Source organism: Janthinobacterium sp. GW821-FHT03A03 (assembly GCF_059421435.1).
This window is the reverse complement of the sequence record NZ_JBWKUZ010000007.1, coordinates 1-56,086: the sequence shown is the minus strand read 5'-3', so window position 1 is coordinate 56,086 and position 56,086 is coordinate 1. Positions and strand designations below refer to the sequence as shown.

The window sequence follows — 56,086 nt, the reverse complement described above, 5'->3', positions numbered from 1 at the left end:
GCTACCGCGTGCTGACGGCCGACGGCGGCGCGGCCGGCCTGGCCTTGCTCGAGGCCGAGACGGTGGACATGGTCATCTCCGACATGCGCATGCCGCAGATGGACGGCGCGCAGTTCCTGGCCCAGGTGCGCCAGCGCTGGCCCGGCACCATACGCCTGCTGCTGACCGGCTATGCCGACATCCAGTCCATCCTCGACGCCATCAACCAGGGCGAGATCTACCGCTACGTGACCAAGCCGTGGGACGAGAACGATATCGTGCTGGTGGTGCGCCATGCGCTGGAGCGGCGCGCGCTGGAGCAGGAAAAACGGCGCCTGGAAGCGCTGACGGCCAGCCAGAACGTGGAGCTGCAGGCGCTCAATGCCAGCCTGGAGGCGAAGGTGGCCACGCGCACGCAGCAGCTGAAACAGTCGCACGACGAGGTGCAGGCGGCCAACGAGCGCCTGAAGACCACGTTCGTGACGACGATCAAGGTGTTTTCCAACCTGATCGAGATGCGCGGCGGCAAGCTGGCCGGCCATGCGCGCAGGGTGGCCGAGCTGTCGCGCAAGCTGGCGCAGGCGCTGGGCCTGGAAGGGCAGGAAGCGCGCGACGTGTTCATCGCGGCCCTGCTCAAGGATATCGGCAAGCTCAGCCTGAGTGACGACGTGCTGGAACTGCCGGCCAGCGCCTGGACGGGCGAGCAGCTGGCCGCCTTCCGCAAGCATCCGCTGCGCGCCGAGCAGCTGCTGATGGCGCTCGACGAGCTGCGCGCCGTTTCCGTGATCCTGCGTTCGCAGCTGGAACGCTTCGACGGCGGCGGCTTTCCCGATGGCCTGGTGGGCCTGGCCATTCCGCTGGGCGCGCGCATCCTGGCGCTGGCGTCCGATTACGACGGCTTGCAGATCGGCGCCATGGTGCAGCGCAGCCTGCGCGCCGACGAGGCCCGCACCCTGATCTACGACAGCGTCGGCAAGCGCTACGACCCGGCCGTGGTGGCCGCTTTCCGCGGCATCATGGAAGAAACGGAGCCGCCGGCGCGCGACCTGACCGTGCTGTCGGGCCAGCTGGAACCGGGCATGGTGCTGTCGCGCGACCTGATCAGCAGGGACGGCCTGATGCTGCTGGCGGCCGAACACGTGCTGACGGCCCGCGTGATCGCCCAGCTGCTCGATTTCGAAGGCAAGAATGGCGGGCGCCTGAGCATCCGCGTGTATGCGCCCGTGAAGGACGTCTAGGCGTTCGCGGCGGCGGTGGGCGGCTGCAGCGGCAGGTGCACGGTAAAGCGCGTGCCCTGGCCCACTTCCGAGGCCACCTCGATGCGCCCGCCGTGCTTGTTGACGATGCCGTAGGAGAGCGACAGGCCCAGGCCCGTGCCGCTGCCGACGGCCTTGGTGGTGAAGAACGGTTCGAAGATGCGGTTCAGGTGTTCGGGGGCGATGCCGGCGCCCGTGTCGCCGATTTCCACCCACACCCAGTCGCCCGCATGGCCGGTGCGGATGCTGATTACGCCTTCGCCGCTGATGGCCTGCCCCGCATTGACGAGCAGGTTCATGAAGACCTGGTTCAGCTGCGAGGCCAGGCACAGGATCGGCGGCAGCTCGCCGTACTGCTTCTCGATGCGCGCCTTGTATTTCAATTCGTTGGCGACGATGTTCAGCGTGCTGTCGAGGCCCGCGTGCAGGCTGGCCACCTGCCAGTCCGTCTCGCCCACGTGGGAAAAATCCTTCAGCGCCTGCACGATGTCGCGCACGCGCTTCAAGCCATCCATCGATTCGCCGACCAGGTCGCCGATATCGTCCTGCAGGAAGCCCAGGTCGGCCTGCGCGCGCACCTGCTCCACGCGCGCTGCCAGGCCGGGCGCTTCGCGCAGCGCCGTTTCATACTGGGCGATGACGTCGAACAGGGTGGCGACATAGCCTTGCAGGGAACTCATGTTCGAATTGACGAAGCCGATCGGATTATTGATTTCGTGCGCGATGCCCGCCGCCAGCTGGCCGATGGAGGCCATTTTTTCCGATTGCAGCAGCTGGTCATGCGCTTCCTGCAACTTGCTGATCAGTAGTTGCTGCTCCTCGCCGCGCGCCTGCAGCATCGCTTCCATGCCCTTGCGTTCGGTGATATCCGTCAGCGAACCGATCACCTCGAAGGGCACGCCGTGCTCATCGCGCACCAGGCGCAGGCTGTCGTGCATCCACAGGTAGCTGCCGTCGCGCACGCGGAAACGGTATTCATAGGCGCGCGCGCCTTCGACGAAGATCTGCGCCAGGCTGGAAAAGATGCCGGGGGCATCGTCGGGGTGGATGTGGTCGAACCAGAAATTGGGGTCGGCCACCATGTCCTCGGGCTGGTAGCCCAGCACGTTCAGGGCGTTGTTGCTGACAAAGGTCATCTTGAAGTCGCCGCTGGGCACGGTGCAATAGATGATGGAGGGCGTATTGTCGAGCAGGTATTGCAGGCGCACGGCCGTGGCGGCCGGGGCGCCGTCGCCAGGCCTGTCCCCGCCGTGTTTGCCGGGCTCGGGGGTGGAAAAGTCGAAATCCTCGAACTGCATCGTCATACCTCGCTGGCTGCACGGCACTGATGTCATCCTGGCTCGATTATGCCCGATTCTGCCTGCCTTGGGCTTGCCGGTGCCCTCTTCAGGGCGCCGGCGGCTGCTCCACGATGGCCATGCGCCGCGCGATGCGCTGTGCCGCCTGCGCGTCGCCCGCCTGTTCGGCGCGCAGGCGCTGCACGCCCAGCCAGGCCAGCAGCGGGCGGCGCCAGCCCTGGTCCGAGGCCGTGGCGACGGCCGTGTCGAGCAGCGCCGGAGTGGCGCGGCCCGCGCGCAGCAGCACGCCGGCCGCCACCAGCCGCGACAGCGGGTCATCGATGGCCGCCACGGCGCCGGCGGCGGCCGTGTCGGATGCGGCGCCGGCGGCCGCCCGCTGCGCTTCCGGCAGCAGGGCGACCTCGGCCGCTTGCGCCTTGCCGGCCAGGTAAGCCGCATACGCGCGGTCGGCGTCGTTCGCGTCGGCCTGCAGGGCGTCGAAGCCCGCGCAGTCCTCGAAGGCCAGGCTGGCCACGCGCGCGGCGCAGCGCAGCAGTTCGATGCGCGCCACCAGTTCGAGCTTGCCCGTGCCCGCCACCTGGCTGCGGGCGCGCCGGAATTCCGTCTGTTCGACCAGGGCGTTGCCGCCCAGGTAGGCGGCCTGGAAGCGCTCGACCGAGCTTTGCGCATTCATCTTCCAGTCGGGCACGGGCGGGCCGCCGGAGCAGGCGGCGAGCGCGGTGCACAACAGCGGGGCCAGGGCGGACAGGACGATATTGATATTTCTCATGGCAGTTTGATCTCCGGATTGCGCTTGAACGGCCATTTGCGGTTGATTTCATTGACCAGCTGCTCGACCTTGCGCAGATTGCTTTCCACGTCGGCGCGCAGCGGGCCCAGGTCGGCGGTCGCCGCGCGGGCGTTGGCGCCCACGGCCTGCGCCTCGACCAGCACGGCGTCGACCTTTTTCAGGCTGGCGCGCGTATCGGCCAGCAGCGCGTTCAATTGCACGATGGTGGCCTGCGCATCCGTCATCACGCCCTTGTCGCCGAACACGCGCGTATCGGCGTTGGCCACCAGGCCATCCGTGCGGCGCGCCAGCTGGTCGGCCGTGACCAGCAGGGCGTTGGCCCGCTCGACGAGCAGGCGCGACTGCTTGTCGTCGCCCGTCAGCAAGCCCATGGCGCCGCCCGGGCCGCTCAGCTTGCCCGTCACGGCCTGCACATTGCGCAGGGTGCCGTCGAGGGCGGAATCGGCGCTCGTCAGGCTGGCCACATTGTTGAGCAGGTCTTTCGCGGCGGCCAGCAGGCGCGGGATTTCCGCCGCCATGTCGCCGACCAGCAGGTCGCGCGTGGCGTCGTCGGGCAGCGGCGGGTCCGTCAGGATGCCGCTGTAGGCGCGCAGCTTGGCGCCGCCCACGATGCCGCGCTCCAGCGTGAACATGGAGCTGCTGCGCAGCCAGTGCGCATCCTTGCGCGGCACGTCGATGATGACGCGCGCGCGGCCGTCCGGCGCCAGTTCGATACGCCGCACGCGGCCGATGGGAAAGCCGGAGAAGGTCAGGTCGGCGCCCACGCCCACGCCGTCGGAATCGTCGGCCGTCAGCACCAGGGTTTGCGTGGCCTCGAAGGCGCCGCGCGCATACATCAGGTAGACGACCGAGCCGACCACCAGCGCGAACATGAAGACGAGCAGGATGGCCGCCTTCAGTTCGGCGTGGCGCACGGGCGGCGGCGCGGGCAGGACGGGATCTTGCGTGAGACCGGCGGGCGCCGTGACGTCGACCTGGTCGGGATTTTGGGGTTGGCTCATGGCGTCGGGCTCTGGTATGGGGGAAATCGGGATCGCTGGCAACGGGCGGGCATCAGTAGTAATTGCCCATCAGCGAGGCCACTTCGATCAGCAGGATGACGGAAAACAGGCGCAGCATTTCGGACAGGCCGTGCGCCGCCCACAGGCGGTTGCGCCGGCCGCGCGGGTCTTCCGGGTAGTACGAGGAGGCCAGCGGGATCAGGGCCACGGCAAAGCTGAAGAACACCACCTTGAGCATCAGGATCAGGGCCACGGCCGGATTGAATATCTGCCCCACGACGCGCGTGTAGCCTTGCAGCGCCCATGGCGTAAAACCGTAGATCGTCAGGTAGGCGAGGACCAGCGAGGTGACGCAGCTGACGATGGCCAGCATCCACACGGCGAAGATGCCGGACATGACGCGCGGAAAGTATTCGCGGCGCAGCAGGTCGGTGCCCTGGCGCTGCATGGTGTCGAGCATGCCGGAAGAGCGCATTTGCGCAAACGCAATGCCGTCAGGCAGGGTCAGGCGCAGGGCGACGAACAGGGCGGCCGTCAGCGGTATCAGTTCCAGCACCAGCACGCGCACCACCATTTCCAGCGCATAACGCGACAGGCCGTAGCTTTGCGCGCTGACGACGACGATGCGGATCAGCACCAGGCTGACGAGCGCGCAGGCGACGCTGAACCACACGAGATTGGGCGCCGTGTTCGTCACCAGGCGGTGCGCGAGGATGGGACGGTGGTCGCGGTTATAGCTCGATGGCGACAGGGCCAGCGAAAACACGAGGATGGCGAAATGCAGCAGGCGCCACCAGCTGCCCAGCCAGGCGATGGTGGCCCGGTGCAGGCGGCGCAGGCTGATGATGAGGGAGACGGATGCGGTCATCATGGCATCTTAACATCAGCCCGGCCTTGCGGCCACGGCTGGCGTGCGCGCCTATTTGAACAGGGCGAAGCCGGCCATGACGACCATCAGCACGGCGATGTATTGCATCGGGATCCAGAACAGGGTGTGGCGCTGGCGCAGGATCACGCGCTCCTGCGTGGCCGGGTCGATCAGTTCGCGTCCGGGCGCGCTGTTCAGGCGCACGCCCGCAGACCAGCTGGCGGCCGCTGCCAGCAGGAAGGCCAGGGCCAGGGGCCATGTGTGGCTGGTTGTGTATGCCTCGCCCAGGGTGGCGCCGAACAGCGCTTGCGCGGCTACGACGACGATGAAACAGATGACGGGGGCGAGTATGCCGAAGCCTTGCCAGATAAGCATAAAAATTCTCCAGGGGATTGAGGGATTCCGCGGCGGGTGGCGGCTGCTGCGCGCGGCGGGGGCGAATTTTATCAGATTCGCAAGAAATATAGTTTCTTTTAGGAATGACTATTCGCGCTTACGCAGGCGGGACGGCCACGCTGGCAATGATGGCGTCGGCCGCCGCCCGCACGCGGGCAGAGCGGTTCAGGTCGGCATGCATGACTAGCCACACGTCATAGCTTTCCGCCCGCTCGGGCCAGATGCGCACCAGCTGCGGGTCGATGTCGCCCAGGTGGGTGGCCAGCTCGGCCACGCCCAGCCCCGCGCGCGTGGCTTCCTGCAGCATGGCCGCCGAATTGACTTCCATGGCGACCCGGGCGTTGGCGACGGGCTCGCCGGCGATCTTCTCTCCATGGCGCGGCGTCACGGACTGGTGGTAGATGACGATGTCGTGGCCGGCCAGCGCCGTGCCGCGCACGGGTTCGCCCCGTTCGGCCAGGTAGCTTTTTGAGGCGTACAGGCCCAGGCTGCGCTTGACGAGGTGGCGCGAAATGAGGTCCGGGTCGGTGGGGCGCACGCCGCGCACGGCCAGGTCCGCTTCGCGCCGCGTCAGGCTGGCCAGCGCGGGCGCCACGTTGAGCACGATGCGGATGTCCGGGTGGGCCGCGTGCAGCCGCTGCATGGCGCGGATGACGAAATGGCTGGCCATGGTGTCGGTGGTGGCCACGCGCACCAGGCCGCTTAAACGGGTGTCGACGCCCTGCATCTCGCGCTGCAGCTTGTCGGCCGCCCGCTCCATCGCTTCGGCGGCGTGCAAGGCCAGCTCGCCGGCCGGCGTGGGCACGTAGCCCGATGGCGTGCGCAGGAACAGGGTGGCGCCCAGCGACGCCTCCAGCGCGGTCAGGCGGCGCCCGCAGGTGGCCTGGTCGATGCACAGCAGGGCAGCCGCGCCGCGCAGGGTGCCGGCCCGGCCGATGGCCAGAAAGATGCGCGCGTTATCCCAGTCCATAAGCCCGATCCATGGTTTTTTCCTGTCGTTATATTGATGCATTTTTGCATCAAGGTGCCGAGTTTATGCCTGTTTACTGCATCGCGCAATGCTCGCATACTGGCTGCCCATGTTACTGCAAGGAATACCATGACTGCCTCACCACCACGCCGCGCCAGCGGCTTGATCCTGCTGACCCTGGCCTTCGGCTTCGTCATGGCCATGCTCGACGTCACGGCCGTCAACGTGGCGCTGTCCGATATCGCGCTGGACCTGAGCATCCCGCTGACGGGCCTGGTATGGGTGGTCGACGGCTACACCTTGACGTTTGCCGCGCTGCTGCTGGCCGGCGGCGCACTGGCCGACCGCTACGGGCCGAAAGCCGTGTACCAGGGCGGCCTCGGCGTCTTCATCCTCGGCTCGGTGTTGTGCGGCGCCGCGCCCGACGGGCATTTTTTGACGGCGGCGCGCCTGCTGCAGGGCGCGGGCGCGGCCCTGTTCATGCCCAGTTCGCTCAGCCTGCTCACGCACAGCTTTGACGACGAGCGCGAACGCACGCGCATGCTCGGTGCCTGGTCGGCGCTGGTGGGCGTGGCCGGCGCGTCCGGCCCCCTGATCGGCGGCATCCTCGTGCACCAGTTCGGCTGGCGCAGCGTCTTCTGGGTCAACGTGCCGCTGGGCCTGCTGGCCATCGTCATGGCGCAGCTGCTCTTGGTGGCGCCGGCGCGCCAGCCGCGCGATCTGTCTCTGTTCAGCCATGCGCTGGGCGTGGCGGCGCTGGCGGGACTCAGTTTCGTGCTGATCGAAGGCCCCGTGCTGGGCTGGCTGTCGGCCGGCGTGCTGGCGGCGGGGGCCTTGACGGTACTGTCGGCCGCGCAACTGCTGCGGCGCGAGCGCAGCGGCAGCCATCCGTTGTTGCCGCGTGAACTGTTTCACAGCAGCAGCTTTGGCGCGGCCAATGGCGTGGGTTTCCTGATCAATTTCTGCGTGTTCGGGCAATTGTTCTTGCTGAGCCTGTTCCTGCAGCAGTCCGGCGGCGCCGACGCCCTGCAATCGGGCTTGCGCCTGCTGCCCATGATGACGGCCTATACCGTGGGAAACTATATGGCGGGAAGTATTGCGGCGCGTCATGGCACGCGCCTGCCCATGCTGGCGGGCTTGCTGGTGGGGGCCGTGATGGCCTTGCTGCTGATGAGCTTGCGTCCGGGCACGTCGTATGGCTGGCTGGCGCTGGGCACGGCCGTCATGAATATCGCCATCGGCATCGCCATTCCCGCCATGACGGCCACCGTGATGCGCGTGGCGGGCAAGCGGCATGCGAACAGCGCGGCGGCGGCCCTGAACGCCAACCGCCAGATCGGCGCGCTGGTGGGCGTGGCCCTGATCGGCAGCATCCTGCACACGCTGCCGGACTGGTCGCTGCGCCTGCCGCTGGCCTACGCGACGATCGCCGCCGCGTATGGCCTGGCGGCCGGCCTCGTGTACAAACACGTGCAGTTGCCGAAGGCCGCGGCGGCCGCCTGAACGCTTACTGCGCGCTTATTGGCCGTGCTTGCTGCGCCATTCCACCAGTTCCTCGATGGTCAGGATCGGCATGCCGTGCAGTTCGGCGAAGCGCTCGATATCGTCGCCGCGCATCATGGTGCCGTCCGGATTCATCAGCTCGCACAGCACGGCGGCCGGGTTCAGGCCCGCCAGGCGCGACAGGTCGACGGAGCCTTCCGTGTGGCCACGGCGCTCGAGCACCCCGCCGGGCGCGGCGCGCAGGGGGAATACGTGGCCGGGGCGCACCAGGTCGGCCGGCTTGGCATTTGGCGCGATGGCGGCGCGGATGGTGGTGACCCTGTCGGCGGCCGACACGCCCGTCGTGACGCCGTCGCGCGCCTCGATGGAGACGGTGAACGGTGTGCCGTAGCGGCTGCCGTTGTCGGACGACATGGGCGGCAACTCCAGCGCGCTGACGACATCCGTCGGCAGGCACAGGCAGACGATGCCGCTGCATTCGCGGATCAGCAAAGCCATGGTTTCATGCGTGATTTTCTCGGCAGACAGAATCAGGTCGGCTTCGTTTTCACGGTCGAAATCGTCGAGCAGGATGACGGGCACGCCGGCGCGCATGGCGGCCAGGGCGGACTGGATGCGACCTTCCAGGTCGTTGGAAAGCAGGGTATAGCTGTTGACTAACATGGTGAAACGCTCCTCGCATAGGCGAAAAACGCTGCAGGGCAAGCGAATAGACGCAACTGGCCGCATCGCCGTGGCGACGGGACATCACACTACTGCACATCTTCTTTCATCCGGACTATACCGTCGGCCCCGGAATCACACCGGATCTGCTGACCTCGCCAAGCGGTGCCTGGAAAGCGCTCGCGGGCTTGACCGTTGCCGGTCTTACCGCCGGTGGGGAATCGCACCCCGCCCCGAAGACGTATTGTTGTGCCGGTCCACATGACCGGCGGCAATACTTTAGCACAATTGAAAAAACCTGGCAGGGCACTGTTGAGTTTGTTCTTCGGCAAAGTTGCCTGGGGAAAGCAGTTTTCCCTAAGCTGTTTTTAATGGCGGAAACAGAATTTCAGTGTAAGGTATGCCTACTGAATTTTACCGTTGAGAATACATGAAGCTGAGTACATTACGCCTGATCTCGGGCGCCGTCTTGCTGGCGTGCGCCTGCATGGCCCAGGCGGAAATCCGTTTGAGCGATCCGCTGCCGCTGGCGCCAGAAGTTACCGTAGGAAAATTGCCGAACGGCTTGACCTACTACATCAAGAAAAATGCCCGTCCGGCGCAGAAAGTCGAACTGCGCCTGGTGGTGAAAGCCGGTTCCATCCTGGAAGACGACGACCAGCAAGGCCTGGCGCATTTCACGGAACACATGGCTTTCAATGGCTCCACGCATTTCAAGCGCAATGAGCTGATTTCCTATTTGCAATCGATCGGCGTGAAATTCGGCGCCGACCTGAACGCCTACACGAGCTTTGATGAAACCGTCTACGTGCTGCCGATTCCGACGAACAGGAAGGGCAACCTGGAAAAGGGTTTCCTCGTGCTGGAAGACTGGGCGCACGGCTTGAAATTCAATCCGGCCGACATCGACAGCGAACGCGGCATCGTGCTGGAAGAGGCGCGCCTGGGCAAGGGCGCCAGCGACCGCATGAACAAGGTGCTGTATCCGAAGCTGCTGAACGGTTCGCGCTATGCGCAGCGCATGCCGATCGGCAAGGAATCCGTGCTGAAAACCTTCAAGCCCGAAGCCATCAAGCGTTTCTACAAGGATTGGTACCGTCCTGACCTGATGGCCGTGATGGTGGTGGGCGACGTCGAGCCGAAGCAGGCCGAAGCGATGATACGCCGGCATTTCGGCAAGCTGAAAAATCCCGCGCAGCCGCGTCCGCGCCTGTATGCGGAAGTGCCGCAGCGCGCGCAGACGGAAGCGCTGGTGATCACGGACAAGGAAGCGCCCGATGACAGCGTCTTCATCCGCTACCCCATCCGTCCCGCGCAGGAGCCCGTCACCATCGCCGACTACCGGCGCCAGATGATCGAGAACCTGTATGGCCAGATGCTCAGCGCGCGCATGCAGGAATTGTCGCAGCAAGCCAATCCGCCGTTCATCCAGGGCGGCAGCAGCATGGGCAAGCTGGTGCGCGGCTATGAATCGTTCAGCGCGTACGCCTTGCTGGGCAAGGGCGGCGTGCAGCCGGCCATCGATGCGCTGGTGCAGGAAGACGAGCGGGCGCGCCGCTTCGGTTTCAGCCAGGACGAACTGGACCGCGCGCGCAAGGACATGCTGCGCAACTACGAGCGCGCGTACAGCGAACGCGACAAATCCGATTCCTCGGGCTTCGTGGCCGAGTATTCGCGCAACTTCCTGGAACAGGAAGCCATCCCCGGCATCGCCAATGAATTGCTGTACGCGCAGCAGCTCCTGCCGCAGGTGACCTTGCAGGAAATCAACGAAACGGTGGCCAAGGTCATCCCCGACCAGCAAAAGAAACTGGTGGTCTTCATGGGCGCCGAACCGCAGGCGGGCGATGCGGCCTCGAACGTGCCGACGCAGCAGCAATTGCTCGCCGCCGTGGCGCAGGCGGAACAGCAGAAGGTCGAGCCGCGCACGGAGAAAGTGCTGGCGAGCAAGCTGATGGACGGCCCGCCGGCCGGCGGCAGCATCGTTTCGGAAAAGCTCAACAGCGCCATCGGCGTGACGGAACTGATCCTGGGCAATGGCGTGCGCGTGCTGCTGAAACCGACGGACTTCAAGAACGACCAGGTGCTGATGGGCTCGACCCGCTTCGGCGGCCAGTCGCTGTTCGGCGACGCCGACATCTATAACGCCCGCTATGCCAGCGCCGTCGTCGGCAGCATGGGCTTGAAGGACCTGGGGCCGCTGGATCTGCAGAAGGTGTTGGCGGGCAAGACCGTCAACGTGGGCGCCTCGCTGGGCGAGCTGAGCGAAGGCTTTGGCGCGTCCTCGAGCAGCGCCGACGTGGAAGCCATGCTGCAGCTGGTGTATTTGTATTTCAACGACGTGCGCAAGGATGCGGGCCTGTACCAGTCCTTCATCGGCAAGCAGCAGGACCTGGCGAAAAACAGCATGGCGCAGCCGGAAGCCGTGTTTTATGATGCCGTCCAGCGCGCCACGTTCGGCGACAGTCCCCGCGTCGACGGCGTGCCGCGCGCGGCCGATTTCGACAAGGTGGGCCTGGAGCGCTCGCTGGAGATCTTCCGCCAGCGCTTTTCCAGCGCGCGCGACATGACTTTCATCTTCGCGGGCAGTTTTCAGATCGACAAGATCAAGCCGCTGATCGCCGGCTACCTGGGCACCTTGCCCGTGGGCGACGTGCCGCATGCCTACCGCGACGTGGGCTTGCGCCCCGTGAGCGGCGTGGTCAAGAAGGATGTCTACATGGGCAGCGAGCCGAAGAGCACGATTTCCATCTCCTTCAATGGCAAGGTGGCGTATTCGGACGAGCAGAAACTGACCCTGCAGGCGCTGGGCGAGGTGCTGAACCTGAAAGTCATCGAAGTGCTGCGTGAAAAGATGGGCATGATCTATGGCGGCGGCTTCGAGACGGCCATGGGCCAGCATCCGTATGGCTATTATTCGGTGGCGCTGAACTTGCCGACGGGACCGGAAAACGTGGACAAGGTGATCGCGGCCGCCTTTGCCGAAATCGGCAAGATGAAGACGGACGGACCCTCGGCGGCGAACCTGGAAAAGGTCAAGCTGAACTGGATCACGCGCCAGCAGAAGTCCTTGCGGGAAAACAACTACTGGATGAGCCAGCTGTTGGCGTCCGTGACCCAGGGCCGCGACCCCGCGCACATCCTGCGCTACGAGCAGCGCGTGCGGGCCATCACGCCGCAAGCCGTCAAGCTGGCGGCGCAGCGCTACCTGGACATGAACAACTATGTGCAGGTGGTCTTGTATCCCGAGCGCAAGAATGTTGCGGTAAAGTAATGTTCCTTGAGCACGTGCATGCATCGGCATGGCGGCGAAGCTGTTAAACTGTCGGCAATGGATGTGATACCGCAGTTTTATAACGTAAATACGCAAGGACAGCACGATGGCTAAGAAAGAAGAACTCGATCCGGAAACCCTGGAATTGATCAACTGGTGTATCGAAGTCGAAGGCTTCCTCGTGGCCGGCGGCGCCACCGTGGCGCAGGCGCAGGATCATATCGAAGAGCAGGTCGAGTGGTTTACCGACCAGTTCTATGATGGCTTGACGCCCGAAGAGGCGGCCAAGGAAGCCTTGGCCTGACCTTCAGTCAGACTTCAGCAAAACATATGCGGGCGGTGCCTGCCGGGCATCAGCCTGGTAGCGCCGCCCGCTTCGCTTTTCTGAAAAAATTTCCACGTGGAAATTGTTTATAATTCCACATTTTAATCTTTACCCAGGCTCCCATGACTCTCCGTTCGCGCGTTCTCCTCCTGTGTTTCAGCACCTTGCTGGGCATCGTCCTCATCGCTTCCTTTTCCCTGTATTCCCTGCGCCAGACCATGATGGCCGAGCGCGTCGAGCAATTGACGGTGCTGGTCGAGCTGGCCAATGCCTCGGTGGAAAAGGCGTATGCGCTGGAACAGTCGGGCAAACTCACGCGTGAGCAGGCGCAGCAGCAGGCCAAGCTGGCCATCGGCAGCTTCGTCAAGGACGAGATGTATTACTTCGTGCGCGATTTCAGCACCGACTTGCTGTACGTGCACCCGAATCCTGCGCGTATCGGCACGCCGCAAAAGAACATGAAGCAGTCGGGCGACCGCTACCGCGCGGCCCTGGCCAACAGCCGCATCGGCATGGTGCAGGCGGATGGCACGCGTCCCGGCGTGAAGGATCCGGTGGCGAAGATGTATGCGGTGGTGAAATTTGCGCCGTGGGACTGGCTGGTCGGCACGGGCACCTACATCGATGACATCAACCACAAGTTCTGGGCCCAGGCGGGCGTGCTGCTGGCCATCGGCGGCGCGCTGATGCTGGTGGTGGGCGCCCTGGCGGCCCTGATGCTGCGCCGCATCCTGGGCCAGCTCGGCGGCGAACCCGACTATGCGGCCGCCATCGTGGCGCAGATCGCCAAGGGCGACCTGACGACGCACATCGACACGCGCCCCGGCGATACGTCCAGTCTGTTGATGGCGATCAAGGCCATGCGCGACAACCTGGCGCACCTGGTAAGCCAGGTGCGCAACGATGCCGACGCCATTTCCACGGCCTCGGGCGAGATCGCCTCGGGCAACCACGACCTGTCGGCCCGTACGGAGCAGCAGGCGGGTTCCTTGGAAGAAACGGCCTCGACCATGGAAGAGATGACCTCGACCGTGCGCCAGAATGCGGACAATGCGCGCCAGGCCAACCAGCTGGCCATTTCCGCTTCGCAAGTGGCGAGCCAGGCGGGCGGCGTCGTCAGCCAGGTGGTCGACACCATGGGCGCCATCAATGCCTCGTCGAAAAAGATCGGCGACATCATCGCCGTCATCGACGGCATCGCCTTCCAGACCAATATCCTGGCCTTGAACGCGGCCGTGGAAGCGGCGCGCGCAGGCGAGCAGGGCCGTGGCTTTGCCGTCGTGGCGTCGGAAGTGCGCAACCTGGCGCAGCGCTCGGCCGCGGCCGCCAAGGAAATCAAGCAATTGATCGACAGTTCCGCCGAACAGGTGGGCGCCGGTGAAAAACTCGTGGCGCTGGCGGGCGAGACGATGGAAAAGGTCGTCTCCAGCGTGCGGCATGTAACCGATATCGTGGCCGAGATTTCCTCGGCCAGCGCCGAGCAGAGCGCCGGCATCGAGCAGATCAACCAGGCCATCGTCGAAATGGACAATATGACGCAGCAAAACTCGGCGCTGGTGGAGCAGGCGTCGGCGGCGGCGCAAGCCATGAACGAGCAGGCGGCCGGCCTGGCGCAGATCGTCAGCGTGTTCAAGGTGGGCGCCACGGCAGCGGCGCCGCGTCCGGCCGGCAGGGCGGCGCAGGCCCGTTTGCCGCGCTAGCCTTGGCGCCTCTGTAGAAGCAGCACAGGTTCCTTCAGCGTTGGAGGAACTTTTCACCTGGCCGGCTGTCGAACCTTCCTTGGTCCCCTGGGGATGTCGATACGAGGTGAGCATGACGGACGGTTTTTCCTACCACGCGGCGTTCGCCCGCAACCTGGGCTGGGTCACGCAGGCAGAGCAGGACAGCTTGCGCGGCAAGCGCGTGGCCATCGCCGGCATGGGCGGCGTGGGCGGCGTGCACTTGCTGACCCTGGCCCGGCTGGGCATCGGCGCCTTTCACATCGCCGACTTCGACACCTTCGATATCGCCAATTTCAACCGCCAGGCCGGCGCCATGATGTCCACGCTGGGCCAGCCCAAGGCCGACGTGCTGGCGCGCATGGCGGCGGACATCAATCCCGAGCTTGACATCAAGCAGTTTCCCGACGGCATACACGCGAGCAACCTGGCGGCGTTTTTCGACGGCGTCGACCTGTACGTGGACGGCCTGGATTTCTTCGCCTTTCCCGCGCGCCAGGCCACCTTCGTCACCTGCGCGCGCCTGGGCATACCCGCCATCACGGCCGCACCGCTGGGCATGGGCACGGCGGTGCTCAATTTCTTGCCGGGCGGCATGACGTTCGAAGAATACTTTGGCTGGGGCGACTTGCCGGAAGAAGAAAAAGCCCTGCGTTTTCTCGTCGGCCTGGCGCCGGCCGGCCTGCACGGCCCGTATCTGGTCGATCCGTCCGCCATCAACCTGAAGGCGCGGCGCGGGCCGTCAACCATCATGGGCTGCCAGCTGTGCGCGGGCGCGGCCGCCACGGAAGCCTTGAAGATTTTATTGAAAAGGGGCAAGGTCCTGGCGGCGCCGCACGGCATGCATTTCGATGCCTACCGCAACAAGCTCGTGCATACCTGGCGCCCGGGCGGCAACCGCCACCCGCTGCAACGGCTGGCAATGGCCATCATCAAGCGCCGCCGCGCGGCGCAGGAGGCGTAAATGGGGCAGGCAGCGCAGATCGCGCAGATTGATTCTGTGCTGGAAAACATCCTCGACCAGGCGCGCTGGGCGCCCAGCGGCGACAACACGCAGCCATGGCGCTTTGAAATCGTCGAGCCGCGCCACGTCGTCGTGCATGGCTTCGATACGCGCAGCCACTGCGTGTACGACCTCGACGGCCATCCCAGCCAGCTGTCGCTGGGCGCCTTGCTCGAAAGCCTGGCGCTGGCGGCCAGCAGCCACGGCTTGCGCATGGAGGCGCGGCGGCGCATGGCCATGCCCGACACCCTGCCTACCTTCGAAGTGCTGCTGGTCGACAGCCCCGGCATGCCGCCCGACCCGCTGGCGGCCTTCTTGCCACGGCGCAGCGTGCAGCGGCGGCGGCTCAGCACGCGCCGGCTGCGGGCCAGCGAAAAGGCCGCGCTCGATGCCTGTTTGCCGCCCGGCTACACGGTGCAGTGGTACGAGGGCGGGCGCGCGCGCCTGGCCTGCGCGCGGCTGATGTTCGACAATGCGAAGCTGCGCCTGACCATGCCCGAGGCGCACAAGGTGCACCGCGACGTCATCGAATGGGGCGCGCGCTTCAGCGCCGACCGCATCCCCGACCAGGCGCTGGGCGTGGACCCGATGACGGCGCGCCTGATGCGCTGGGTCATGCAAAGCTGGCGCCGCGTGGATTTCTTCAATACCTGGCTGGCCGGCACGCTGGCGCCCCGGCTGCAGATGGACTTGCTGCCTGGCATCTCGTGCGCCGCGCATTTCGCCCTGCTGGCCGCCGCGCCGCCGCGCCACACGGACGATTACGTGGCGGCCGGGCGCGCCATGCAGCGCTTCTGGCTGACGGCCACGCGGCTGGGCCTGCAATTGCAGCCGGAACTGACGCCGCTGATCTTCGCCCGCTACGTGCGCGAACGGCGCACCTTTTCGCGCACCGAGGGCATGCTGGAGCTGGCGCAGGAGCTGGCCGTGCAGTGCCAGACCGTGCTGGGGCCGGCGGCGTTTGACCGGGCCGTGTTTCTCGGGCGCATAGGCGCCGGACCGGCGGCCCAGGCGCGTTCCTTGCGCCGGCCGCTACGGGATCTGATCGTGGCCTCGGGCCCGGGCGAATAGGGCGCCTGGCGATGGCCCGGCTTGACGCCATGGCGCGCGCCATCTTGGCCGCATGCTGGCCAGCGCGGCGCATCCCGCCGCCATCAGGGCCAGCGTGCCTGGCGACGGCATGGGCGTGCTCGACGGCACGTAGGCCAGTTCAGTGCTGTTGATCATGTTCAAGACCAGCGTGTAGCTGCCAGCCGCCAGGTTGTCGGTGACGGCGCTGAACAGGCCGCCGCAATCGGTGCCGCTGCCCGTGCCCGTGGGGGCGCCGCAGCCGGTGGGATCGTAGGTGAACAGGCTGCCGCTGGTGAGCGGGCTCTGCGCGTAGCCGGTATTCAGGTTGGCGCTGTCGGCCAGTTCGGTGCCGCCCAGTATGCCGGAGCCGAGCGTGCCGTCGGGCGCCCAGTTGAAGGCGACCTGGCCATTTTCATCGATGAGGGTAAAGGTCAGCCCCACGTTCGCGCTGGCGGACGAGCCCAGGCCGGCCTGGGCGTCCAGAAACAGCTGCATGTAGGGCTGGGCCTGGAAATTGAACGCGAGGGTCGCGCCGGGCTCGCCGACAACGATGTTGATGGCCAGGGCGGTGCTGGAACCGTTGCGCCCCGATGCATCGGCGGTGCCGGCGCCAGTCAGGAAGGCTTCCGCCGCATTCACCGTATGCGTGCTGGTCGAGCCGGGCGGGAAGGGGGGAATCTGCGAGCTGATGATTTGCGCGTCGCCGCGCGCGTACGAGGCATTGCCCATGCCTTGCTGCGTAAAATCGTTCTGGCCCTTGCTGACGGCGCCGCGCGCCGCCTGCGGCGCATCGATTTCGTTGCTGCCGCCCCGTATCACGCCGCTGCCATTGAGGCTGGCCGTGGTGCGCGACAAGTCGATATTGCTGACCAGGCTGATGGAGCCGCTGGGGTTGCTGATGGTCAGGCCATAGGCGTTGATATACGAATAGCCGTACGCCGTCGCCCTGGCAGCGCCGCTGCTTCCTAGCAAGAGCAGGGTCAGCACGGCCGCCGGCAGCCGTGTACAGAAAAAAGTCATCATGAAAATCCTCATGTGCTGGCGTACGTTGTAAGGAAAGCCGACAGTGCGCGGCATAAAAAAGGCGAGGAGACTTCCCTCGCCTGTGAATGCCCCCCGGTTACATGGTTCAGGCTGCGATTTTCCGGCGGCTGGCGTAGCCCAGGCCTGCCAGGCCCAGGCCCAGCAGGGCCAGGGTGCCGGGCTCGGGCGCAGCTTGCTTCACCAGGTCCACGCTTTCCACGGCATTCAAGGTCAGGGTGTAGTTGCCGGCCGCCAGGGCATTGCTGACGGCGCTGAAGTTGCCGCCGCAAGCCGTGCCCACTCCCGTGCCGCCAGGCGTGCCGCAGCCGGTGGGGTCATACGTGAACAGGTTGCCGCGCGTCAGGAAGTTGGTCGCCAGGCTGGTGTTCAGGTTGGCCGCGTCAGCCGATTCCGTGCCGCCGAAGATGCCGGAACCGATGACGCCATCGGGGGTCCAGTTGAAGACGGTCGCGCCGGTCGAGTCCGTGATGGTGAAGGTCACCACCAGGTTGGCTGTCGCCGTGGACAGCTGGCCCACCGTGCTTTGCAGGAAGACTTGCATGAATGGCGACGAGAAGAAGTCAAAGCTCAGCGTTGCCGTTGGCGAACCGACGACGAAGTTGACCGAGAAGCCCGTGGTCGAGCCGTTGCGGCCGGAGGCGTCGGCAGTGCCGGCAGGGTCGTCCAGGTGGGCTTCGGCCACGTTCACGGCCTGCGTGGAGGTGGAGCCGGGCGGAAACGAGGGGAACTGCGTGCTGACGATCTGCGCGTCGCCGCGCGAGTAGTTGCCCGTGGGGCCTTGTTGCGTGAAATTGTTTTCCCCTTTGGTGACGGCGCCGACGGCGGCGCGGGGCGAGTCGAGCAGGCCGGGACCGCCATTGATGACGCTCACGCCATTCAGGGTGGCCGTGGCGCGCGAGATCGTGGTGCTGTTCAGGGCGGTGATGGAGCCCGTGGCGGCGGCAATCTGCAGGCCGAAGATGTTGTTGTAGGAATAGCCGTAGGCGCCCGCCTGTGCGCTACCGGCGGCGCACAGCATGGCCAGTGCCGCCGCGGCCGGGAGCAGTTTCAGTTTAGAAAATTTCATTTTGTTCACCTCGTGGTTGAGTGAGTCTGGAAGTCTTGCCTGAGTCCTGTGGGCAGGTGCTCATGGCCAGACCTAAGCGACTTCCATGCCAAGGCATGAGGTGCGTGTGAAATCAAGGACTTGGCGTGCTTTTGTTGACGTAATGCAGGTGTTGTCAGGCGTGCTGTAAAAAAAGCCGACGCCGGGCCGTCACTGCAGCAGCGCTTGCATATGCGTGAGCAGGCGCGGTCCCGGCAGGCAAGCCCGGAAGGCGTTCGCCAGTTGCCGCGCGGCCAGCCGGGTGGGGGCGTCGTCGAGCAGGCGCGTGGCGGCATGGCGCAGGGCCGTTTCCTGGAAGCGGTCGGCGCGCAGCAGCAGGCCGGCGCCGGCGCCGGCGACGCCATGCATGTTGAGGAACTGGTCGAGGTTGCCGGCGATGCCGATCACGGGCACGCCCGCCGTCAGCGCCTGCTGGCTGGTGGGACTGCCGCCGTTGCAAATGACCAGGCTGGCGCGCCGGGCGGCCGCGTCGCCGGGCAGGAAGGGCGCGACGAAGGCGTTCGGCGGCACGGCGTCGAGGCGGACGGTGCCGGCCGTGGCCGCCAGCACGGTGACGGGCAGGGGCGCCAGCGCGCGCAGCACGCGCGGCAGCAGCTGGCCCTGGCCGGAACTGCCCAGGGTGACATAGATGATGGGGCGTCCGCTGCTCAGTTCAGGGCGCTGCCACCAGTCCGGCAGTTCGAGCGGCGGCGCCCAGATGACGGCGCCCAGGTAGTCGTGCGTGGGCGGCATGGCATGGGGCGGGAACAGTTGCGCAATATCCGCATACAGGGTGCGGTCCGCTTCCGTGTAGGTGCGGCGCAGGTCGCCGCCCAGGGACGGCAGGCCGTGGCGCCGCCGCACGCGGTTCAGCGGCACGGCGTGCGAGGCGAAGGCCAGCGGGCGTACCAGGCGGAACAGGGGATCGGCCAGCCAGATGGGCAGCACGCCCGTCAGGGGCAGGCTGGGCACCGTGTAATGCTGGCGCACGTACGGGCTCCAGTAGGCGTTGCTGACGGCAAGGTAGGGAATATGCTGCAGGCGGGCGCTGACGGACAGCGACAGGCGGAAGTCGCCGATCACGAGGTCGGGCTGGACGGCTTGCAGCAGGCGCAGGTCGTCTTCCACGTAGCGCAGCAGCGTACTTTCCGTGTAGACAGGCTTGCCGCTGGCCAACGCCTGCAGAAATTGCTGAGAGGAAATGCTGTCGATATGCCAGCGCCGGAAGGACGCCTGCTTGAAGCAGAAGTCGTAGCCGCCGGTACAGGCAAAATGCACCTCGTAGTCATCCTCGGCCAGGCCTTGAGCCAGGCTCAGAGGGCGGCCGACATGGGCCAGGGTCACTGCCTCTGCCATGAAAAGAATTTTTTTGCGCGCCATTGCTTGCCGTCTTGCCAGCTTTCCCGCGAGGTAACGCTCATGCGTGCAAGGTTGGAGTGGCGCCGCGCCGTTTGGTTCCCCGGCGCCTGCCACAGGCGGGCGACGGGGATTTGCACCATCGGCTAGAGTGGGGGCAAAGGAGATCACCATGCAGCCACCATCCCGTCACGCCACGCTGCGTGCGCACAGCACGCCCGAACCGGATATCCCGCCGCCGCCCGAAGGCGATCCGCTCAAGCCGCCGCCGGAAAAGCCGCCGCATACGGACCCCGTGCCCGTCGAGGAACCGACGCCGCCGCCGCCGCCCGTCAGGATGGCTTGACCGCAAGGCTCCCGCCGCCCGCCTGGGCGGCCGGCCATGCGCCGCCGCGCTGCTTATTTCTAGTCGGAAATGGATTGCGCGGGCGACTGGATTGCCACGCCAATTAAACAACAAAAATGCCAATAAACGTTGCCGAGTGGATACAAATCAAGCTCTAACTGCTGTGTGTCATGCGGCCGTCACGATTCTGTTCTTATAATGAGACATCATAAAAATTCTTGTACAGGAGACCATCATGGGCAATTCCTTGCATAACAAAATCTACCTGGGACGGCGTCCTGTGATGAGCAGCAAACACCTCGTGGCGCTGGCGCTGGCCGGCGCCGTGGCAGGCTGCGGCCTGGCATGGCTGCTGCTGCGCACCTACAAATAAGGGCGCTCACGCTCGTGTTTCAGCCGCCCGGCCGCACGGCGGGCGGCGCCAGATTTGCGTTGCCTGTTGCCGATGCGCAGCGGGGCGCGTACCATGGGGGCCGAACACCTGGCCTTTTATGGAAAAGTAATGAAGAACGAGAAATTAACAACCGATGAATATGACGCGCTGGAGCAGGTTGCACGCGGCATCAAGACCGAGCGCCCCAGCGCTTGCGTTGCCCGCAATGCCAAGCGCCTGTCCGGCCTGAAGCTGCTCAGCTACGCCCGCGATGGCCGTCTGTCCATCACCGAGAAGGCGCAGCAACTGCTGTTCCTGCGCCGCTGCATCATGGGCTTGCGCGCCGTGGCAAGCGATCCGCTGACCAAGCTGGACACGGACGTGGCTTACTTCCTGGGCAAGAAAGCCCACATCGTGGCGCGCGCCGAGGGCGAGGGCCACGACATTTCCGACAAGGGCCGCGAATCGCTGGCCGACATCGACACCCTGGGACTGTAACAGCCTGTCCCTGACGCCGGCCCCTGGGGCCGGTTTTCACATCCCCCTATTATTTCCCCTTGGAGAATACTTTGGACAGCGCGATGAACTGGTCGGCCCACGAACTGACGATGACGGTCCTGATGACGCCCGATATGGCCAACTTTTCCGGCAACGTGCACGGCGGCACCATCCTGAAATACCTCGACAGCGTCGCCTACGCCTGCGCCAGCCGCTATTCGGGCAGCTATGTGGTGACCTTGTCGGTGGACCAGGTGATGTTCCTGCAGCCCATCCACGTGGGCGAGCTGGTGACGTTCCTCGCCTCGATCAATTACACGGGCACGACATCGATGGAGGTGGGCATCCGCGTGGTGACGGAAAACATCCAGCAGCGCCTGGTGCGCCACGCCAACAGCTGCTATTTCACCATGGTGGCCGTGGACGCCAACCGCAAGCCCGTGGCCGTGCCACCGCTGGCGCTGGAAACGCCGGAGCAGCAGCTGCGCTTCGAGCAGGCCAAGCTGCGCAAGCTGTCGCGCCAGAAGGTGTCGAAGAAATAAAGCGTTGCGGACATAAAAAAACGGCCGCCAGAGCGATCTGGCGGCCGTTTTTTATTGCATGCCTAGAGGCAATGGCAAACCGTGATTAACGGTCGCCGTAGCTGCGGCGCGCGCCGTCGGTGCTGCGCGGGTTGGAACCCTTGTAGCCGCCGCCGGTGCTCGGCGCGCCGTCCTTGCGTGGTGCGCCCGGCTTGCTGAACGTGCGTTGGCCCGGCTTCGCGCCGCCACGGTTGTCGCCTGGTTTCCAGCCGCCTGGACGGGCGCTCGAACGTGGCGCCGATGCTGTTTTCTTCGGCTCGAAACCTTCGATGACATTGACCGGGATCAATTGCTTGGTGAAGCGTTCGATGCGCTTGACGTTCATGCCTTCAGCGTGGTTCACCAGCGAGATGGCCAGGCCATTGCGGCCAGCGCGGCCGGTACGGCCGATGCGGTGGACGTAGTCTTCCGGGAACTTCGGCAGATCGTAGTTGAACACGTGGGTGATCGTCGGCACGTCGATGCCGCGGGCGGCAACGTCGGTGGCGACCAGCACCTTGACCTGGCCGCGGCGCATGCCGTCCAGGGTGCGGTTGCGCGCGCCCTGATGCATGTCGCCGTGCAGGGCGGCAGCCGAGAAGCCGGCGATGTTCAGACGGTCGGCGATGGTGTCGGCGTCACGCTTGGTGGCGGTAAACACAACAGCCTGGTCCAGCGTTTCGTCGCGCAGCAGGTGGTCCAGCAGGCGGTTCTTGTGCGACAGGTCGTCGACGAAGTGGACGCGCTGCGTGATGTTTTCATGCTTGTTGCTCGAACTCGCCACCTGGATGACCAGCGGGTTTTTCGTGATGCGGCGCGCCATGTTGCCGACGACACCGTCCAGGGTTGCCGAGAACAGCATGGTCTGGCGGCCTTCCGGCGTCGCTTCGACGATCTTTTCGATGTCGTCGATGAAACCCATGTCCAGCATGCGGTCGGCTTCGTCCAGCACCAGGATTTCCAGTTGCGAGAAGTCGATCTTGCCCGAATCCATGTGGTCGATCAGACGGCCTGGGGTAGCGACCAGAATCTCGGGATTCTTGGCCAGCAATTGCATCTGTTTAGGGTAAGGCATGCCGCCCAGGATCGACACAGCCTTGATGCGGCGGATGCCGGTGCTGTACTTGTCGGTATTGGTGGTCACTTGCAGGGCCAGCTCGCGCGTCGGCGTCAGCACCAGCATTTTTGGCTGGGCAGCCTTGAAGCGTGGACGCTCGCCGCGGGCGCGCGATGCCTGCATTTCCTGGTTCGGCGTCTTGCCGGCGGCGCTTTGTTCGGCGCTGGCCAGTTTGTGCAGCGATGGCAGCATGAAAGCTGCCGTCTTGCCCGAACCGGTCTGCGACGAGACCAGCAGGTCACGGCCTTCGATCGCGGCTGGAATCGCTTGCGACTGTACCGCGGTTGGCGCGGTGTAGCCCGATTCGGTCAGAGCGGCGAGGATGGACGGATGCAGGCCTAAGGATTCAAATGTCATTCTTTTTCTTTCGTAAAAATCAGCGTTCTTGCAAAAAGCAGAACGCAAAATAGCAACGCCAACCAAAACGAAATGACTCAACTAGAAAGAAATTTCGGCACAAAAGCTTTGCGCCGGGACGGTGTCAGGTGCGACACACAAGGCGGGAGGGCTTTATAAGCGGCATCCTGTGGATGCGCTAAGGCTTGCGAAGCTGCTAAGTTTGTAGTGCATATAACTGCGGTGTTGCCATCGCTTCAAGGGAACATATTGCAGCGCACAACGACACTATACCGTATTTGCCGCCGTTTTGCACTGCCTAAATGGGAAGAAACGCGCGTCCTACCACGTTTTGATGCTGTTTTCTATGTGAAATCAGTAGAAATACGTAGATTTTGCGCGCTTAATTGAGCATGGCCACGATGTCGGCGGGCAGCGGCGGCGTCTGTCGTGCAGGCCGGGCTCCAGCTGATACTTTCCCTTGGCATGCCGCCAGATCGGTACACGTCACCGCATTATTCCACTTCGGGATTGACGGCCATCACTTGCGAAAAGCCGCCATCGACGTAGGTAATCTCGCCCGTGATGCCCGAGGCCAGGTCCGACAGCAGGAAGGCGGCCGTGTTGCCCACTTCCTCGATGGTGACGTTGCGCCGCAGCGGGGCGTGTTCGGCGACAAAACCGAGGAGTTTACTGAAATCCTTGATGCCGGAGGCGGCCAGGGTCTTGATGGGGCCGGCCGAGATGCCGTTGGCGCGGATGCCGCGCGGGCCCAGCGATTCGGCCAGGTAGCGCACGGACGCTTCCAGCGACGCCTTGGCCAGGCCCATGGTGTTGTAATAGGGCACGGCGCGCACGGCGCCCAGGTAGGTCAGGGTCAGCACCGAGGCGCCCGGACGCAGCAGGGGCAGGGCGGCCTTGGTCATGGCGGGAAAGCTGTAGGCGGAGATGTCGTGGGCGATGCGGAAGCTCTCGCGCGACAGGCCGTCAAGGAAGTCGCCCGCGATCGCTTCGCGCGGGGCGAAGCCGATGGCGTGCACGAGGCCATCGAGGTGTTCCCAGTGCTGCGCCAGGTCGCGGAAGGCGGCCGCGATCTGCTCGTCGTTGCCGACGTCGCAGTCGAACACCAGTTCGCTGTTGAATTCCGCCGCGAATTCCGTGATGCGCTCCTTGAAGCGTTCGCCCACATACGTGAAGGCCAGCGTCGCGCCTTCGCGGTGGCAAGCCTTGGCGATGCCATAGGCGATGGAGCGGTTCGACAGCAAGCCCGTGATGAGGATTTTTTTGCCTTGCAAGAAAGCCATGATGACTCCTGTCTGGGTGGGTAGGTCGGATGTGCAACCGGCCGCGACAGCAAAGCTGTGGCGGCCGGTGGAAATCAGATGTCGGGTGGTTTGCAACGCCTAACAACGCCTGACAGAACCGTAGCGAGCGGAAGTGAGGCTCGGCGCCCCCGTTGGCCTGAGAAGCGCAACCGTACTTTTAGTACGGTGAGCATCGCAGGCTGCAAATCACGACGCGCAGTAGCTTATGTCAGATGTACTCAATGGCGCGCTTTTGCCCGGTTGTTGCCGCCGCCGCGCTGGATGCGCGGCTTCACCAGGGAAATTGGCGCCGTTTGCGCCTTGCCGCCCTTGGCGGCGCGGCGCAACGCCTTGGCGGCCCGTTCCGGACGGTCCGCTTCCAGCAGCATGGTGGCGCTGTCGGCGATTTCCTGGGTGATGTCCTTGTTCATCGTGGCCGAAGTCTTCGGCACGAGGATGGTGGAGCCGGCGCGCAGGCTGGTGCGCTGCGGAATGTTGTTCGCCTGGCGCAGCACGTCGGGCGTGGTGCCGAATTTCGACGCCAGGGTTTCGATGCGTTCGCGCGCGTTGGTGATCTTGTGCGTGGTCCAGCTCGACAAGGCATGGCCCCATTGCGCCAGGTTGGTGGTGAACTTGGCGGCGTTTTCCTGCGGCAACAGAATCTTGGTCTTTTCGCCGCCGATGATGACAGGGCGGTTGAATTGCGGGTTCAGGGCCTTGAATTCATCCATCGACAGCTCGGCCAGCTGGGCGGCGACCGTGATGTCGATGTCGCTGGTCTTGTCGATGGCCGTGAAGTAGGGCTGGTTGTCGACCACGGGCAGGGTCAGGCCGAACTGCGCCGGATTGGCGATGATGTTCTTGACGGCTTGCAATTTTGGCACGTAATTGCGCGTTTCGGCCGGCATCAGGTCGGCCAGGCTTTCAAAGTCGGTCGGCTTGCCCAGCGCCTGGTTTTTCTTGATGGCGCGCTGTACCGAGCCTTCGCCCCAGTTGTAGGCGGCCAGGGCCAGTTGCCAGTCGCCAAACATGTCATACAGGCGCTGCAGATAGGTCAGGGCCGCATCGGTCGAGGCCAGCACGCCGCGGCGCTCGTCCTTGAACATGTTTTGCTTGAGGTTGAAATCGCGCCCCGTGGCGGGCACGAATTGCCACATGCCGGCCGCATTGGCGCTGGAGAACGCCTGCGGGTTGAAGGCGGACTCGATGAAGGGCAGCAAGGCCAGTTCCGTCGGCATGCCGCGCTTTTCCAGTTCCTGCACCACGTGGAAGATGTAGCGCGAGGCGCGCGCCGTGGTGCGGGCGATGTAGTCGGGGCGGGTGGCGTACCAGTTGACGTGGTTGGTGACGAGCTGGTTGTTAATGTCGGGAATCGCATAGCCGCTGCGGATGCGGCCCCAGACGTCGGCTTCGCGCAGCGGATCGGAACTGTCGCTGAGGTTTTTCAGCAGGCGGTCGGTCTTTTGCAGGCGGTTGTCGAGGGTGGGGAGTTTCGCCGTGACCTGGGCGGCCATCGGGATCAGGGCAGGTGCTGTGGCGGCGACTGGCGCGTTATCGCTCTCAACACCGGCTTCGTACGCCTGGCTGAGGGCGGGCGCGAGCGCCAGGGCCAACGCCGCCAGGACGGTAGATTTAAAGGAGTTTTCGTGCATAGTGTTCCATTGTTGTCGTCGGAGAAACATCGGACAGACCCATGATCAAGCAGCGAGTGTACGTATATCCACATGCCGGAGTCAAGAATTATGTCAGCATGATGACAGGAAATAAGCGGCAATAGATCAGAAACGGCTGAGTTTCCCCGCGCTGATGCTGTCATTATTGCAAATTTAATTTGCCCAATGCGTGTTTCGGCCGCTGTTATAGCATACATGGCGCCGTCTCTGGCGCAAGGCTGGCGCACGCCGGGTATGAGACTGCGCAAAGAGTGCGTACAATTTGGCTTTGGGCCGGCCATTCGCGCGCCGGCCATGTTACCGATAGAGAGCATCAATGATGAACACCCCGCCGCGCCACGACGACGACCACGCCGTCATCATCGCCAATACCGTTGACTGGATGGAAAAGGCCGTCATCGGCCTGAACCTGTGCCCGTTCGCCAAGGCCGTGCACGTCAAGAAGCAGATCCGCTACGTGGTGTGCGATTCCAGCAATCCCGAAGATTTGCTGGCAATGCTGATGGACGAGCTGCAAACGCTGGCCGACACGGACCCCGGGCAGATCGACACGACCCTGCTGATCCACCCGTACACGCTGAACGATTTCCTCGACTATAACGAGTTTCTCGACGTGGCTGACGCCGCCGTGGAAGACATGCACCTGGCCGGCGAGCTGCAAGTGGCCAGTTTCCACCCGAATTACCAGTTTGCCGAGACGTTCGAGGACGACATCAGCAACTACACCAACCGTTCGCCGTATCCGACCCTGCACCTGCTGCGGGAAGACAGCATCGAGCGCGCCGTGGAAGCGTTCCCGGAAGCGTCCGAAATTTTCGACAAGAATATCGCCACCCTGGAAGCGCTGGGCATCGAAGGCTGGGAAAAGCTCGGCGTGCCGAAGGTTTCCTGATGGCTGACAAGGAATTGCCATTGCGTCCAGACACGCCCTGCGTGGCCGTGTGCTCGACGACCTTCGATGAAATCTGCCGCGGCTGCGGCCGCAGCGTCGTGGAAGTGGCCCACTGGGTGTCGATGACGGATGAAGAGAAGGAAGTGGTGTGGGTGCGGATTCTTTCGCAAGGGTATCCGCGCCGGAATACTTAATAGCGATGCAATAGAGCAGTATCCCCCTATTGCGTCGACGCTTAAGCAAATCGTAGCGAGCGGCGATGATTTGTGGCTAAGAAGCGCAGCCGTACTCAAGTACGGCGAGCATCGCAGGCCGCAAAGCGCGCCGCGCAGCAGATTTGCCTATGCGTTTCAGTAACTGCCGATAAAGTCTTTCTTGCCCACTTCAATGCCATTGTGGCGCAGGATGTCGTACGCCGTCGTCGCGTGGAAGAAGAAGTGCGGCAGCGCGTAGTGGAACAGATAGGTCTGGCCCGTGAAGTGCTTGGTCTTTTCGCCGCTGCCGGTGGTGATGGCGCGCGTTTCGCTGCCGTCGATGTCCGCTTGCGGCAGGCTTTCCAGGAAGGCGATGGTTTTCACGATGCGCGCCTTCAGTTCTGCAAAGCTCTGTTCGCTGTCTTCATATGGCGGCACGGCCACGCCGGCCAGGCGCGCGCCGCAGCCCTTGGCGAAGTCGGTGGCGATCTGGATCTGGCGCACGAAGGGCAGCATGTCCGGGAACAAACGGAACTGCAGCAGGGCGTTCGGGTCGATTTTCTTGTCTTGCGCGTGGGTTTCCGCCTTGTCGAGGATGGCGGCCAGGCTGCCCAGGATCTGTTTGAAGACGGGGATCGATGCGGAATAGATGGAGAAGGTCATGATGGTTCCTCTAGGTGAAGTGGCGCGATGATAGCAAGTCGCGCGGTTTTCTGCTGGCGGCCGCGGGCGGCGCTGTCGCAGCTGTGGTTTTTCCGGCCTGTCCATATGGCATGCGGCGGCCCGCACGATGTGTTTATTGGTGACTTTTCGGGCTTTTTGCATGCATAATTGCTCTTGAAAAAGTTTCATCCCGCCACTTCCACCCAGACTCCCCTGTAAAGTTCGATGATCGCGCGCCTGATCCCTGTTGCCCTGTTCCTGCATGTCTAATTCTGCCTACCGACGCCTGCGCTCCAGCCTGCGCGCCCTGTACGGCTCGTCGATCTATGGCGCGCTGCTGCTGGTGGTATTCGGCGGCCTGGTCATTCCCTCCATCATCGGCAGCTACCTGCTGGTGGGCGTGCACGAACGCCAGTCGGCGCGCACCAGCCTGAACGAGGCCTTGCAGCGCAATGCCGACATCCTCGCGCTGGGCATGCAGGAGTCGCTGTGGAACATGAATGCGGAATCGGCCCATTCGCTGGTCGAGTCGGTGATGCGCGACCGCGCCGTGCTGCTGGTGAGGGTGCTGGGGCAGGGCGATACCGAATTCATCAGCCTGCGGGCGCCGCAGCGGCCCGTGGGCAATCTGTACCGCGCCGGCCGCGACATCCTCGTGCGCGGCGAGCGCATCGGCCATGTGGTGGTCGAGATGGACGATGCGCGCAGCCAGCAAGAGCTGCGCGAAAAGCAGGTCGCCTATATTTTCGTGCTGGGCGCGCAACTGGCCGTGTCGATGGCGCTGATCGTGCTGTTCCTGAACCGCCGGCTGCTCAAGCCGCTGCGCCGCCTGATGCGCTTTTCCGACCGCCTGTCGCACGGCGACTTCGATACGCGCCTGGACTCGGGCAGCAATGACGAGCTGGGCCGCCTGGCGGCGCAGCTGGAGCAGATGCGCGCGGCTATCCGCCAGCTGTTCGAGGACGTGGGCCAGCGCGAGGAGCGCTTCCGCACCATCGTCACGCAGGTGCCGGGCGCCGTCTTCCGCTACCGGCCCGATGGGCCCATCGACTTCGTCAGCGATGCGATCGAGGAGATCGCCGGTTATTCGGCGCGCCAGTTCATGCGCGGCACCACGCATGCGTGGGCCGACCTGATCTGCCCGGAAGACCGCCGCGCGCACCGCCGCGCCGTCAAGCAGGCCGTGCTTGAGGTGCAGCCGTATGCGCTGGAGTACCGCATCGTCGACGCCTTCGGCACCGAGCGCTGGGTGGCCGAGAACGGCCAGCCGCAGGCCGGCGAGCGGGGCGTGACCTGGGTCGACGGCATCATCGCCGACATCAGCCAGCGCAAGCACCACGAAATGCGCATCGAGGCGCTGCTGACCGAGCAGAGCGCGATTCTCGATAATGTCATGTTCGGCGTGATGTTCGTGCGCCACCGCCGCATCATTTCCGTGAACCGCCGCTGCGAGGAGCTGTTCGGCTATGATCCAGGTCAAATGATGGGCAAGTCGACCGCCATCGTCTTCACTTCCTCGTATGATTTCGAGGAGGCGGGCGAGCGCCAGTACCCGGCCCTGGGCCTGGGGGGCGACTTCAGCGAAGAGCGCCAGTACCAGCGCCGCGACGGCAGCCTGTTCTGGGCGCTGGTGAGCGGCTGCGCGCTCGACCCGCAGCGCGCCAACGAAGGCAGCATCTGGGTGTACGCAGACATCACGGCGCGCAAGGAAGCGGAGGAAAAGCTGCGCCTGTCGGCCACCGTGCTCGAACACATCGCCGACGGCGTGATGGTGGTCGACGCGAACGGCATCATCGTCACCGTCAACCCGGCGTTTACGCAGATCACCGGCTACAGCGAAGCGGAGGCGCTGGGCCGGCATTCGTCGCTGAACCGCTCGGCGCGCCACGACGCGGCCTTCTACCAGGCGCTGTGGGACGAGCTGATCGCCAGCGGCTTCTGGCGCGGCGAAGTCTGGCACCAGCGCAAGAACGGTGAAATCTACCTCGAGTGGCTGACCATCAGCGCCGTGCGCGACACGCGCGCCGTCACCACCCATTACGTGGGCGTGTTCAGCGACATCACCCTGATCAAGGAGTCGCAGGAAAAGCTCGACCACATGGCCCATCACGATCCGCTGACGGCGCTGCCGAACCGCCTGCTGTTCCACGACCGCCTGCAGCACGCGCTGCTGCGCGCCGCGCGCGACCAGGAGCAGCTGGCCGTGCTGTTCATCGACCTGGACCGCTTCAAGAACGTCAACGACACCCTGGGCCACCATGTCGGCGACGAATTGCTGCAAAAGGTGGCCGGCCAGCTGGCGGCGCGCCTGCGCGAAGGCGACACCCTGGCGCGCCTGGGCGGCGATGAATTCATCGTGCTGCTCGAAGGCATAGACGGCGAGTATGGCGCCACGCAGGTGGCGGAAAAGCTGATGACCATGTTCGACCAGCCGTTCACGGTGGCCGGCCACGAATTGTTCGTCACCTGCAGCGTGGGCATCAGCCTGTATCCGGACGATGCGCTGGACTTGAACATGCTGATCCGCAATGCCGACGTGGCCATGTACCAGGCCAAGGCGCGCGGGCGCAACGGCTACCGCTTCTATGCGCCGTCGATGACGGGCGAGGGCGTCGAGCGCCTGCGCCTGGAAACCTTTTTGCGCCGCTCGCTGGAAAAGAACGAGATGTTCCTCAATTACCAGCCGCAGGTGGAGATCGACACGGGCCGCCTGGTGGGCGTCGAGGCGCTGGTGCGCTGGAACCATCCGGAGCTGGGCCTGGTTCCGCCGGCCCGCTTCATTCCGCTGGCCGAGGACAGCGGCTTCATCAACCAGCTCGGCAAATGGGTGCTCGACGAGGCGTGCCGCCAGATGATGCGCTGGCAGGCGCAGGGCTTGCGCGTGCCGAAGATGGCCGTGAATCTGTCGGTAAAGCAGTTCGAGCGGGGCAGCATCGCCGGCATGGTGGCCGACATTCTGAAGGAGACGGGCCTGGAGCCGCAGCGGCTGCAGCTGGAAGTGACGGAGTCCGTGATCATGAACACGGGCGACGCCCTCGGTTTCATCAACGACTTGCACGCCATCGGCGTGGGCCTGGCCATCGACGACTTCGGCACCGGTTATTCCTCGCTGGCCTATTTGAAGCAGCTGCCCGTGCAGACGCTGAAGATCGACCGCTCCTTCATCAAGGATATCTCGACGGACGTCAACGACGAAGCGATTGCGATTGCCATCATTCAGCTGGGCAAGAGCATGCAATTGTCCGTCATCGCCGAAGGCGTGGAGACGGAAGAGCAGGCGGCCTTCCTGCTGCGCCACGGCTGCAAGCTGGCGCAAGGTTATTTTTATAGCCGTCCGGTGCTGGCACAGGATATGCTGGAGCGCTGGATCGATGACTAATTAAATAAGGGAGTTCCCATGAGCGCAGAGAAAACCACGTCGCGCCGCCGTTTCCTGCTTGGCGGCCTCGGTCTCGGCGTGGCCGGCGTGGGTGCCCTGGTGCTGGGCTGGGGCGTGCTGCCGCCGCGCCAGCGCCTGCACGGCAGCGCGCCGCTGGCCGTGCCCGGCGGCGCCGTGGCCCTGAACGGCTGGCTGGCCATCCAGGCCGACGGCACGGTGCTGCTGGCCATGCCGCGCAGCGAGATGGGGCAGGGCGTGCACACGGCCCTGCCCATGCTGGTGGCCGAGGAACTCGACGTGGCTTTGAGCAGCGTCAAACTGATCCAGGCGCCCATGGACAAGATCTTCGGCAATGTCGCCATGCTCAAGGACAGCCTGCCCTTCCATCCGGACGACCAGGGCCGCGTCAAGGCGCTGGCGCAGTGGACGGTGGCCAAGGCCGCGCGCGAGTTGGGCGTGATCGTCACGGGCGGCTCGTCGAGCGTGAAGGATGGCTGGGGCCCGATGCGCGAGGCGGGCGCCTGCGCGCGCGCCATGCTGCTGCAAGCCGCCGCCGCGCAGTGGCAGGTGCCGGCCGCGCAATGCCGCACGCAGAATGGCGAAGTCATGCACCCGGACGGGCGGCGCGCCACTTACGCCAGCCTGGCGCAGCGCGCCGCCGCCATCGATCCCGGCGCGCCCGTGCTGAAGCAGCCCGGTGACTTCAAACTGATCGGCCAGCCGGCGCCGCGCCGCGATACGCCGTCCAAGGTGAATGGCAGCGCGCGTTTCGGCATCGATGCGCGCCCGCCCGGCATGCTGTACGCGGCCCTGCAGCTGCCGCCGCGTCTTGGCGATACCGTTGCCTCGTTCGACGCGGCGAGCGTGCTGGCGCTGCCCGGCGTGAAGAAGGTGGCGGACCTGACGCCGGCGCTGGGCCAGCGCGGTGTCTCCTGCGTGGCCGTCGTGGCCGACACGTACTGGCGCGCGAAGACGGCCGCCGCCGCCCTGGCCGTGCAGTGGACGGCGGGACCGCAGGCGGGCTTGTCCAGCGACGCCGTGTATGCCGAATTTTCCCGCCTGCTCGATGGCGACGCCGGTTTTGCCTATTATTCCCGCGGCGAGGTCGAAGGCAAGGCGGCGCAGGCCTTGCGCAGCGTCAAGGCCGAGTACCGCGCGCCTTTCCTCGCCCACGCGGCCATGGAACCCGTCAACTGCACCGCGCAGGTAAAAGATGGCAAGGTGATGCTGTGGGTCTCCACGCAGGCGCCCGGCATCGCCGTCGACGTGGCGGCGAAAATCGCCGGTGTCGCCGCGCAGGACGTGGCCATCGAGGTGCTGCTGCTGGGCGGCGGTTTCGGCCGCCGCCTGGAAGTGGACATGATTGCGCAAGCCGTGGCCATCGCGCTGCAGTGCCATGGCGCGCCCGTGCAGCTGGTGTGGACGCGCGAGCAGGACACGCAGCACGATATGTACCGCCCGGCCGCGCTGGCCCGTTTCGCGGCCCGCCTCGACGAGCATGGGCGCATCGCGTCCTGGGACAACAAATCCGTCAGCGCTTCCATCACGCACCAGTTTTTGCGGCGTAATTTCGGCTTGCCCGGCGCGGGGCCGGACAAGACCACGGCCGAAGGCGAATTCGACATGCCGTATGAAATCGCCAACCAGCGCATCGCCCACGTGATTGCCGACAGTGCCGTGCCCGTCGGTTACTGGCGCTCGGTCGGGCACTCGCACAATGCATTTTTCAAGGAAAGTTTTATCGATGAGCTGGCCCACGCGGCGGGGCAGGACGGCATCGCCTTCCGCCGCGCCATGCTGGCGCAGCACCCGCGCCACCTGGCCGTGCTCGATGCGGCGGTAGCCAGGGCCGGCAGCGCGCCGCCCGGCCACGCGCACGGCGTGGCCCTGCACCAGTCGTTCGGCAGCATCGTGGCGCAAGTGGCGCAGGTGTCCGTGGAAAACGGCGAAATCCGCGTGCAGCGCGTCGTGTGCGCCATCGATTGCGGCATCGCCGTCAATCCGAACATCATCGCCCAGCAGATGGAGTCGGCCGTGCTGTTCGGCCTGTCGGCGGCGCTGGCCGGCGAGATCACGTTCAAGGATGGCAAAGTCGAGCAGAGCAACTTCCACGACTATCCCGTGCTGCGCATGGGGCAAACGCCCGAGGTGGAAACCATCGTCATCGCCAGCGCGGAACACCCGGAAGGCGTGGGCGAGCCGGGCACGCCGCCGATCGCGCCGGCCGTGGCCAACGCCGTCTTCAGTCTGACGGGAAAACGCCTGCGCAGCCTGCCGCTGCGCCTGGGGTAAAGTTTATTAAGAACACCTAACAAAACCGTAGCGAGCGGCAGTGAGTTGTGGCTGAGAAGCGGAGCTGTGCGGATGCACGGGAGCGCCGAGTCAGTGAGCATCGGAGGCCGCGACCCGCGACGCGCAGTAGGTTTTGTCGGGTGTTCTAGGCCAGGGTGGCGGCCAGCAGGTTGCGCAGATTGCAGTCGCGCTGCCAGTCGCGCCGTTCCTGCGTGCTGGCGGCCTGCGCCGCCAGTTCGGCCCCGCTGAGCGCCTGCTGCGCCTGCACCATGCGGTGCGCCAGGCCGCCGTCGGGCAGCACGGTGCCGAAGAAGGCCACGTTGTCGTCGCGCTGGATCAGCAGGGTGGGGAAGTTGTCGATGTCGAGGTCGCCCACCACGTCGGCCTGGTCTTCGATGTCGATCCAGACGAACAGCGTGTCCGGGTGGCGCGCGGCCAGTTCCTCGAACGTGGCGCGGTAGCTGCCGCAGGTGCCGCACCACAGCGCGCACAGGCAGGCCACGGTCCAGCGGGGCCCGGCCAGGGCTGCCGCGACATCGGCGCGGTTATCGGTCGTGAGGGTCAGGCTGTGCATGGTTGTTCATATCAGTAGGGCCGATGGGCGCGGGGCGCCCGATGCGCGTATTCTACCGCGCCCGGCCAGCGCAGTCCCGACAATGCATGAGCTTGTTTGACCGTGTTTTTTGATGTAACTCACCTTTCTGGTGGATAATGCTGGTAATTGCGCGCTGATTACGCTGGTCCCTGCTGCTTCCTGGCCCCGCAGCCTGACTCCTCCAGTCTGTTTTCACGCCCTGCCCGGTGTCAGCGCTCCCGCCTTTGTTTATATTTTATTATGGAATTAGCCAGTTTATGTTGAGTTACCGCCACGCCTTTCACGCGGGTAATCACGCCGATGTGTTGAAGCATTATGTGCAGATTCAGTTGTTGCAGTACCTGAATCAAAAAGATACCGCCTATAGTTATATCGATACCCATTCCGGCGCGGGCGTGTATGCGCTCGACGGCGGTTATGCGTCGAAAAATGCCGAGTACGAAACGGGCATCGCGCCCCTGTGGGACCGCACGGACTGGCCCGCTTCGCTGGCCGAGTACATGAAGCTGATCAAGGAAATGAATCCCAGCGGCAAGATGCGCTACTACCCGGGTTCGCCGTACTGCGCCGACAAGGTCAGCCGCGAGCAAGACCGTTTGCGCCTGTTCGAGCTGCATCCTGCCGACGCCAAGATTCTGGCTGACAACTTCCGCAAGGTCGAGGCGCATGCGCTGGCCCAGGGCGAGCGTCCCACCGTGCGCGGCAAGCGCGTCATCATCACCAAGGCCGACGGCTTCCAGAGCCTGAAAGCCCTGCTGCCGCCGCCATCGCGCCGCGCGCTGGTGCTGATCGATCCGCCGTATGAAGACAAGATGGATTACCGCAAGGTCAAGGACACCCTGGCCGACGCCCTCGTGCGCTTCCCGTCCGGCATGTACGCCGTCTGGTACCCGGTGCTGCAGCGCATGGAATCGCGCCAGTTCGCCGACAAGCTCAAGCAACTGCCAAGTTCGGACTGGCTGCACGTGACCCTGACGGTGAACACGCCGTCGCCGGACGGTTTCGGCTTGCACAGCAGCGGCATGTTCATCTTGAACCCGCCATACACGCTGGAGCCGATGTTGCGCGAAGTCATGCCCTACCTGGTCAAGGTATTGGGCCGCGACGATGGCGCCAAGTTTGTGTTGGAAACAGGCAAGGGCGGACAGAAAAATACGGGCACCAGAAGAGTGTAGTCATGCTCGGCTTGGTAGTGCGGCAATAAAAAAACGCCACGGTGCAGTCGACCGTGGCGTTTTTTATTGGCTGGCGAGGAATTACTGTCCCAGCAACAGGAACACGGTGGGTTTCTTGTGGAAGTCCGGCGCCTTGCCGGCGGCCAATTGTTTCTTCCACTGTCCGCCATTCCACGTCTGCACGCTTTCCGTGTCCAGGCTCAGGTCGGTGGCGACGCAGATCAGGGTCGATGGCGCGCATTGCGCCACCAGCGCTTCGAGCATGGCGGCGTTGCGGTATGGCGTCTCGATGAACAGCTGGGTCTGCTTTTCATTGCGTGACCGGCTTTCCAGTTCCTTGAGGCGCTTGGCGCGCAGGGCCGCATCCGTGGGCAGGTAGCCGTTGAAGGCGAAGCTCTGGCCGTTCAAGCCGCTGGCCATCACGGCCAGCAAGATCGACGACGGCCCCACCAGCGGGCGCACCTTGATGCCGTGCTGGTGCGCCAGGCGGACCAGGTCGGCGCCGGGGTCGGCCACGGCCGGCACGCCCGCTTCCGATATCAGGCCCGCATCGCGCCCCGCCAGCAGCGGCGCCAGCAAGCCGGCCAGCGCTTGCGCCGGGGTATTGACGTTGAGTTCCGAAATCGTGATTTCCTGCAGCGGCCTGGCCAGCGGATGCTGGTTGCCGATCAATTTCAAAAAAGCGCGCGCCGTCTTGGCATTTTCCGCGACGAAATAATCGAGTTGCGAGGTGAGGTGCCGCACCTGCTCGGGAATGATGCGGGCCAGCGGGTCGATGGCGCCGTCGGACAGGCCGAGGTGGTTGGGGATCAGGTACAGGGTGCCGGTCATATTATTAGCTTTGTATTGGCCGGGGTCGGTCCCGCCACGATCGGAATGTGCTCCATTGGAGCACGCTCCCCCGTCGGGACTGTCCCCCGCGTGATTAAAATGTAAAAAACGCCACGCCGGCCTTGCGCAGCATGCCCGTCAAGGCGATCAAGGGCAGGCCGGTAAGGGCGGTCGGGTCGGTGGTGGCGATGCCTTCGAGCAGGGCGATGCCCAGGCCCTCGTTCTTGGCGCTGCCGGCGCAGTCATACGGCTGCTCGATGCGCAGGTAGGCGTCCAGTTCGGCATCGGGCACGTCGCGCATGGTGACGACAGTCTGCACATCCTCCACTTGCGCCACGGCGGGCGACTTGCGCCCGTCGAGCAGGCACAGTGCCGTGTGGAACACGGTCTGGCGCCCGCGCATGGCCTGCAGCTGGCGCAGGGCGTTGCCATGGTTGCCGGGCTTGCCGATCTGCGCGCCGTCCAGGGTGGCGACCTGGTCGGAGCCGATGACGAGACTGCCAGGATGGCGCTCGAGCACGGCCTGCGCCTTCGCCTGGGCCAGGCGCAGGGCCGTGGCGCTGGGGCTTTCGCCTGGCAGGGGGCTTTCATCGAGATCGGGCACGGCCACCTCGAAAGGCAGGCGCAGGCGTTGCAGCAATTCCTTGCGGTAGGTTGAACTCGATGCAAGAATCAAGCGCAATGGGGCGGAAGTTGGTATCATTCGGTAGCGGATGGCGGCCGGCATGGCCGCGATTGTATGTGTAATGGTCTGTGCCATGGCGCTTCCACCGGAATCCCGGGGCGTGGAGTCCGTCTATGAGGCTCCAGGCGGCATGGCGGCGTTGATGAATATTCAATAAGTACGTCAAAAAAGATGGCAGGCCTTTGACTCGGCGCTTAAAACCCTGTTATTATCGCAGGTTTTCCGGGGAAATTTTCTACCAATGAATGCTTTTGTGATCGACGCCTTTGATTTTTGTCGTATCAGCGGGAGCCGCGAGGGTGTAACTCCTGTCGCTGAAATGACCCGGTTGACCAAGGATTGTGCAGATGCTTCCGGCGACATCGCCTGGAAGATCGTCGGCGGCACCAGCAAGCTGGGCTACCCGCAACTGACCTTGTCGGTCAACGGCACCGTTCAGCTGGTATGCCAGCGCTGCCTGACTCCGTATGCGTATGCGATTGATTCTTCGACTGTTTTGATGCTGGGCAAGGATGACGAGCACGCGGACGAGATCGAAGAAATCATCAACGATGAAACGATCGACGTGATCGTTGGCAGCCGCACCATGGATGCCGCGGCCCTGATCGAAGATGAAGCCTTGCTGGCCCTGCCGCAGGTAGCCAAACACGACGTCTGCCCCGATACGGCGCAGCTCGATGCTCTCAAGACTGAAAAGAAGTCGCCGTTCGCGGCACTGAAAGACTTGAAGCCAGAATAAGTAGTGTAAGAAAGGAAGCCTTAAAAAACCGTAGCGAGCGGCCCGATATCGTCTTGAGTAGCGCAAGCGTACGAATGTACTGAGCGCCGCCGAGGCGATAGCGGGAAGCACAGTAGGTTTTTTATGCTTCCTGTAAAGAACGTGTCAAACGCGTGTAGTAATCGAGTATGGCAAGTGTAGTGAAATGTAATTGTAATAAACGATGTCGGTACGGACTGTTTTCGGGTAGTCTTTGCCGCTGGGATACTCGATTCGCATGTATTTGCTAATCGAATGTGCTAAAATTTTAGAACTTATGTATTAGGAGTCATCATGGCAGTTCAACAGAACAAGAAAACCCCTTCCAAGCGCGGCATGCACCGTTCGCACGACTTCCTGGTCGCGCCGCAATTGAGCGTCGAGCCAGTTACCGGCGAAACACACATGCGTCACCATATCAGCCCTAACGGCTTCTATCGTGGCCGTAAAGTGTTGAAGACCAAAAACGACGAGTAATCGACGTTTTTGTTGGGTAAGATGAAAGCGGTGTTGCGTGGTTATTCGGCGTGGCGCCGCTTCTTCTTTTTTATCGGCTGCAATTCATCTTGCACACCCGTCATTTTGAATCACGCTGTCCAGGTCTGTGCATGATATGTTGCGCCCTGCATATGCTCCAGTCCGATTCACATCTTGCCGCACGCCCGCAGCGGTACTGAATCAACACAAATGACAATCAAAATTTCTATCGACTGCATGGGCGGAGATCATGGTCCCTCAGTCACTATCCCCGCAGCAATTTCCTTCGTAAAACATGAGCCTGAAGCCGAACTGATCCTTGTTGGATTGGAAGACGTGATCCGTGCCGAACTGAAGAAACATAAAGCTGACACGCATCCGCGCCTGTCGGTGCTGCACGCCTCCGAACAAGTTACCATGGACGATCCCCTGGAAGTGGCGCTGCGCCGCAAGAAGGATTCCTCCATGCGCGTGGCCATCGAACAGGTCAAGAGCGGCGTGGCGCAAGCCTCCGTTTCCGCCGGTAATACGGCAGCCCTGATGGCCGTGTCGCGCTATGTATTGAAAACCATGTCCGGCGTCGACCGTCCGGCCATCTGCAGCATCTTGCCGAATCAAAAGAACGGCCCGACCTACATGCTGGACCTGGGCGCCAACGTCGATTGCGAACCGCATCACTTGCACCAGTTCGCCATCATGGGTTCCGTGCTCGTTTCCGCCATGGAAGGCATAGCCCGTCCGACGATCGGCTTGCTGAACGTGGGCACGGAAGATATCAAGGGCAATGAAGTGGTGAAGCTGACTTCGAAGCTGCTGCAGGCCGACCACGAACGTGGCGCGCTGAACTTCTACGGCAACGTAGAAGGCAACGATATCTTCAAGGGCACGACCGATATCGTCGTCTGCGACGGTTTTGTCGGCAACGTCACCCTGAAAGCCATCGAAGGCCTGGCGCGCCTGATGAAGGATGTGCTCACGTCCGAATTCAAGCGCAATCCGGTCACCATGCTGGGCGCGCTGATCGCCCGCGGCGCCCTGAAAGCCATCGGCAACCGCCTGAATCCCTCGCGCTACAACGGCGCCAGCCTGCTGGGCTTGCGTGGCCTCGTCTTCAAGAGCCACGGCAGCGCCGACGCCTATTCGTTTGAATGGGCCTTGCGCCGCGCCTTTGATGCGGCAAAAAATGACGTGCAAGCGCACCTGGCCAGCCTGATCGCCGAGCTGATGCCGCGCACGCCAGTTCCGGATGAACCTACATCAACAAGCTCTACCATTTAGTGGACGGGTACTTGCATGACTGTTTTTAGCAAAACTTACAGCAAAATTATCGGCACCGGCAGCTATTTGCCGGAGAAGCGCGTCACCAACCAGGATCTGACCGAACAGCTCGCCGCCAAGGGCATCGAGACCTCGGATGAATGGATCGTCTCGCGCAGCGGCATCTCGGCGCGCCATTACGCGGCGCCGACGCAAAATTCCTCGGACCTGGGCGTGGAAGCGGCCAAAAAGGCCCTGGACATGGCCGGCCTGAACGGCAACGACCTGGACCTGATCATCGTCGCCAGCTCGACCCCCGATTTCTTCGGCAGCTTCCCCAGCACCGCCTGCATCGTGCAAAACAAGCTGGGCATCACGAACAACTGCGCCGCCGTCGACGTGCAAGCCGTCTGCAGCGGCTTTGTCTATGCCGTGGCAACTGCCGATAGCTTCATTCAATCGGGCATGCATAAAAACGTGCTGGTGATCGGCGCCGAAGTGTTTTCGCGCATCCTCAATTTCGACGACCGCGGCACCTGCGTGCTGTTTGGCGACGGCGCCGGCGCCATCGTCATGACGGCGTCGAAAGAGCCGGGCATCCTGGCCACCAAGCTGCACGCGGACGGCCGCCACTCGGACATCCTCAGCGTGCCGGGCAGCCTGGCCGGCGGCGCGCTGGCCGGCAGCGCCTTCCTGTACATGGATGGCCCGGCCGTCTTCAAGCTGGCCGTGTCCGTGCTGGAAAAGGTCGCGCACGAAGCCCTGGAGCACGCCAACATGACCTCGGACCAGATCGACTGGCTGATTCCGCACCAGGCGAATATCCGCATCATGAACAGCACGGCCAAGAAGCTCGGCTTGCCGCTGGACAAGATGGTCGTCACCGTCGACCAGCATGGCAACACCTCGGCCGCCTCGATCCCGCTGGCGCTCGACATCGCCGTGCGCGATGGCCGCGTCAGGAAGGGCGACAACGTCATGATGGAAGGCGTGGGCGGCGGCTTTACCTGGGGCGCCGTGCTGGCGCGCATGTAATCCCGCAACACTATTAAAAGAACGGAGTCGACATGACACAATTTGCATTTGTTTTCCCAGGCCAAGGCTCGCAAGCGATTGCGATGCTCGACGGCTTTGCCGGCAACCCCGTGGTGGCGCAGACCGTCGCCGAAGCGTCGGACGCCCTGCAATGCGACCTGGGCAAGCTGATCGCCGAAGGTCCGAAGGAAGAGCTGGACCTGACCACCAACACGCAGCCCGTGATGCTGACGGCGGCCGTGGCCTTCTACCGCGCCTGGCTGGCGGCGGGCGGCCCCGTGCCGACGGTCGTCGCCGGTCACAGTCTCGGCGAATACTCGGCGCTGGTTGCCGCCGGCGTGATCTCGTTCAAGGATGCCGTGCCGCTCGTGCGCTTCCGCGCGCAAGCGATGCAGGAAGCCGTGCCGGTCGGGCAGGGCACGATGGCTGTCGTGCTGGGCCTGTCGGATGACGACGTGCGCGCCGCCTGTGCGGAAGCGGCGGCGGAAAACCCGGCCCTGGTGGTCGAGCCCGTCAATTTCAATGCGCCGGCGCAAGTCGTCATCGCCGGCCACACGGCTGCCGTCGAGCGCGCCTGCGAACTGGCCAAGGCCAAGGGCGCCAAGCGCGCCATGAAGCTGCCTGTCTCGGCGCCATTCCACTCGTCGCTGCTCAAACCCGCATCGGACCGCTTGCGCGAGTACATGGCCGGCTTGAGCTTCTCGGCGCCGCAGATCGCCCTGATCAACAACGTCGACGTGGCCATCGTCAACGATGTCGCCGGCATCAAGGACGCCCTCGTGCGCCAGGCAGCCAGCCCCGTGCGCTGGGTGGAAACCATGCAGAAGGTCGCCGCGGATGGCATCACGCAAGTGATCGAATGCGGTCCGGGCAAGGTCCTGATGGGTCTGGCCAAGCGCATCGATCCCGTGCTGGTGGGCGACGCCATCGTCGACCAGGCCTCGCTGGAACGCATTTTGACGCAGCTCAAATAAACAGCAAACGGCAGTGCAGCTGTGGCTGCCGTCAGCCATCTTTAAGGATACTCATGAATTTAGCAAATCAAGTCGTGCTGGTCACGGGCGCCTCGCGCGGCATCGGCCGCGCCATCGCCACCGAACTGGGCAAGCAGGGCGCCACCGTGGTTGGCACCGCCACCTCGGAAAGCGGCGCGCAAGCGATCACCGATTACCTGGCCGCCGAAGGCGTGGCCGGCAAGGGCCTGGTCCTGAACGTGACCGATGCGGCGCGTTGCGCGGCCGTCGTCGACGAAGTGCAGAAAGCCTACGGCAGCCTGTCCATCCTCGTCAACAATGCGGGCATCACGCAAGACCAGCTGGCCATGCGCATGAAGGATGAAGAGTGGGACAGCGTGATTTCGACGAATCTGTCGGCCGTGGGCCGCCTGTCGCGCGCCGTACTGCGCGGCATGATGAAAGCCAAAACTGGGCGTATCATTAATATCACGTCCGTAGTGGCCTCGTCGGGCAATCCGGGACAGATGAATTACGCGGCGGCCAAGGCCGGCGTGGAAGGCATGAGCCGTGCGCTGGCGCGTGAGATCGGCAGCCGCAACATTACCGTGAACTGCATCGCCCCCGGTTTCATCGATACCGACATGACCAAGGCGCTGAGCGAAGAGCAGCACGCGGCCCTGTTGACGCAAATTCCCCTGTCCCGCCTGGGCAAGCCGGAAGATGTGGCGGCGGCCGTGGCCTTTCTGGCCTCGCCGCAAGCGGCCTATATCACGGGCACGACCCTGCACGTGAACGGCGGAATGTATATGAATTGATGTGAACGGTAGACGGAACGGGCGTTTGTGGCATGATTCAACGGTCGTTTTTGTCTATAATCGCATCTTTTAGCAGCAGCTTCGGTCGAATTAGCAGCAGACACCGAAATTAGTATTCGGACGCGCAAACCTGATAAAATGCGCGCACTTTCCGTAACACACACTTTGGAGCCATAACATGTCGGATATCGAACAACGCGTTAAGAAAATCGTCGCTGAGCAACTGGGCGTTGCAGAAGCAGACATCAAAATCGAATCCTCCTTCGTCGACGATCTCGGCGCCGATTCCCTGGACACCGTGGAACTGGTCATGGCCCTGGAAGACGAATTCGAAATGGAAATCCCTGACGAACAAGCTGAAAAAATCACCACCGTGCAACAGGCGATCGACTACGCCACTGCACACGTCAAGGCCTAAGCCTGTCTGACCGACTTCAGGAGAATCGCTTGAGCCGTTCTAAAAACCGTCGTGTTGTTGTCACCGGCCTGGGCTGCGTTTCACCTGTCGGCAATACTATTGCCGAGACGTGGGGCGCAATCGTCGAAGGTAAATCCGGCATTGCCACGATTACCAAATTCGATGCACAGCCATTCACCACGCATTTTGCCGGTGAAGTCAAAGGCTTCAATATCGAAGATTACATCTCCGGTAAAGAAGCCCGCCATATGGATACCTTTATCCATTACGGCATGGCTGCAGGCATCCAGGCGATGCAGGACTCCGGCCTGGAAGTGACCGAGGAAAACGCCGAGCGCATCGGCGTGATCATCGGTTCCGGTATCGGCGGCTTGCCGCTGATCGAGGAAACCAAGTCCGAGTACGAAAAGCGCGGTCCGCGCCGTATCTCGCCATTTTTCGTGCCTGCCTCGATCATTAACATGATTTCTGGCAACCTTTCGATCAAATATGGTCTGAAGGGTCCGAACCTGGCGATCGTGACGGCGTGTACCACCGGTCTGCACAGCATCGGCGCGGCAGCGCGCATGATCGAGTACGGCGATGCCGACGTCATGATCGCCGGCGGCGCCGAGTCGACCGTGTCGCCGCTGGGCCTGGGCGGTTTCGCCTCGGCACGCGCCTTGTCGACCCGCAACGACGATCCGGCAACGGCATCGCGTCCGTGGGATGCCGACCGCGACGGTTTCGTGCTGGGCGAGGGCGCTGGCGTGATGGTGCTGGAAGACTACGAGCACGCGGTGGCCCGTGGCGCCAAGATCTATGCCGAAGTGCATGGTTTCGGGATGAGCGCAGATGCTTATCACATGACCTCGCCGCTGGAAGATGGCAGCGGCGGCAGCAAATCGGTGATCGCGGCCCTCAACAACGCCGGCTTGAACGCGGATCAGATTCAATACCTGAACGCGCACGGCACGTCGACCCCGCAAGGCGACGTGGCGGAAGTGATGGGCATCAAACGCACCTTCGGCGAGCATGCCAAGAATCTGGTTGTCAACTCGACCAAGTCGATGACGGGCCATTTGCTGGGCGGCGCGGGCGGTCTGGAAGCGGTGTTTACGGTCCTGGCATTGCACCATCAGGTGTCGCCGCCGACCATCAACATCTTCAACCAGGATCCGGCTTGCGATCTCGATTTCTGTGCCAACACGGCGCGGGATATGAAGATCGATTATGCAGTGAAGAATTCGTTCGGCTTCGGCGGTACGAATGGCACGCTGATTTTCGGTAAAGCGAAATAAGCAGGAACTTTCAAGCGCTCGCTGCGGTCCAACCGTAGTGAGCGCTGATTCGGCGCCAACGTTCGTTGGCGCCTGAATTTGCCCGGCATGTTGCTGGCGCGCCTTTCTTTCCCTTGTTGTATGTCAATCGCCATATCGCTGCTTATTCGCACGCCCGTCTGTTTGTGCTGGCTGCAAGCGGCCCTTGGCGTGGCTGCGCTGACGGCTGCCTGGCCCTTGTCGGGCGCGTGGCGCGGCGTGTCCGGACCCGGCGTGCTCGTGGACGGTTATGCGCTGGGCTGGCCTGGCGCCGTGCTCAGTGCGCTTGGCGGCAGTTTTTTACTGCTTGCCCTGCGCTGGCGCAGAAAGCCGCACAGGCTTGATATTTCGCCGGTCGGCCAGTTGCGGCTGGCGGTATATCTGGAGCATGGCGCGGCGCCGGCGGATGCCGCCGCGGCGGTGGCGCCGGGCAGGGCGGCGGCGTCACCGCGGCGGCTGTTGCCGGGCTCCACCTTGTGGCCGTCGCTGCTGGTGCTGCGCCTGGCCGATGGCGACGGCAGGCGCAGCGCCGTGCTGGCGCAGCGGGGGCGTGCTTGTCCCGCGTTTCGCCAGCTGGCCGTGGCGTGCCGGGCTATCGCGGCGCGGGAAAGGGAAGAATAAAAGTGGGGCGAACACTGAACTTCTTGCAGCGGGCCAACTCTATATCCATACAGGCGCCCACGCTGCATGCCAATGGGGATACGCGGCGTGAGGACAGAGCGCGAGTATGATCAGTTACTGGTCGAGCGGGTGCAGGCTGGCGACAAACGGGCATTTGACGTCCTGGTATCGAAGTATCAGCGTCGCTTGATGCGCCTGGTGTCGCGCCTCGTGCATGACCCGGCGGAGGCCGAAGATGTGGTGCAGGAAACCTTTATCAAGGCGTACCGGGCGCTGCGGCATTTTCGCGGCGACGCCGCCTTCTATACATGGTTGTACCGCATCGGCATCAACACGGCCAAGAATCACCTTGTCACCCAGGGCCGTCGCGCGGCCACGTCCAGCGACACTGATGCCGAGCAGGCGGAGTCCTTCGATGACGGCAATAAATTGCGCGACAACAATACGCCCGAATCGGTGCTGGCCAGCAAGCAGATTGCGGCGACCGTCAACGCGGCCATGGATGTGCTGCCCATCGAGCTGCGCACGGCCATCGTGCTGCGCGAAATCGAGGGGCTCAGCTATGAAGAGATAGCGGAGATCATGTCCTGTCCCATCGGCACCGTGCGCAGCCGCATTTTCCGCGCGCGCGAAGTGATCGCGGAAAAATTGAAGCCTTTGTTGGACATGCCGATTGACAAGCGCTGGTAATGTGATGAGTATGGAGTTGGCATGGCTGCGCTCGGTTTCCGCACAGCTACTCTTGAAATGGCAGGGCCTATCATGGACACGCACACCCAATTACACGAGAACATTTCCGCCCTGGCCGATGGCGAGCTGGCGGCCAGCGAACTCGAACTGGCCTTTGCCGCCCTCGACACGGAAACGGGCCGCCAGGCCTGGGAAGCGTATCGCCGCATCGGCGATGTTTTGCGTTCGGACCTGTGCGGTCACGAGCTGAGCCCTCAATTCGCGGCGCGCCTGGCGGGCCGGCTGGCCGGCGAGGCGGCGCCCGCGCGCGACGGCGCACCAGCGCCCGTGCCGTCGGCGCTCGTGCCGCCGGGCATGCCCGAGCCGCTGGCGCCGCGCTAGGGCGCTTGCCCGTCTTACGCGAGGCTTAATGCCATGCGCGCCCCCTTGACACGGGACTTCCCCCCGATTGACACTATGAACAGGCAATATCTTGCTTTTGCGATATATTGTTGCATGCCATGCGTGCGCCCAGGTGTGTTTCCCTGGGATTCGGCGATGACGGCGAATCATGCGCGCAGGCAATCGCCTGATCCGTTTTAATATTCGAAAAGATCCTTTCCATGAAAAAAAACATGTGTGCTGCCAGCAAGACGTTTTCAGTGAAGACGCTTTCCGCCTTATTGTTCGGTACGGCTGGCGTCTTTTTCGCCCCGACCATGCTGGGCCTGGCGCCACAGGCCCACGCTGCCGTGCCGGCCGTGAAACTGCCTGATTTTTCAGACCTGGTCGACGCCGTCGGCCCGGCCGTCGTGAATATCCGCACCACCGAGCGCCTGAGGATGAACGGCCCCGGCATGGGCGGCCAGGATGAGCAGGAAATGCAGGAATTCCTGCGCCGCTTCTTCGGCGGCGCCATGCCGGCGCCGCGCCAGCAGGCGCCGCGCGGCGGCCGTCGCGCCGTGCCGCAGGAGCAGGAAGTGCAGCGCGGGGTCGGTTCCGGCTTCATCATTTCAGCCGACGGCTACGTGCTGAGCAATGCGCACGTCGTCGATGGCGCCGACGAGGTCTACGTGACTCTGACGGACAAGCGCGAATTCAAGGCCAAGGTGATCGGCGCCGACGCGGCCACCGACGTGGCCTTGCTGAAGATCGAAGGCGCCAACCTGCCGCGCCTGACCATCGGCGACTCGAACAAGATCCGCGTGGGCGAGTGGGTGATCGCCATCGGCTCGCCGTTCAACCTGGAAAATACGGTAACGGCCGGCATCATTTCCGCCAAGGCCCGCGACACGGGCGACTACCTGCCGCTGATCCAGAGCGACGTGGCCGTCAATCCCGGCAACTCGGGCGGCCCGTTGATCAATATGCGCGGCGAAGTGATCGGCATCAATTCGCAGATCGCCACCCTGTCCGGCGCCTACAACGGCATTTCGTTTGCCGTGCCCATCGATGAAGCCATGCGCGTGGGCGAGCAGCTGAAGAAGACGGGCAAAGTGGTGCGCGGACGCATCGGCGTGCAGATCGGCGCCGTCAGCAAGGAGGTGGCGGAATCGCTGGGCTTGCCAAATGGAAATGGCGCGCAAGTATCGATGGTGGAACCGGGCGGCGCGGCCGACAAGGCGGGCATCAAGGCCGGCGACATCATCCTGAAATTCAATGGCGCGGCAATCGAGCGCTGGTCCGACCTGCCGCGCCTGGTAGGCGGCGCCACCGTGAACGGCAAGGCCAACATCACCATCTGGCGCAATGGCGCGCAGCAGACCTTGCCCATCACCGTGAGCGAGCTCGATAGCGGCAAGACGGCCAAGAAGGGCGCCCGGGAGCCGGAGGCGCAAACGGCCAACGCGCTGGGCCTGAAGGTCAGCGACGTGCCGGCCGCGAAGAAGCAGGAACTGAAGATCGATGCTGGCGTGCAAGTCGATGACGCCGATGGCGTGGCCGCCCAGGCCGGCTTGCAGCCAGGCGACGTGATCTTGCAACTGAATAATGTTGCCGTCAAGGACGCCAAGCAGTTCAATGCGCTGGTGGCCAGGCTCGATCCGAAGAAGTCTGCGGCCGTGCTCGTGCGCCGTGGCGACACGGCGCAATTCGTGCCGCTGCGCCCGTCGGCCAAGTAAGTTTCTGATTCCACCCGCATCCCGGCCTGGCCGGGATGCCTTTCCCCCTTTTCCATGCATTTCACCCTGTATTCCCGCAGTTACTGCCATTTATGCCAGGACATGCTCGACGCCTTGCTCCTGCTGCAGCCGCCAGACCAGCCTTTCACGGTCGACGTGATCGACATTGACGACTCCCCTGACGCCAGTCTGCTGGCCCGTTTCGATGAATTGGTGCCGGTCCTGTTCGGCGACCTGGCGCAGCCGGCGCTGTGCCACTATTTTCTCGACGAAGCAGCCGTGCGGCGCTGCCTGGTGTAGTTTAAATGGCAATATTGACACCGCATCGCACCATTCTGGTGCGAAAAACAGGCGAAATTGTCGCCTCGCCCCGGCTGCGGCCTCATAAGACGGGCTTTCCGCTCTGAAATCCGGTAAAATGGGGAGGTCGAAAAAGCTACTGTCCGAGGCAGCAGCTTCTGTCGCTTCAAAAGCGCTCGCCTGGGCATGCAGATGTCCTGCTCGGAGCGCTTTTTTCATCATGAGTGGGGTGCCCGGTTTTGGCCCGGCTTGGCCCGAGCATGATCCCCATGATTCCTGTTAAAGCAGTGTCGTCAACTTCGCACTTATATTAGTTAATGAACAACATACGCAACTTCTCCATCATCGCCCATATTGACCACGGTAAATCGACCCTGGCTGACCGCATCATTCAATTGTGCGGCGGCTTGTCCGACCGCGAGATGGAGGCGCAGGTGCTCGATTCGATGGATCTGGAGCGCGAGCGCGGCATTACCATCAAGGCGCAAACGGCGGCCCTGCACTACAAGGCGCGCGATGGCCAGATCTACAACCTGAACCTGATCGATACGCCGGGCCACGTTGACTTCAGCTATGAAGTGTCGCGCTCGCTGTCCGCCTGCGAAGGCGCGCTGCTGGTCGTTGATGCATCGCAAGGCGTGGAAGCGCAAACCGTGGCCAACTGCTATACGGCGCTGGACCTGGGCGTCGAAGTGGTGCCCGTGCTGAACAAGATCGACTTGCCGAACGCCGATCCGCCGACCGCCATTGCCGAGATCGAAGACGTGATCGGCATCGACGCCACCGACGCCGTGCATTGCTCGGCCAAGACGGGCCTGGGCGTGCAGGACGTGCTCGAATCGCTGATCGCCAAGGTGCCGCCGCCGAAGGGCGACCCGGATGCGCCGCTGCAGGCGCTGATCGTCGACTCCTGGTACGACTCCTATGTGGGCGTGGTGATGCTGGTGCGCGTGGTCAACGGCACCCTGAAACCGAAGGACAAGATCCGCCTGATGGCCACCGACTCGGTGCAGCTGGTGGAAGACATCGGCGTGTTCTCGCCCCGTTCGCAATCGTTGCCGCAACTCTCCGCTGGCCAGGTGGGCTTCATCATCGCCGGCATCAAGGAATTGAAGGCGGCGAAAGTGGGCGACACCGTCACCCTGGCCAATCGTCCCGCCGCCGAACCGTTGCCTGGCTTCAAGGAAGTGCAGCCGCAGGTGTTCGCCGGCCTGTTCCCCGTCGAAGCGAACCAGTACGATGCGCTGCGCGACTCGCTGGAAAAGCTGAAACTGAACGACGCGGCCCTGATGTACGAGCCGGAAGTGTCGCAGGCGCTGGGCTTCGGCTTCCGCTGCGGCTTCCTGGGCCTGCTGCACATGGAAATCGTGCAGGAGCGCCTCGAGCGCGAATTCGACATGGACCTGATCACGACGGCGCCCACCGTCGTGTATGAAGTGATCCAGCGCGACGGCACCCTGATCAACGTCGACAATCCGTCGAAGATGCCCGACCCGTCGCGCATCGAGGAAGTGCGCGAGCCTATCGTCACCGTCAACCTGTACATGCCGCAGGAATACGTGGGTTCCGTGATTACCCTGTGCATCGCCAAGCGCGGCATCCAGCTGGACATGAGCTACCACGGCCGCCAGGTCAAGCTCGTGTATGAAATGCCGATGGCCGAGATCGTGCTGGACTTCTTCGACCGCCTGAAATCGACGTCGCGCGGCTATGCCTCGATGGATTACGAGTTCAAGGAATACCGCGCGGCCGACGTGGTCAAGGTCGACATGCTGATCAACAGCGAAAAAGTCGATGCGCTGGCCATCATCGTCCACCGCTCGAACAGCCAGTACCGCGGCCGCCAGGTGGCCGCCAAGATGCGCGAGCTGATCCCGCGCCAGATGTTCGACGTGGCGATTCAAGCGACCATCGGCGCCAACATCATTTCGCGCGAAAACGTGAAAGCCTTGCGCAAGAACGTGCTGGCGAAGTGCTATGGCGGCGATATCAGCCGCAAGAAAAAATTGCTGGAAAAACAAAAAGCGGGCAAGAAGCGCATGAAGCAAGTGGGTTCCGTAGAGATCCCGCAAGAAGCATTCCTGGCAATTTTACAAGTGGACGATAAATGAACCTGCAAGTGATCTTAGGAAATTTCGCTTTAATCCTGTTCGTGCTGATGGTGCTGACGGGCCTGGTATGGTGCCTGGACGTGTTTTATCTGTCCAAGCAGCGCCGCAAGGCGGCCGACCGCGCCCTGGCCGAGTTCGACGCGCGCCAGTCCAGACTGGCCGCCGAAAACATCAAGTCCGATGCGGGCGGCAGCCGCGCCGCCATCGAGGCGGCCCTGCTGCGCCAGCCCACCTGGGTCGAGTATTCGGGCAGCTTCTTCCCCGTCATCGCCCTCGTGTTCTGCCTGCGCTCGTTCCTGTACGAACCGTTCAAGATCCCGTCGAGCTCGATGGTGCCGACCCTGCTGGTGGGCGATTTGATCCTGGTCAACAAGTTCACCTATGGCATTCGTTTGCCGATCGTCAACAAGCGCATCATTGAAGTCAACGACCCGCAGCGCGGCGACGTGATGGTGTTCAAGTATCCGAAAGATATGTCGCAAGACTATATCAAGCGCGTGATCGGCGTGCCCGGTGATAAAATCACCTATGAAAACAAGCGCTTGACGGTCAACGGCAAGGAAGTGGCGTACACGCCGCTGGACGATTACCTGGACGACGAAAGCACCGTGTACCACAAGCAGCTGGAAGAAAACCTGACGGGCGTGAGCCACCGCATCCTCAACGACGAGCCTGCTCCCACGTTGAACTTGCGCGAAGTCAAGGATTTCCCCCACAAGGAGGCGTGCAACTACAACGAAGACGGTTTCACTTGCGTGGTACCAGCAGGCAACTACTTCATGATGGGCGACAACCGCGACAATAGTGCGGACAGCCGCTACTGGGGCTTCGTGCCGAACGAAAACATCGTCGGCAAGGCCTTCCTCGTGTGGATGAACTTCAGCAACCCGAAACGCGTAGGCGGCATCCATTAAGTATTTCTTGCATGCAATACCCATGGCTGCCGCGCCGACTCCCCGCGCGGCGGCCAGCCGAATCAATCAGATGACACAGAAACAACAATGAATCTTCAGCTATTGCAAACCCGTCTAGGCTATACGTTCCAGGATGCTGGCCTGTTGCAGCAAGCCTTGACGCATCGTAGCCACAGCAGTTTGCATAACGAGCGGCTGGAATTCCTCGGCGACTCCATCCTCAACTGCGTGGTCGCCTCCATCCTGTACGAGCGCTTCAAGACCATCGACGAGGGCGATCTGTCGCGCCTGCGCGCCAACCTGGTCAAGCAGCAGTCGCTGTATGAGATCGCGCAAAAGCTGGAACTGTCGCAATTCCTGCGCCTGGGCGAAGGCGAGCTCAAATCGGGCGGCTTCCGCCGTCCGTCCATCCTCGCCGACACCCTCGAAGCCCTGCTGGGTGCCATCTTCCTCGATACGGGCTTCGACGCGGCCAGCACGGTGATCCGCGCGTTCTACATCCCGATACTCGACTCGGTCGATCCGCAGACCCTGGGCAAGGATGCCAAGACCCTGCTGCAGGAGTTTTTGCAAAGCAAGAAAATTTCGCTGCCACAGTACAACGTGGTGGCCACCCACGGCGCCGCCCACAGCCAGGAATTCGAGATCGAATGCCTGGTGCCGAAATTGAACATCCAGGTCTACGGCCGTGGCGGAAGCCGCCGCGCCGGTGAGCAAGCCGCCGCCAAACTGGCGCTGGACGTGGCCGAGCAGGCGCTGCTGAAGTCGCCTGCCGCCAGCCGCAAGCCCAAACCGCGCGCCGCCCAGCTCAAGCTGGCCGGCATTGCCACCATCCAGAGCGACGACGCGCCAGCCTCCGCGGCCCCGGCGATCGCCGCTCACACTAAACAGAATCGACACTAGCATGACTGCCACCAAAATGCCCGACAACTTCCGCTGTGGCTATATCGCCATCGTGGGCCGCCCCAACGTGGGCAAATCGACCCTGATGAACGTGCTGATCGGCGCGAAGGTCAGCATCACTTCGCGCAAGGCGCAAACCACGCGCCACCGCATCACGGGCATCCAGACGCTGCCGGACGCGCAATTCATCTACGTCGACACGCCAGGCTTCCAGACGCGCCATTCGAACGCGCTGAACAAGACGCTCAACAAGACGGTGACGAACACGCTGATTTCCTCGGACGTCATTTTGTACGTGATCGAGGCGGGCACCTTCGGCCCGGCCGACCAGCAAGTGATGGACCTGCTGCCGAAGGAAGTGCCGTGCATCCTCGTCATTAATAAATCCGATCGCGTCAAGGATAAGGCTGTATTGTTGCCATTTGCGCAAAAGATCGCCGCCATGCGCGACTTCGCCGCCATCGTGCCCGTGTCCGCCAAGCTGCACTTCCAGCTGGAAGGCTTGCAGAACGAGATCAAGCGCTTCCTGCCGGAAAACCAGCCCATCTTTGGCCCGGACGACATCACGGACCGCAGCGAGAAATTCCTCGCCTCGGAAATCGTGCGCGAAAAGCTGTTCCGCTTCGTCGGCGACGAACTGCCATACACGAGCACCGTGCTGATCGAGAAGTTCGAGCAGGAAGGCGATCTGCGCCGCGTGTTCGCCGCCATCCTGGTCGAGCGCGATACGCACAAGTCCATGATTATCGGCAACAAGGGCGCGCGCCTGAAGGAAGTGTCCACGCAGGCCCGCCTGGACATGGAAAAGCTGTTCGGCGGCCCCGTGTACCTGGAAATCTGGGTCAAGGTCAAGTCGGGCTGGGCCGACAACGAGGCGGGCTTGCGCGCCTACGGCTACGAGTAATCCGCAACCCGGGGGCGACGCCACACGCATGAGCACCACCACGCCAGCGCAGCCTGACTCCGCGCCAGCCGCGCTCGTCCCCGCGCCGCCGGCCGCACCTTCCGCGCCGGCCGCACCCCGGCGCAGCCGTCCGCCCGCGCGCGACGGCCGCATCACGGGCCAGCCAGCCTTCGTGCTGCACAGCTACCCGCACAAGGAAACCAGCCTCATCGTCGACGTGTTTACGCGCGAATACGGCCGCATCGCGCTCGTCGCCAAGGGCGCCAAGCGGCCCCATTCGCAGCTGCGCGGCGTGCTGCAGACCTTCCAGCCCCTGCAGGCAGGCTGGACAGGCAAGTCCGAGCTGCGCATCCTGACGGGCGCGGAATGGGTGGGCGGCATGTTGCCGCTGGAAAAGACCGCGCTGCTGTGTGGCTTTTACCTGAATGAACTGCTCGTCAAGCTGCTGGCGCGCGACGACCCGCATCCCGTGCTGTTCGACCACTACGTTGCCACCTTGAATCAACTGGCGCACAATGAGCCGGCGCCCATTGTGCTGCGCAAGTTCGAGCGCGCCCTGCTCAAGGAAACGGGCGTGGCGGCCGACCTGACGCGCTGCACGGGCACGCGCCAGGCCGTCCAGGCGGGGCAGGTGTACGTGGTCGACCCGGAACGGGGGCCGCGCCCGGCGCGCGCCGCCGACGCCTGGCCCAGGATCACGGGCAAGACCCTGCTCGACATGGAGCGCGAAGATTATCTTGACGTGGCCACGCAGGCGCAAAGCAAGCTGCTGATGCGCTTCCTGCTGGCCCATCAACTGGGAGGCGCCACCTTGAACACGCGCCAGATACTGATCGATTTAATGCAGCTGTAGCGGCGGTCCGCCGCGCGACAGCACTTTACGGATACCATCACCATGAGCTTTTTGCAGCCTGCCGGCCCCGTCATCGACCTGGGCGTCAATATCGACCACGTGGCCACCTTGCGCAATGCGCGCGGCACCGCGTATCCGGACCCGGTCCGCGCGGCCCTGCTGGCCGAACAGGCGGGCGCCGACGCCATCACCCTGCATTTGCGCGAGGACCGGCGCCACATCAAGGATGCGGACGTGATCGCCATCGCGCCGCAATTGCTCACGCGCATGAACCTGGAAGCGGCCGTGACGGCCGAGATGATCGATTTTGCCTGCCGCATCCGCCCGGCCGATGTGTGCCTGGTTCCGGAAAAACGCACGGAAGTGACCACCGAGGGCGGCCTGGACGTGGTGCGCTACTTCAAGGAAGTGCAGGCGGCCGTGCGGCAGCTGCAGGGCGAGGGCATCCGCGTGAGCCTGTTCATCGATGCCGACGAGCAGCAGATCGCCGCCGCCGCCGAGCTCGGGGCGCCCGTGATCGAGCTGCACACGGGCCGCTATGCCGATACGGCAGGCGCGGAGCAATTGGCGGAACTGGAGCGCATCGAGGCGGGCGTGCTGTTCGGCGTGGGCCGCGGCTTGAAGGTCAACGCGGGCCACGGCTTGCACTACACCAACGTGCAGGCGATCGCCGCCATTCCCGATATTGCCGAACTGAACATCGGCCACGCCATCGTCGCCCATGCCGTGTTCGTCGGCTGGGAAAACGCCGTGCGCGAAATGAAGGCCATCATGGTGGCCACGCGCCTTGGCCACCGGGCCTGAGCATGGATAGCAAGGAGGCGGCATGATCTACGGCATCGGCACCGATATCTGCAAGATTCCCCGCATCGAGGCGGCCCTGGCGCGCCATGGCGAGCGTTTCGCCAAAAAGATACTGGGGCCGCAGGAGCTGGAGAAATTCCGCGCCCGCAGCGCCAAGAACGCCGTGCGCGGCGTGCGTTTTCTCGCCACGCGCTTTGCGGCCAAGGAGGCGTTTTCCAAGGCCATCGGCCTGGGCCTGCGCATGCCGATGACCTGGCCCGCCGCGCAGATGCTGAACCATCCCAGCGGCAAGCCGATGATCGTCTGCAGCGGCGTGCTGGCCGAGTTCATGGAGCAGCACCGCCTGAGCGCGCAAGTGACGATCAGCGATGAAGAAGAATATGCGGTCGCGTTCGTGATCGTGGAACAGGCGGAGCAGCAATGAGATGCCGGGGTCCGTCTTGTTTGATCGGAATGCGTGCCATTGGGACGTATTCCCCCGGCGGTCTGACCCCATTTAAGAGCCAGCAATGACCGAAGCAAGCCCAGAATCTTCCTTGGCGGAAACGCCGCCCGACCCGCGCGCGCAGGTGCTGGCCACCGTTGCCAAGCTGCCGAACCTGCCCGGCGTGTACCGCTATTTCGACGCCGCCGACAAGGTGTTGTATGTAGGCAAGGCGCGCGACCTGAAAAAGCGCGTGTCCAGTTACTTCCAGAAGAATCTGGCCAGCCCCCGCATCGCCATGATGGTCGAGCGCATCGCGCGCCTGGAAACGACCGTCACGCACAGCGAGGCGGAAGCCTTGATCCTGGAAAACAACCTGATCAAGGCGCTGCAGCCGCGCTACAACATCCTGTTCCGCGATGATAAATCGTATCCGTATCTGAAAATCACGAATGGCGACGCGCCGCGCATGGTGTATTACCGGGGCGCGGTGGACAAGAAAAACCAGTATTTCGGGCCGTTTCCCAGTTCCTGGGCCGTCAAGGAATCGATGCAGATCCTGCAAAAGGTGTTTTTGATCCGCACCTGCGAGGACAGCGTCTACGCGAACCGCACGCGGCCGTGCCTGCTGCACCAGATCGGCCGCTGCAGCGCGCCGTGCGTGGACCTGATCAGCAAGGAAGACTATAAAAACGACGTGGAAAACGCGGCGCGTTTCCTGCGCGGGCGCCAGAGCGAAGTGCTGGCCGACCTGGAAAAGAAGATGCACGCGTTTGCCGCCGAGCTGAAATTCGAGCAGGCCGTGGTGGTGCGCAACCAGATCGCCTCGCTGTCGCGCGTGCTGCACCAGCAGAGCATGGAAACGACGGGCGACGCCGACGTGGACATCCTCGCCGTGCTGGTGCAGGGCGGGCGCGCCTGCGTCAACCTGGCCATGGTGCGCGGCGGGCGCCACCTGGGCGACCGCGCCTACTTCCCCAGCCAGCTCAGCGATGCGGCGGCGATTGCCGAAGAGCCGATCGAGGTGGAAGTGCTGGCCGCTTTCCTGGCCCAGCATTACACGGAAAAATTCATTCCCGGCACCCTGATCCTGAATATCGAGTTCGACCAGCCGGCCCTGATGGTGGCGCTGATGGAGCAGTGCGGCCACCGCATCAACCTGATCTTCCAGCCGCAGGGACAGCGCCGCCAGTGGCTTGAGATGGCGCAAAAGGGCGCCGAGATTTCGCTGGCCCGCCTGTTGTCCGAGCAGGGCTCGCAGCAGTCGCGCACGCGCGCGCTGGCCGAAGCGCTGCGCCTGGAGACGGAAGATCTCGACAGCCTGCGCGTCGAGTGTTTCGATATCAGCCACACGCAGGGCGAGGCGACGCAGGCCTCGTGCGTGGTATTCCACCACCACGCCATGCAGAATGGCGAATACCGGCGCTATAACATCAACGATATCACGCCCGGCGACGATTACGCGGCCATGCGCCAGGTCTTGATGCGCCGCTACGAAAAGGTGGCCAATGGCGACGGCGTGATGCCCGACGTGGTGCTGATCGACGGCGGCAAGGGACAGATCGAAATGGCGCGCCAGGTGTTCGCCGAGCTGGGACTCGATATCAGCTTGATTGTCGGCGTGGCCAAGGGGGAAGGGCGCAAGGTGGGCCTGGAAACCCTGCTGTTCGTCGACGGCCGCGCGGCGCAGGAACTGGGCAAGGAATCGGCGGCGCTGATGCTGATCGCGCAAATCCGCGACGAGGCGCACCGCTTCGCCATCACCGGCATGCGCGCCAAGCGGGCCAAGACGCGCCAGACCTCGCGCCTGGAAGAGATCGAAGGCATCGGCGCCAAGCGCCGCCAGAAGCTGCTGTCGCGTTTTGGCGGCCTGCGCGGCGTGGTCGACGCCAGCGTCGAGGACCTGATGTCGGTGGAGGGGATTTCGACCCAGCTTGC

54 protein-coding genes and 1 riboswitch (1 of these 55 cut by a window edge) are annotated in these 56,086 nt (G+C 63.7%); of the genes, 37 read left to right on the top strand and 17 right to left on the bottom strand.

Annotated features, from left to right (window positions below; translation table 11 throughout):
• On the top strand, positions 1-1,217 hold the 3' portion of the coding sequence (gene nosR / locus AC07VI_RS15470) for a response regulator c-di-GMP phosphodiesterase, NosR family (RefSeq protein WP_492994991.1). Its footprint begins 121 nt before the window's first position; the window shows 1,217 of its 1,338 coding nt (coding positions 122-1,338); its start codon lies beyond the left edge, outside the window; it ends in the stop codon at positions 1,215-1,217.
• Here nosR and AC07VI_RS15465 read toward each other — a convergent pair.
• From AC07VI_RS15465 to AC07VI_RS15440, 6 genes are all read right to left on the bottom strand, one after another.
• Positions 1,214-2,539, bottom strand: coding sequence for an ATP-binding protein (locus AC07VI_RS15465; protein ID WP_086145928.1), 1,326 nt, complete (start codon positions 2,537-2,539; stop codon positions 1,214-1,216). The genes nosR and AC07VI_RS15465 overlap by 4 nt on opposite strands.
• Positions 2,540-2,621: 82 nt before the next feature.
• Entirely contained in the window at positions 2,622-3,302 is a 681-nt protein-coding gene (locus AC07VI_RS15460) for a hypothetical protein (RefSeq protein ID WP_099374911.1), read from the bottom strand.
• Complete coding sequence (locus tag AC07VI_RS15455) at positions 3,299-4,324, bottom strand: MlaD family protein (protein WP_492994989.1); 1,026 nt, start codon at positions 4,322-4,324, stop codon at positions 3,299-3,301. Before AC07VI_RS15455 ends, AC07VI_RS15460 begins: the two co-directional genes overlap by 4 nt.
• 52 nt (positions 4,325-4,376) lie before the next feature.
• A complete protein-coding gene (locus AC07VI_RS15450) occupies positions 4,377-5,192 on the bottom strand; it encodes an MlaE family ABC transporter permease (protein WP_086147501.1) in 816 nt (271 codons plus the stop codon).
• Positions 5,193-5,243: 51 nt separating this feature from the next.
• Entirely contained in the window at positions 5,244-5,567 is a 324-nt protein-coding gene (locus AC07VI_RS15445) for a hypothetical protein (protein ID WP_086147493.1), read from the bottom strand.
• A 118-nt stretch (positions 5,568-5,685) separates the two neighbouring features.
• Entirely contained in the window at positions 5,686-6,558 is an 873-nt protein-coding gene (locus tag AC07VI_RS15440; RefSeq protein WP_086147492.1) for a LysR family transcriptional regulator, read from the bottom strand.
• A gap of 129 nt (positions 6,559-6,687) precedes the next feature.
• Between AC07VI_RS15440 and AC07VI_RS15435 the strand changes: the two genes are divergently transcribed.
• On the top strand, positions 6,688-8,061 hold the full coding sequence (locus AC07VI_RS15435) for an MFS transporter (RefSeq protein WP_492994986.1): 1,374 nt from the start codon (positions 6,688-6,690) through the stop codon (positions 8,059-8,061).
• 15 nt (positions 8,062-8,076) lie between these two features.
• Here AC07VI_RS15435 and ribB read toward each other — a convergent pair whose 3' ends face one another.
• Entirely contained in the window at positions 8,077-8,724 is a 648-nt protein-coding gene (gene ribB, locus AC07VI_RS15430) for a 3,4-dihydroxy-2-butanone-4-phosphate synthase (protein WP_086147490.1), read from the bottom strand.
• Between the two features lie 94 nt (positions 8,725-8,818).
• A riboswitch (FMN riboswitch) is annotated at positions 8,819-8,969 on the bottom strand.
• A 185-nt stretch (positions 8,970-9,154) separates the two neighbouring features.
• On the opposite strand from ribB, the gene AC07VI_RS15425 reads away from it, so the two are divergent.
• From AC07VI_RS15425 to AC07VI_RS15405, 5 genes are all read left to right on the top strand, one after another.
• Complete coding sequence (locus AC07VI_RS15425) at positions 9,155-11,998, top strand: M16 family metallopeptidase (protein ID WP_492994984.1); 2,844 nt, start codon at positions 9,155-9,157, stop codon at positions 11,996-11,998.
• Positions 11,999-12,104: 106 nt separating this feature from the next.
• Positions 12,105-12,302 (top strand): hypothetical protein, encoded by a 198-nt coding sequence (locus tag AC07VI_RS15420; protein WP_010399555.1) that lies wholly within the window; start codon positions 12,105-12,107, stop codon positions 12,300-12,302.
• A gap of 143 nt (positions 12,303-12,445) precedes the next feature.
• On the top strand, positions 12,446-14,023 hold the full coding sequence (locus AC07VI_RS15415; RefSeq protein ID WP_492994981.1) for a methyl-accepting chemotaxis protein: 1,578 nt from the start codon (positions 12,446-12,448) through the stop codon (positions 14,021-14,023).
• A 112-nt stretch (positions 14,024-14,135) separates the two neighbouring features.
• Positions 14,136-15,005 carry a ThiF family adenylyltransferase gene (locus AC07VI_RS15410; RefSeq protein ID WP_086147487.1) on the top strand — a complete coding sequence of 290 codons (870 nt, stop codon included), beginning with the start codon at positions 14,136-14,138 and terminating at the stop codon, positions 15,003-15,005.
• Positions 15,006-16,115, top strand: a complete 1,110-nt coding sequence (locus tag AC07VI_RS15405; RefSeq protein WP_492994979.1) for a nitroreductase family protein — start codon at positions 15,006-15,008, stop codon at positions 16,113-16,115.
• Here AC07VI_RS15405 and AC07VI_RS15400 read toward each other — a convergent pair.
• From AC07VI_RS15400 to AC07VI_RS15390, 3 genes are all read right to left on the bottom strand, one after another.
• A complete protein-coding gene (locus tag AC07VI_RS15400) occupies positions 16,077-17,138 on the bottom strand; it encodes an EDSAP-1 family PEP-CTERM protein (RefSeq protein WP_492994977.1) in 1,062 nt (353 codons plus the stop codon). The genes AC07VI_RS15405 and AC07VI_RS15400 overlap by 39 nt on opposite strands.
• Positions 17,139-17,244: 106 nt before the next feature.
• Positions 17,245-18,225 (bottom strand): EDSAP-1 family PEP-CTERM protein, encoded by a 981-nt coding sequence (locus tag AC07VI_RS15395; RefSeq protein WP_086147500.1) that lies wholly within the window; start codon positions 18,223-18,225, stop codon positions 17,245-17,247.
• A 189-nt stretch (positions 18,226-18,414) separates the two neighbouring features.
• Entirely contained in the window at positions 18,415-19,599 is a 1,185-nt protein-coding gene (locus AC07VI_RS15390; RefSeq protein ID WP_492994974.1) for a glycosyltransferase, read from the bottom strand.
• 172 nt (positions 19,600-19,771) lie between these two features.
• On the opposite strand from AC07VI_RS15390, the gene AC07VI_RS15385 reads away from it, so the two are divergent.
• The 4 genes from AC07VI_RS15385 to AC07VI_RS15370 all read left to right on the top strand — a co-directional run bounded on the left by AC07VI_RS15385 (position 19,772) and on the right by AC07VI_RS15370 (position 21,358).
• Complete coding sequence (locus AC07VI_RS15385; protein ID WP_492994972.1) at positions 19,772-19,945, top strand: hypothetical protein; 174 nt, start codon at positions 19,772-19,774, stop codon at positions 19,943-19,945.
• A gap of 235 nt (positions 19,946-20,180) precedes the next feature.
• Positions 20,181-20,318 carry a hypothetical protein gene (locus AC07VI_RS15380; protein ID WP_157792289.1) on the top strand — a complete coding sequence of 46 codons (138 nt, stop codon included), beginning with the start codon at positions 20,181-20,183 and terminating at the stop codon, positions 20,316-20,318.
• A 129-nt stretch (positions 20,319-20,447) separates the two neighbouring features.
• Positions 20,448-20,816 carry a hypothetical protein gene (locus AC07VI_RS15375; RefSeq protein ID WP_086147485.1) on the top strand — a complete coding sequence of 123 codons (369 nt, stop codon included), beginning with the start codon at positions 20,448-20,450 and terminating at the stop codon, positions 20,814-20,816.
• A gap of 83 nt (positions 20,817-20,899) precedes the next feature.
• Entirely contained in the window at positions 20,900-21,358 is a 459-nt protein-coding gene (locus AC07VI_RS15370) for an acyl-CoA thioesterase (RefSeq protein WP_086147498.1), read from the top strand.
• Positions 21,359-21,443: 85 nt separating this feature from the next.
• Here the strand turns inward: AC07VI_RS15370 and AC07VI_RS15365 are convergent, their stop codons facing one another.
• From AC07VI_RS15365 to AC07VI_RS15355, 3 genes are all read right to left on the bottom strand, one after another.
• On the bottom strand, positions 21,444-22,850 hold the full coding sequence (locus AC07VI_RS15365; RefSeq protein ID WP_071322891.1) for a DEAD/DEAH box helicase: 1,407 nt from the start codon (positions 22,848-22,850) through the stop codon (positions 21,444-21,446).
• Between the two features lie 494 nt (positions 22,851-23,344).
• A complete protein-coding gene (gene fabI, locus AC07VI_RS15360) occupies positions 23,345-24,133 on the bottom strand; it encodes an enoyl-ACP reductase FabI (RefSeq protein ID WP_086147484.1) in 789 nt (262 codons plus the stop codon).
• A gap of 239 nt (positions 24,134-24,372) precedes the next feature.
• Positions 24,373-25,785: a transglycosylase SLT domain-containing protein gene (locus tag AC07VI_RS15355; RefSeq protein ID WP_086147483.1), complete on the bottom strand. Its 1,413-nt coding sequence runs from the start codon at positions 25,783-25,785 to the stop codon at positions 24,373-24,375.
• A gap of 340 nt (positions 25,786-26,125) precedes the next feature.
• Here AC07VI_RS15355 and AC07VI_RS15350 point away from each other — a divergent pair, with 340 nt between their 5' ends.
• The gene (locus tag AC07VI_RS15350) at positions 26,126-26,698 is read left to right on the top strand and encodes a DUF1415 domain-containing protein (protein WP_099375004.1); all 573 of its coding nucleotides are present in this window, start codon (positions 26,126-26,128) and stop codon (positions 26,696-26,698) included.
• Complete coding sequence (locus tag AC07VI_RS15345; RefSeq protein WP_077406743.1) at positions 26,698-26,892, top strand: DUF1289 domain-containing protein; 195 nt, start codon at positions 26,698-26,700, stop codon at positions 26,890-26,892. The genes AC07VI_RS15350 and AC07VI_RS15345 overlap by 1 nt, the downstream gene beginning before the upstream one ends.
• A 156-nt stretch (positions 26,893-27,048) precedes the next feature.
• Here the strand turns inward: AC07VI_RS15345 and AC07VI_RS15340 are convergent, their stop codons facing one another.
• Positions 27,049-27,555 carry a DUF1993 domain-containing protein gene (locus AC07VI_RS15340; protein WP_034779265.1) on the bottom strand — a complete coding sequence of 169 codons (507 nt, stop codon included), beginning with the start codon at positions 27,553-27,555 and terminating at the stop codon, positions 27,049-27,051.
• A 262-nt stretch (positions 27,556-27,817) separates the two neighbouring features.
• Between AC07VI_RS15340 and AC07VI_RS15335 the strand changes: the two genes are divergently transcribed.
• On the top strand, positions 27,818-30,934 hold the full coding sequence (locus AC07VI_RS15335; RefSeq protein WP_099419411.1) for an EAL domain-containing protein: 3,117 nt from the start codon (positions 27,818-27,820) through the stop codon (positions 30,932-30,934).
• Between the two features lie 18 nt (positions 30,935-30,952).
• Complete coding sequence (locus tag AC07VI_RS15330) at positions 30,953-33,226, top strand: xanthine dehydrogenase family protein molybdopterin-binding subunit (RefSeq protein ID WP_492994967.1); 2,274 nt, start codon at positions 30,953-30,955, stop codon at positions 33,224-33,226.
• 145 nt (positions 33,227-33,371) lie between these two features.
• Here AC07VI_RS15330 and AC07VI_RS15325 read toward each other — a convergent pair whose 3' ends face one another.
• A complete protein-coding gene (locus AC07VI_RS15325) occupies positions 33,372-33,800 on the bottom strand; it encodes a thioredoxin family protein (RefSeq protein ID WP_086147480.1) in 429 nt (142 codons plus the stop codon).
• Positions 33,801-34,078: 278 nt separating this feature from the next.
• On the opposite strand from AC07VI_RS15325, the gene AC07VI_RS15320 reads away from it, so the two are divergent.
• On the top strand, positions 34,079-34,996 hold the full coding sequence (locus tag AC07VI_RS15320) for a 23S rRNA (adenine(2030)-N(6))-methyltransferase RlmJ (protein ID WP_086147479.1): 918 nt from the start codon (positions 34,079-34,081) through the stop codon (positions 34,994-34,996).
• An 81-nt stretch (positions 34,997-35,077) separates the two neighbouring features.
• Here the strand turns inward: AC07VI_RS15320 and AC07VI_RS15315 are convergent, their stop codons facing one another.
• Positions 35,078-35,827 carry an SAM-dependent methyltransferase gene (locus tag AC07VI_RS15315; RefSeq protein ID WP_099374905.1) on the bottom strand — a complete coding sequence of 250 codons (750 nt, stop codon included), beginning with the start codon at positions 35,825-35,827 and terminating at the stop codon, positions 35,078-35,080.
• Between the two features lie 94 nt (positions 35,828-35,921).
• Positions 35,922-36,530, bottom strand: coding sequence for a Maf-like protein (locus tag AC07VI_RS15310; RefSeq protein WP_099419474.1), 609 nt, complete (start codon positions 36,528-36,530; stop codon positions 35,922-35,924).
• Between the two features lie 223 nt (positions 36,531-36,753).
• Here AC07VI_RS15310 and AC07VI_RS15305 point away from each other — a divergent pair, with 223 nt between their 5' ends.
• From AC07VI_RS15305 to uvrC, 21 genes are all read left to right on the top strand, one after another.
• Positions 36,754-37,251 (top strand): YceD family protein, encoded by a 498-nt coding sequence (locus AC07VI_RS15305; RefSeq protein WP_086147477.1) that lies wholly within the window; start codon positions 36,754-36,756, stop codon positions 37,249-37,251.
• A 312-nt stretch (positions 37,252-37,563) separates the two neighbouring features.
• Positions 37,564-37,746, top strand: a complete 183-nt coding sequence (gene rpmF, locus AC07VI_RS15300) for a 50S ribosomal protein L32 (protein ID WP_034749653.1) — start codon at positions 37,564-37,566, stop codon at positions 37,744-37,746.
• A gap of 210 nt (positions 37,747-37,956) precedes the next feature.
• The gene (gene plsX, locus AC07VI_RS15295) at positions 37,957-39,024 is read left to right on the top strand and encodes a phosphate acyltransferase PlsX (RefSeq protein WP_086147476.1); all 1,068 of its coding nucleotides are present in this window, start codon (positions 37,957-37,959) and stop codon (positions 39,022-39,024) included.
• A gap of 15 nt (positions 39,025-39,039) precedes the next feature.
• On the top strand, positions 39,040-40,038 hold the full coding sequence (locus AC07VI_RS15290) for a beta-ketoacyl-ACP synthase III (protein WP_086147475.1): 999 nt from the start codon (positions 39,040-39,042) through the stop codon (positions 40,036-40,038).
• 32 nt (positions 40,039-40,070) lie between these two features.
• Positions 40,071-41,012, top strand: a complete 942-nt coding sequence (gene fabD / locus AC07VI_RS15285; RefSeq protein ID WP_099374904.1) for an ACP S-malonyltransferase — start codon at positions 40,071-40,073, stop codon at positions 41,010-41,012.
• 53 nt (positions 41,013-41,065) lie between these two features.
• Positions 41,066-41,809: a 3-oxoacyl-ACP reductase FabG gene (gene fabG / locus AC07VI_RS15280; RefSeq protein WP_086147473.1), complete on the top strand. Its 744-nt coding sequence runs from the start codon at positions 41,066-41,068 to the stop codon at positions 41,807-41,809.
• A gap of 178 nt (positions 41,810-41,987) precedes the next feature.
• The gene (gene acpP, locus AC07VI_RS15275) at positions 41,988-42,227 is read left to right on the top strand and encodes an acyl carrier protein (protein WP_008449912.1); all 240 of its coding nucleotides are present in this window, start codon (positions 41,988-41,990) and stop codon (positions 42,225-42,227) included.
• A gap of 29 nt (positions 42,228-42,256) precedes the next feature.
• Entirely contained in the window at positions 42,257-43,507 is a 1,251-nt protein-coding gene (fabF, locus tag AC07VI_RS15270) for a beta-ketoacyl-ACP synthase II (protein ID WP_492994962.1), read from the top strand.
• Between the two features lie 120 nt (positions 43,508-43,627).
• Positions 43,628-44,146, top strand: coding sequence for a hypothetical protein (locus AC07VI_RS15265; protein ID WP_086147471.1), 519 nt, complete (start codon positions 43,628-43,630; stop codon positions 44,144-44,146).
• A gap of 87 nt (positions 44,147-44,233) precedes the next feature.
• On the top strand, positions 44,234-44,836 hold the full coding sequence (gene rpoE, locus AC07VI_RS15260; protein ID WP_086147494.1) for an RNA polymerase sigma factor RpoE: 603 nt from the start codon (positions 44,234-44,236) through the stop codon (positions 44,834-44,836).
• Positions 44,837-44,908: 72 nt separating this feature from the next.
• Positions 44,909-45,217, top strand: a complete 309-nt coding sequence (locus tag AC07VI_RS15255) for a sigma-E factor negative regulatory protein (protein WP_099374903.1) — start codon at positions 44,909-44,911, stop codon at positions 45,215-45,217.
• A gap of 221 nt (positions 45,218-45,438) precedes the next feature.
• A complete protein-coding gene (locus tag AC07VI_RS15250; RefSeq protein ID WP_086147963.1) occupies positions 45,439-46,935 on the top strand; it encodes a DegQ family serine endoprotease in 1,497 nt (498 codons plus the stop codon).
• A gap of 54 nt (positions 46,936-46,989) precedes the next feature.
• Positions 46,990-47,235: a glutaredoxin family protein gene (locus AC07VI_RS15245; protein WP_086147962.1), complete on the top strand. Its 246-nt coding sequence runs from the start codon at positions 46,990-46,992 to the stop codon at positions 47,233-47,235.
• A 317-nt stretch (positions 47,236-47,552) separates the two neighbouring features.
• Positions 47,553-49,346, top strand: a complete 1,794-nt coding sequence (gene lepA, locus AC07VI_RS15240) for a translation elongation factor 4 (protein WP_086147961.1) — start codon at positions 47,553-47,555, stop codon at positions 49,344-49,346.
• Complete coding sequence (gene lepB, locus AC07VI_RS15235) at positions 49,343-50,260, top strand: signal peptidase I (protein WP_086147960.1); 918 nt, start codon at positions 49,343-49,345, stop codon at positions 50,258-50,260. Before lepA ends, lepB begins: the two co-directional genes overlap by 4 nt.
• A gap of 87 nt (positions 50,261-50,347) precedes the next feature.
• On the top strand, positions 50,348-51,163 hold the full coding sequence (gene rnc, locus AC07VI_RS15230; RefSeq protein WP_086147959.1) for a ribonuclease III: 816 nt from the start codon (positions 50,348-50,350) through the stop codon (positions 51,161-51,163).
• A 1-nt stretch (position 51,164) separates the two neighbouring features.
• The gene (gene era / locus AC07VI_RS15225) at positions 51,165-52,067 is read left to right on the top strand and encodes a GTPase Era (RefSeq protein WP_076566641.1); all 903 of its coding nucleotides are present in this window, start codon (positions 51,165-51,167) and stop codon (positions 52,065-52,067) included.
• 28 nt (positions 52,068-52,095) lie between these two features.
• Positions 52,096-52,920 carry a DNA repair protein RecO gene (recO, locus tag AC07VI_RS15220; protein ID WP_086147958.1) on the top strand — a complete coding sequence of 275 codons (825 nt, stop codon included), beginning with the start codon at positions 52,096-52,098 and terminating at the stop codon, positions 52,918-52,920.
• A gap of 42 nt (positions 52,921-52,962) precedes the next feature.
• Positions 52,963-53,724, top strand: coding sequence for a pyridoxine 5'-phosphate synthase (gene pdxJ, locus AC07VI_RS15215; RefSeq protein WP_492994956.1), 762 nt, complete (start codon positions 52,963-52,965; stop codon positions 53,722-53,724).
• A gap of 22 nt (positions 53,725-53,746) precedes the next feature.
• On the top strand, positions 53,747-54,148 hold the full coding sequence (acpS, locus tag AC07VI_RS15210) for a holo-ACP synthase (RefSeq protein ID WP_086147956.1): 402 nt from the start codon (positions 53,747-53,749) through the stop codon (positions 54,146-54,148).
• Between the two features lie 85 nt (positions 54,149-54,233).
• A partial coding sequence (gene uvrC / locus AC07VI_RS15205; protein ID WP_494808807.1) for an excinuclease ABC subunit UvrC occupies positions 54,234-56,086 on the top strand: 1,853 nt, incomplete at its 3' end.

Bases quoted from the DNA above. Each gene is read 5' to 3' on its own strand.
- AC07VI_RS15315 (WP_099374905.1), bottom strand. From the start codon at position 35,827: ATGACCGGCACCCTGTACCTGATCCCCAACCACCTCGGCCTGTCCGAC.
- fabG (WP_086147473.1), top strand. From the start codon at position 41,066: ATGAATTTAGCAAATCAAGTCGTGCTGGTCACGGGCGCCTCGCGCGGC.
- AC07VI_RS15265 (WP_086147471.1), top strand. From the start codon at position 43,628: ATGTCAATCGCCATATCGCTGCTTATTCGCACGCCCGTCTGTTTGTGC.
- AC07VI_RS15365 (WP_071322891.1), bottom strand. From the start codon at position 22,850: ATGACATTTGAATCCTTAGGCCTGCATCCGTCCATCCTCGCCGCTCTG.
- AC07VI_RS15310 (WP_099419474.1), bottom strand. From the start codon at position 36,530: ATGATACCAACTTCCGCCCCATTGCGCTTGATTCTTGCATCGAGTTCA.
- lepB (WP_086147960.1), top strand. From the start codon at position 49,343: ATGAACCTGCAAGTGATCTTAGGAAATTTCGCTTTAATCCTGTTCGTG.
- AC07VI_RS15395 (WP_086147500.1), bottom strand. From the start codon at position 18,225: ATGAAATTTTCTAAACTGAAACTGCTCCCGGCCGCGGCGGCACTGGCC.
- AC07VI_RS15355 (WP_086147483.1), bottom strand. From the start codon at position 25,785: ATGCACGAAAACTCCTTTAAATCTACCGTCCTGGCGGCGTTGGCCCTG.
- AC07VI_RS15405 (WP_492994979.1), top strand. From the start codon at position 15,006: ATGGGGCAGGCAGCGCAGATCGCGCAGATTGATTCTGTGCTGGAAAAC.
- AC07VI_RS15425 (WP_492994984.1), top strand. From the start codon at position 9,155: ATGAAGCTGAGTACATTACGCCTGATCTCGGGCGCCGTCTTGCTGGCG.
- AC07VI_RS15390 (WP_492994974.1), bottom strand. From the start codon at position 19,599: ATGGCAGAGGCAGTGACCCTGGCCCATGTCGGCCGCCCTCTGAGCCTG.
- AC07VI_RS15445 (WP_086147493.1), bottom strand. From the start codon at position 5,567: ATGCTTATCTGGCAAGGCTTCGGCATACTCGCCCCCGTCATCTGTTTC.
- AC07VI_RS15325 (WP_086147480.1), bottom strand. From the start codon at position 33,800: ATGCACAGCCTGACCCTCACGACCGATAACCGCGCCGATGTCGCGGCA.
- recO (WP_086147958.1), top strand. From the start codon at position 52,096: ATGAGCACCACCACGCCAGCGCAGCCTGACTCCGCGCCAGCCGCGCTC.
- AC07VI_RS15420 (WP_010399555.1), top strand. From the start codon at position 12,105: ATGGCTAAGAAAGAAGAACTCGATCCGGAAACCCTGGAATTGATCAAC.
- AC07VI_RS15245 (WP_086147962.1), top strand. From the start codon at position 46,990: ATGCATTTCACCCTGTATTCCCGCAGTTACTGCCATTTATGCCAGGAC.
- AC07VI_RS15415 (WP_492994981.1), top strand. From the start codon at position 12,446: ATGACTCTCCGTTCGCGCGTTCTCCTCCTGTGTTTCAGCACCTTGCTG.
- plsX (WP_086147476.1), top strand. From the start codon at position 37,957: ATGACAATCAAAATTTCTATCGACTGCATGGGCGGAGATCATGGTCCC.
- AC07VI_RS15435 (WP_492994986.1), top strand. From the start codon at position 6,688: ATGACTGCCTCACCACCACGCCGCGCCAGCGGCTTGATCCTGCTGACC.
- AC07VI_RS15410 (WP_086147487.1), top strand. From the start codon at position 14,136: ATGACGGACGGTTTTTCCTACCACGCGGCGTTCGCCCGCAACCTGGGC.
- AC07VI_RS15250 (WP_086147963.1), top strand. From the start codon at position 45,439: ATGAAAAAAAACATGTGTGCTGCCAGCAAGACGTTTTCAGTGAAGACG.
- AC07VI_RS15400 (WP_492994977.1), bottom strand. From the start codon at position 17,138: ATGATGACTTTTTTCTGTACACGGCTGCCGGCGGCCGTGCTGACCCTG.
- AC07VI_RS15320 (WP_086147479.1), top strand. From the start codon at position 34,079: ATGTTGAGTTACCGCCACGCCTTTCACGCGGGTAATCACGCCGATGTG.
- lepA (WP_086147961.1), top strand. From the start codon at position 47,553: ATGAACAACATACGCAACTTCTCCATCATCGCCCATATTGACCACGGT.
- AC07VI_RS15290 (WP_086147475.1), top strand. From the start codon at position 39,040: ATGACTGTTTTTAGCAAAACTTACAGCAAAATTATCGGCACCGGCAGC.
- AC07VI_RS15345 (WP_077406743.1), top strand. From the start codon at position 26,698: ATGGCTGACAAGGAATTGCCATTGCGTCCAGACACGCCCTGCGTGGCC.
- AC07VI_RS15350 (WP_099375004.1), top strand. From the start codon at position 26,126: ATGAACACCCCGCCGCGCCACGACGACGACCACGCCGTCATCATCGCC.
- AC07VI_RS15255 (WP_099374903.1), top strand. From the start codon at position 44,909: ATGGACACGCACACCCAATTACACGAGAACATTTCCGCCCTGGCCGAT.
- AC07VI_RS15385 (WP_492994972.1), top strand. From the start codon at position 19,772: ATGCAGCCACCATCCCGTCACGCCACGCTGCGTGCGCACAGCACGCCC.
- AC07VI_RS15455 (WP_492994989.1), bottom strand. From the start codon at position 4,324: ATGAGCCAACCCCAAAATCCCGACCAGGTCGACGTCACGGCGCCCGCC.
- pdxJ (WP_492994956.1), top strand. From the start codon at position 52,963: ATGAGCTTTTTGCAGCCTGCCGGCCCCGTCATCGACCTGGGCGTCAAT.
- rpmF (WP_034749653.1), top strand. From the start codon at position 37,564: ATGGCAGTTCAACAGAACAAGAAAACCCCTTCCAAGCGCGGCATGCAC.
- AC07VI_RS15370 (WP_086147498.1), top strand. From the start codon at position 20,900: ATGAACTGGTCGGCCCACGAACTGACGATGACGGTCCTGATGACGCCC.
- fabD (WP_099374904.1), top strand. From the start codon at position 40,071: ATGACACAATTTGCATTTGTTTTCCCAGGCCAAGGCTCGCAAGCGATT.
- acpS (WP_086147956.1), top strand. From the start codon at position 53,747: ATGATCTACGGCATCGGCACCGATATCTGCAAGATTCCCCGCATCGAG.
- acpP (WP_008449912.1), top strand. From the start codon at position 41,988: ATGTCGGATATCGAACAACGCGTTAAGAAAATCGTCGCTGAGCAACTG.
- AC07VI_RS15305 (WP_086147477.1), top strand. From the start codon at position 36,754: ATGAATGCTTTTGTGATCGACGCCTTTGATTTTTGTCGTATCAGCGGG.
- AC07VI_RS15335 (WP_099419411.1), top strand. From the start codon at position 27,818: ATGTCTAATTCTGCCTACCGACGCCTGCGCTCCAGCCTGCGCGCCCTG.
- AC07VI_RS15375 (WP_086147485.1), top strand. From the start codon at position 20,448: ATGAAGAACGAGAAATTAACAACCGATGAATATGACGCGCTGGAGCAG.
- AC07VI_RS15440 (WP_086147492.1), bottom strand. From the start codon at position 6,558: ATGGACTGGGATAACGCGCGCATCTTTCTGGCCATCGGCCGGGCCGGC.
- AC07VI_RS15465 (WP_086145928.1), bottom strand. From the start codon at position 2,539: ATGACGATGCAGTTCGAGGATTTCGACTTTTCCACCCCCGAGCCCGGC.
- AC07VI_RS15330 (WP_492994967.1), top strand. From the start codon at position 30,953: ATGAGCGCAGAGAAAACCACGTCGCGCCGCCGTTTCCTGCTTGGCGGC.
- era (WP_076566641.1), top strand. From the start codon at position 51,165: ATGACTGCCACCAAAATGCCCGACAACTTCCGCTGTGGCTATATCGCC.
- AC07VI_RS15380 (WP_157792289.1), top strand. From the start codon at position 20,181: ATGGGCAATTCCTTGCATAACAAAATCTACCTGGGACGGCGTCCTGTG.
- AC07VI_RS15450 (WP_086147501.1), bottom strand. From the start codon at position 5,192: ATGACCGCATCCGTCTCCCTCATCATCAGCCTGCGCCGCCTGCACCGG.
- AC07VI_RS15340 (WP_034779265.1), bottom strand. From the start codon at position 27,555: ATGACCTTCTCCATCTATTCCGCATCGATCCCCGTCTTCAAACAGATC.
- rnc (WP_086147959.1), top strand. From the start codon at position 50,348: ATGAATCTTCAGCTATTGCAAACCCGTCTAGGCTATACGTTCCAGGAT.
- ribB (WP_086147490.1), bottom strand. From the start codon at position 8,724: ATGTTAGTCAACAGCTATACCCTGCTTTCCAACGACCTGGAAGGTCGC.
- AC07VI_RS15460 (WP_099374911.1), bottom strand. From the start codon at position 3,302: ATGAGAAATATCAATATCGTCCTGTCCGCCCTGGCCCCGCTGTTGTGC.
- fabI (WP_086147484.1), bottom strand. From the start codon at position 24,133: ATGGCTTTCTTGCAAGGCAAAAAAATCCTCATCACGGGCTTGCTGTCG.